The following is a 56,257-nucleotide window of genomic DNA, read 5'->3' as shown; positions in this document are numbered from 1 at the left end:
ACCCCTCCCTGACAACCGCTCCCGCGCGCCGCCGTGCGTCCCCGCACGGAGCGGAGGACCATCGGGTCGGCCACGGGCCCGTCCGCGCGGCGTTGATCCCGCGTTGATCGAACGTTTTTCACCGCCCGGCACGCTGCTGTCCATGCACATCGAGATGATCACGACGCCCGAGCTCGCCTGGCAGGAGGAGGCGTTGTGCGCACAGACCGGGGGAGACTTCTTCTTCCCCGAGCCCGGCAGTTCGGTACGGGACGCCAAGCGGATCTGCGCCCTGTGCCCGATCCGCTCGGCCTGCCTGGAGTACGCGCTGAGCAACGACGAGCGCTTCGGCGTCTGGGGCGGGCTGTCGGAGAAGGAACGACTGGCACTGCGGCGCACGACGTACTGAGCCCCGCCTCCGGTGCCGCACCGCCCGCACGCAGGCGCGAGCTGCTGCGGACGCCGCGCCGCCACCCGGTCCCCGACGTGCGCGACGCGGCGCTGGAGGAGACCACTGCCTACGGGTGACGGCGGCCTACGGGTGACGGCGGCCTACGGGTGATGACGGCCTACGCGTGATGACGGCCTACGCGTGATGACGGCCTACGTCTGACGACGGCCGCGTACGGCCGAGGGGCACGACGGGGAGCGGGTGCGGTCAGCCCGCGGCGCGGGCCGCCATCCGCGCCTTGCGCGCCGCCAGCTTCTCGTCGAACTTGGACGCCTCGGCGTCCAGCCCGCCCATGTACAGCCCCAGCTCCTCCTGGGCCGCCTGCCCCTCGGGGCCCAGGCCGTCGATCTCCATGATCTTCAGGAAGCGCAGGACGGGCTGGATCACGTCGTCGTGGTGGATGCGCAGGTTGTAGACCTCGCCGATCGCCATCTGCGCGGCGGCCCGCTCGAAGCCGGGCATGCCGTGACCGGGCATCCGGAAGTTCACGACCACGTCCCGCACCGCCTGCATCGTCAGGTCGGGCGCCAGCTCGAAGGCCGCCTTGAGCAGGTTGCGGTAGAAGACCATGTGCAGGTTCTCGTCGGTCGCGATGCGGGACAGCATGCGGTCGCAGACCGGGTCGCCGGACTGGTGGCCCGTGTTGCGGTGCGAGATGCGGGTGGCCAGCTCCTGGAAGGCGACGTAGGCCACCGAGTGCAGCATCGAGTGCCGGTTGTCCGACTCGAAGCCCTCGCTCATGTGGGCCATGCGGAACTGCTCCAGCTTGTCCGGGTCGACCGCGCGCGAGGCGAGCAGGTAGTCGCGCATCACGATGCCGTGCCGGCCCTCCTCCGCGGTCCAGCGGTGCACCCAGGTGCCCCAGGCGCCGTCGCGCCCGAAGAGGCTCGCGATCTCGTGGTGGTAGCTCGGGAGGTTGTCCTCCGTCAGGAGGTTCACCACCAGGGCGATCCGGCCGATCTCGGTGACCTTCGACTGGCCCTTCTCCCAGGCCTCGCCGTCCTCGAAGAACCCGGGGAAGTTGCGGCCGTCGCTCCAGGGCACGTACTCGTGCGGCATCCAGTCCTTGGTGACCTTCAGGTGCCGGTTGAGTTCGGTCTCGACGACTTCCTCCAGCGCGTACAGCAGCCGGGCGTCGGTCCATTCGGCGGAACTGCCGAGGTGCGGGGAGACGATCGTCACAGAAACTCCAGGGGACGTACGACAGAGCGGAAAGCGCCCGGCGAGCGGTGCCGGGGAACCTACGGGATCGTAGGCTACGAAACCGTAGGTTACGAGACCGTAGGTTAAACGCACTGTAAAGGTCGCTGATCAGCTGCCGTCCACCGGGGTGGGTGAAGCCCCCGAGACGCGCAGGTCCGGAGCCGGACGGCTGACGTTCGGGCCGGCTCAGCCGTACAGTTCCCGCAGCCGGACCGAGAGGCACGTCACACAGCCCTCGAGTTTCTCGAACTCGCCGATGTCGACGAGCACCGGCTCGTGGCCGAGGTCGGCGAGCAGTTCCGCCGTCTTCGGCGCGCTCGCCGCCATCAGCAGCTTGCCGCCGCCGAGCAGCACCACGTGCGCGCCGGACTCCTCCGGCACCGGAAGGAAACGGGGGAACAGCGACGGCACGTCCGTCGTCGGGAGGTGCCCGATCACCGTCCCGTCGGGAAGCGCGGTGACCGCCGACTTGAGGTGCAGCACCCTGCTCACCGGTACGGCGACGATCCGGGCGCCCAGCGGCTCGAAGGCGGCCCGCACCTGCTGGACGCCGGCCGCGTTGGTGCGCCCGCCGCGCCCGACATAGATCGTGTCGCCGACCTTCAGGACGTCGCCGCCGTCCAGGGTGCCCGGCTCCCAGACCCAGTTGACCGAGCAGCCGAGGCGGGCCACGGCCTCCTCGACTCCGGCGGTCTCCGCACGCCGCGACTCGGCGCCCGGCCGGGTGATGAGGGCGACGTTGCGGTACATGACGACCGTGTCCTCGACGAAGACGGAGTCGGGGCAGTCGTCGGCCGGGTCCACCTCCAGCGTCTCCCAGCCGTGTGCGCGCAGGGCCTCGGTGTACGCGTCCCACTGCTCGACCGCGAGGCCGTGGTCGACCTTCTCCCGCTCGACATGGGTCACCAGCCCTTCCGCCAGTCGCGGGCTGGGGCGGCGGACGAGGGCCTTCTTGCTGGGCACGAGGGGTCTCCGTATCGGCGCTGGCGGTGCGGCACCCGTGGCGCGGCGCCGACTCGCCATCATGCAGCGGGGACGCGTGCGGACGGAACCCCCGTCAGCTGCTCGTAGCCCTCCTGAGATGCTCCGCGGTGCTGGAGCCGCGGGCCGTGAGCAGTTCGCGCGGGGTGCCTTCGAAGATCACCCGGCCGCCGTCCCGGCCCCCGTCCGGTCCGAGGTCGATCACCCAGTCGGCGTGCGCCACCACGTCCAGGTTGTGCTCGACGACCACGACCGTGTTGCCGGAGCCGACCAGCCGGTCCAGCAGGGCGAGCAGTCCCTCGACGTCCGACATGTGCAGTCCGGTGGTCGGTTCGTCCAGGACGTACACCGCGCCCGTGCGGTGCAGCCGGGTGGCCAGCTTGATCCGCTGCCGCTCGCCGCCGGAGAGCGTGGACAGCGGCTGCCCGAGCGTGAGGTAGGTGAGGCCGACGTCGCGCAGGGCGTGCAGCCGCCGCCGTACGCCCGTGTCGGCGAAGAAGCCCAGTGCCTGGTCGGCGGTCATCGCCAGCACGTCGGCGATGGAGCTGCCGTCGATCGTCAGCCGCAGCACCTCGTCGCGGAAGCGCCGGCCGGCGCAGTCGTCGCAGGTGGTACTCACGGGGTCCATGAAGGCGAGGTCGGTGTGGATGATCCCGCGCCCCTCGCAGGTGCCGCAGGCTCCCGCCGAGTTGAAACTGAAGGACCCGGGCTCCGCGCCCGTCTCCCGCGCGAAGATCTTCCGCACCGTGTCCATGATCCCGAGGTACGTCGCCGGGGTCGACCGGGCCGAGATGCCGATCGAGGTCTGGTCGACGACCACGGCGTCCGGGTGGGCGGCGGTCAGCTCCGCGACCAGCGTGCTCTTGCCCGACCCGGCGACCCCGGTGACCGCGGTGAGCACCCCGGTCGGGAAGGCCACCGTCACGTCCCGCAGGTTGTGCCGGCCGGCGCCCTTCACCCACAGCTCCCCGGTCGTCGTCCGCGGGTCCTTCTTCACCGCCGTACGGCGTCCGAGGAACCGTCCGGTGAGCGTGTCCGCCCCGGCCAGCTCGGCCGGCGTCCCCTCGAACACCACCCGGCCGCCGTCCGCGCCGGCTCGCGGGCCCATGTCGACGACGTGGTCCGCCAGCGCGATGACGTCCGGGTCGTGCTCGACGACCAGCACGGTGTTGCCCTTGTCGCGCAGCCGCAGCAGCAGGTCGCCGAGGCGTCCGACGTCGCGCGGGTGCAGCCCGACGCTGGGCTCGTCGAAGATGTACGTCATCCCGGTCAGGCTGGAGCCGAGGTGCCGCACGGTCTTCAGCCGCTGCCCCTCTCCGCCGGACAGGCTGGAGGTCTCCCGGTCGAGGCTGAGATAGCCGAGGCCGATCGCCTCGACGCGCTCCAGCGCGGTGACCGCGGCCCCGGCGATCGGCCGGGCCACCGGGTCGTCGATCCGCCTCAGTACGGCGATCAGGTCGGTGACCTGCATGGCCGAGCAGTCGGCGATGGAGTGCCCGTCGATCCGGGTGGCGAGCGCCGCCGCGTTCAGCCGGGCGCCGCCGCACTCGGGACAGTCGCCCTCGACCAGGAACCGCCGCACCAGCTCCCGGGTCTTCTCGCTCATCGTCGACAGGTCCCGCTTGAGGTACAGCCGCTCGAAGCGGTCGGTGAGACCCTCGTACTCGGTGGTCCAGGTGCCCCCCGTGCCGTTGACGGTGACCTTGCTGCCGGGCCGGCCGCGCATGAGGAACGCGCGCTCGGCGTCCGTGAAGTCGCCGACCGGCTTGTCCGGGTCCAGCTCGTCGGTGTTGGTGTACGCCTGCCCCTGCCAGGTCCCCGCCGCGAACGGCGGGAAGCGGACCGCCCCGCCGGCCAGCGACCTCGCGGGATCGAGGACGCGGTTCCAGTCGGGCTGCACCTTGCGGCCCAGGCCGTCGCAGCCGGGGCACATGCCCGACGGGTCGTTGAACGAGTACGCCGTCGCCGCCCCGGCACTGGGCGTGCCGTGCCGGGAGAACAGCACCCGCAGCACCGAGTGGATGTCGGTCATCGTGCCGACCGTGGACCGCGAATGGCCGCCGACCGGACGCTGGTCGACGACGATCGCGGGGGAGAGGTCCTCCAGGGCGTCCGCGTGCGGCCGCTCGTACTTGGGCAGCCGGTTGCGCACGAACCAGGTGAACGTCTCGTTCAGCTGGCGCCGCGACTCGACCGCGATCGTGTCGAACACGACCGACGACTTCCCCGACCCCGAAACGCCGGTGAACACGGTCAGCCGGCCCTTCGGGATGCGGAGCGTGACGTCCTGGAGGTTGTTCTCCCTGGCTCCGGTGATGCTGATGAACTCGCTCATGCCGGGAACGCTAGGCGGGATACCCGACAGCTTCTGGCGTGATTTCCCGTAGTTCTCCCTCCTCCATCAGCAGCCAGCGGGTGATGGCGATCGACTCCAGGAACGGCAGGTCGTGACTGGCCACGACCAGCGCCCCCTCGTACGACTCCAGGGCGCCGGTGAGCTGCCGCACGCTCGCCATGTCCAGGTTGTTCGTCGGCTCGTCCAGCATCAGCAGCTGCGGCGCCGGGTCGGCCAGCATCAGTGCGGCCAGCGCCGCCCGGAAGCGTTCGCCGCCGGACAGGGTCGCCGCCTGCTGGTCGGCCCGGGCGCCCCGGAACAGGAAGCGCGCCAGCCGCGCCCGGATCCGGTTGTTGGTGGCGCCCGGCGCGAACCGGGCCACGTTCTCGGCGACGCTCAGCTCGCCGTCGAGGACGTCCAGGCGCTGCGGCAGGAACCGCAGCGGGACGTGCGCCGTCGCCTCGCCCGCCACCGGCTCCAGCTCCCCGGCGATCGTGCGGAGCAGCGTGGTCTTGCCCGCGCCGTTGCGCCCGATCAGCGCGATCCGCTCGGGGCCGTGCAGGTCGAAACCGCCCTCCACGCGTGCGCCGTAGACCATGTCCAGGTCCAGGTCCCGGAGCGTCAGCACCGAGCGCCCCGGTGGTACGGCCGTGTGCGGCAGGTCGACGCGGATCTCGTCGTCGTCCCGCACGGCCTCCACCGCGTCGTCGAGCCGCTCCCTGGCCTCGGCGAGCTTCTCCTCGTGCATGATGCGGTGCTTGCCCGCGGACTCCTGTGCCGCGCGCTTGCGAGCCCCCATGACGATCTTCGGCTCACGCTTCTGCTCGTACATCTTCTGGCCGTACCGCTTGCGACGGGCCAGCTTGACCTGGGCGTCGGCCAGTTCGCGCTTCTGCTTGCGCAGATCGGACTCGGCGACGCGCACCATCCGCTCGGCCGCCTCCTGTTCGACGGCCAGGACCTCCTCGTACGCCGAGAAGTTCCCGCCGTACCAGGTGATCTCGCCGGAGCGCAGGTCGGCGATCTGGTCGACGAGGTCCAGCAGTTCGCGGTCGTGGCTGACCACGACCATCACCCCGGGCCAGGAGGCGACGGCCGCGTACAGCCGCCTGCGTGCGTACAGGTCGAGGTTGTTGGTGGGCTCGTCCAGGAGCAGGACGTCGGGCCGGCGCAGCAGCAGCGCGGCCAGCCGCAGCAGCACCGACTCGCCGCCCGAGACCTCGCCGACGGTGCGGTCGAGCCCGACGTGACCGAGGCCGAGTTCGCCGAGCGTGGCGAGGGCGCGCTCCTCGACGTCCCAGTCGTCGCCGACGGTCTCGAAGTGCTCCTCGGCCACGTCGCCCGCCTCGATGGCGTGCAGCGCGGCCCGCCGCGCGGCGATGCCGAGCGCCTCGTCGACCCGCAGCGCGGTGTCGAGCGTGACGTTCTGCGGCAGGTAACCGACCTCGCCGGCCACGCGGACCGTGCCGTCGACCGGGGTGAGCTGCCCGGCGATCAGTTTCAACAGGGTGGACTTGCCCGACCCGTTGACACCGACGAGCCCGGTCCTGCCGGGGCCGAAGGCGGTGTCGAGTCCGTCGAAGACGGGCGTGCCGTCGGGCCAGGCGAACGAGAGGGCCGTACAAGTGACGGAAGTAGACATACAGGGTCTCCGCGGTTGCTTGAAGCCGTCAGGGGCAAACGCGTATCGAGACACCGGTGAGGCGGCGACCGCCGTCGGACGAGGGAAGGAGAAGCCCCGGGGAGTACACGGGCATGAAAAAAGGCCCTGCCCCGCAGGACGGCTCGAACGCCGAGGTCGCACGCGGCGTACACACCAGCAGGTGTGACGCGGTGTCTCAGGACCTCAGACGAGCAACGTCCTTCTCCAATCGGCGGCAACAGAAGCGCTGTACACCGTACGAGAGACCGGCCCGGGCTGTCAACGCCTTACCGTGAATCCGGTCCCACGGCCCCAAGGAGGCCCCGTGCCCGACGGCTCGCTCTCACTGCCGGCCCGGCTCTGTCTGCTGGCCTGGGACCCGGCGCGGCCCGGGGCGATCGACAGCGCCCGCCACCACCATCTGGTGCGCGCCGGCGCGCTCACCGAACTGGCCCGGCGCGGTCTGCTCACCGACGGCGAGGGCATCGCCACCCCCGTCGACCTGGACTCCCGCACCGGGGACGCCGTCCTCGACGGGCTGCTGGACCTCGTCCGCGAGTCGATGCCGCACCGGTGGCGCACGTGGGTGAGGCTGCACGCGCGGCTCACCTTCGACGCCGTCCGGGAGCAGTTGGTGGCCGAGGGGTACCTGCGCGCCGAGAAGAAGCGCGTGCTCGGCGTGTTCCCGTCCGTGGAGTACGTCCTGGCACGGGGCGCCGCGGCGCGGGCGCTCCGGGAGGAGACGCGGTACGTCCTGGCGGGCCCGGTGCCGGCCGGGGAGGTCTCCGAGCGGAACGCGGTCATGGCCGTACTGGCGGCCGCCGCGGGACTGCGCGGCCTCGGGCCGGCCGGGGCCGATATGCGCCGGGAGGGCCGGATCGCGGAGCTGACCGAGCGCGGCGGTGCGGCGGCCCCCGGGCTGCGGAAGATCGTGGGCGAGGTGTGGGGAGCGGTGAGCGCGGAGACGGCGCGGGCCGGGGCGCCGGCGGGCGGCTGAGACGGGCAGGTCGGGACAGGCGGGTCGGGACAGGCGGGCCGGTCGGGACGGGCCGGTCGGGACGACGTCCATGTCGGATTCCTGCCAGCCCCGGCCCGGCTTCGGCTGGTCGAGTGAGCCGCATGACGAACCGGAACACCCTCCGTGAACAGGCCCAGGCCTTCCGCTCCCTGCACGTGCCCGGGACGCCGCTCGTCCTGCCGAACGCCTGGGACGCCGTCAGCGCCCGGCTCGTGGAGGACGCGGGCGCCACCGCGGTCGCGACCACCAGCGCCGGGCTGGCCTGGGCGCTGGGCGCGGCCGACGGCGACCGTCTGGACCGCGGCCCGGCAGTCGCCGCCGTAGCGCGCATCGCCTCCGCGGTCCGCGTGCCCGTCAGCGCCGACATCGAGGGCGGCTACGCCGAGGACGCGGCGGGCGTCGCCGACACCGTCCGCGCGGTACTGGCCGCGGGCGCCGTCGGGGTGAACGTCGAGGACGCGCGGTACGACGACGCCGGTTCTCCGCTGCGCTCCGTAGCCGAGCAGGCGGAACGCCTCGCCGCCGCCCGGGAGGCCGCCGACGCGCAAGGGGTGCCGCTGTTCGTCAACGCGCGCGTCGACACCTTCCTGCGGGGCGCCGGGGGAGTGGACGCCACCCTGGAGCGGGCCGCCGCCTACCGCGCCGCGGGCGCCGACGGGATCTTCGTCCCCGGGGCCGTCGACCCGGGGACCGTCGAGGAGCTCGCCGAAGGCGTCGACGGACCGCTGAACGTGATGGCCGGTCCCGGCGCGCCGCCGGTCGCCGAACTGGCCGCGCTGGGCGTGGCACGGGTGAGCGTCGGCTCGGGCGTCGCACAGGCCGCGTACGCCCTGGTCCACCGCGCCGCGCGGGAGCTGCTGGACGCGGGGACCTACGGCGCCCTGACGGACGGCGTCGACTACGGGGAGCTCAACCGGCTGCTCGCGCGGGGGCGTTGAGAGCGGCACTCAACCGGCCGCTCGCGCGGAGCGTCGAAAGAGGAGCCCGGTCGGCCGCTCGCGCGGGGTGCCTCCCGGAGGGCGTCGCGTCGTCAGCAGGTCCCGCGCATCAACTCCGCCAGGTCGTGGTCCAGGTCCAGCTGGAGATGCTCCAGGCCGACGGGGACCAGCTCGCCGGAGGCCTGAAGGAACCGGCGCAGCTCGCCCGAGCGGACGTGGATCACGGCGGTGCCCTCGGGCGCGTGGAACTCCAGGACGGTCCGGTCGTAGCCGTACGGGCGCACCCGTACGTCGCCGTGTCCGTCCGGCTCCCGCATCCCGGCGATGAGCAGCTCGCGGGAGAAGGTCCAGCAGACCTCCACGCCTTCGAGGGTGGCCGGGGCCGGGAAGGTCATCCGGACGGCGAACGGGTCGCTGCGGTCGTAGTGCAGCGTGGCGGGAATGCTCGGCATACGCGGCGCGGCGGCGACGAGACGCGCCTCGACGGGCTGCTCGATGACGGTGGACAACGCCTTGCTCCCTCGTGACGGCTGGACGGGCTTCCGGGGTGATGCGGGCCGGGCACTGGAAGAGACGACGGAATCAGCCAATCCGTGCACACGGTGACCGAGTGACCTCGGTCACCGTGTTCATGCGCGGGAGTGACGCGCCTCTCCTCGTGCGCCCCGCAAGGCACTTGTGGCTCTCGTGCCCGCACACGCGCGCCGCACACGGTCCTCTGGACGGCGCCGGGACGGTGGGCTAGCTTCGCCCGCCATGAGGCGCTTGGGGAGCACGCGACGCACGGCAGGGTCCGCCCGGACCGGTGGCAGGCGGACGGGACGGGCGGTGACCGCCGGGGCGGTGTGCGCGGCGGCACTGGCCGCGCTGACGGTGGCCGCCCCCGCGCAGGCGCACCAGCGACCGCACTGGGAGACGAAGGAGACCGGGGCGTCCGACGTCCGGTTCCGGGGACTCGCGGCCGTCAGCCGGCACACCGCCTGGGTGGCCGGCACCCAGGGCACCGTCCTGCGTACCACCGACGGCGGCGGCACATGGCGGAACGTCTCGCCGCCGGACGCCGGCGAGCTGCAGTTCCGGGACATCGAGGCGTTCGACGCCCGCCGGGCCGTGGCCTTGGCCATCGGCGAGGGCGAGGCGTCCCGGGTCTACCGCACCGACGACGGCGGGGCGACCTGGACCGAGTCCTTCCGCAACACCGACCCGCGGGCCTTCTACGACTGCCTCACCTTCTTCGACCGCCGCCACGGCCTCGCCATGAGCGACCCGGTGGGCGGGAAGTTCCGCATCCTGTCGACCAGCGACGGCGGGCGCTCCTGGAAGGTGCTGCCGAGCCAGGGCATGCCCGCCGCGCAGGACGGCGAGGCCGGGTTCGCGGCCAGTGGCCAGTGCCTGGTCGCGTCCGGACCGAAGGACGTGTGGCTGGCCACCGGTGGCGCGGCACGCGCGCGCGTGCTGCACTCCGCCGACCGCGGGCTCACCTGGACGGCCTCCGACGCCCCGGTCCCGGCTGGTGATCCGGCCCGGGGCGTCTTCGCCCTCGCCTTCCGGGACCGCGCCCACGGCCTCGCCGTCGGCGGCGACTTCCGCCCCGACCGGCCCTCCCCGCGGGCGGCGGCGCGGACCGGCGACGGCGGCACCACCTGGCGGTCCGCCGACCGGTCGCCCTCCTCCTACCGGTCCGGCGTCGCCTGGCTGCCGTACAGCCGCACCGCCGCCCTCGCGGTCGGCCCCACCGGCACGGACCTCACCACGGACGGCGGCCGCACCTGGCGGTCCGTCGACACGGGCTCGTACGACACCGTGGACTGCACCCCGGACCTGGGCTGCTGGGCCGCCGGCGAGCGGGGACGGGTCGCCCGGTTGGAGCGCTGACGGCGCGCGGGGCCGGGTGTTCGTCCGTAACGTGGGTATCCGTTCGCTGAACGTGAGAGGAAGTGAGCGGACATGCCACGCGGTTCGAGCTCCAAGCGGGAGCGGCAGTACGAGCACATCAAGGACAGCGCCGAGGACCGTGGCGAGAGCACCGGGCGTGCCAAGGAGATCGCCGCCCGGACGGTGAACAAGGAGCGCGCCCAGTCCGGCGAGTCCAAGACCGCCAGCCGTACGTCCACGCGGGACAAATCGCCGAGCAAGCGGGGCGGCCAGCGGTCCGGGAAGCGGCAGGGGCCCCAGGGACCCACCTACGACCAGCTGTACCAGGAGGCCAAGCGCCGCGACATCAGCGGCCGTTCGAGCATGAACAAGGGCGACCTCGAGCGCGCCCTCGGCAAGTGAGCCGTACGGCTACCGGCCGAGCGTCTCCCGGTACCGCTCCAGTGCCGGCGCCGTCTTCGTGGCGACGAACTCGGTGACGCGGTACGCGCATACGCCGGCCCTGACGAAGGGGTCGCCCGCGGTGATCTCCTCGATCCGCGCACGGTCCTCCGCGACGGCGATGATCACCCCGCCGTCGCGGGGTTCCTTGCGCCCGGACGCCAGGAACACGCCCTGCCGGTACAGCCCGTCCAGCCACGCCACGTGCTCCTCCAGCACCGCGTCGACGGCGTCGAGCGGGGCAGTGTAGGAGAGTTCCAGTACGAACATGATCGCGAGCCTACTCCGGTGGTCCCGTAGGCTTGCGGCCACCATGACGACCGTGACCGTGCGCATCCCCGCCGACTGGCCCGCGACCGAGGAACGAGCCCGCGCCGTCCAGGACGAACTGCGGGCACGCGTGGTGCTCGACGAGCCGGGTCCGCCGCCCGGCACGGGCCGGGTGACCGGCGTGGACGTCGCCTACGACGACGAACGGGACGTCGTCGCGGCGGCGGCCGTCGTCCTGGACGCCGCGACCCTCGCCGTCGTCGCCGAGGCCACCGCCGTCGGCCGGATCTCCTTCCCCTACGTGCCCGGCCTGCTCGCCTTCCGGGAGATCCCGACCGTCCTCGCCGCCCTGGACGCGCTGCCCTGCCCGCCCGGCCTGGTCGTCTGCGACGGCTACGGCCTGGCACATCCGCGCCGTTTCGGCCTCGCCAGTCACCTCGGCGTGCTCACCGGCCTGCCCACGATCGGCGTGGCCAAGAACCCGTTCACCTTCACGCACGAGGACCCGGACGCGCCCCGCGGCAGTACGGCCCCGCTGCTCGCCGACGCCGAGGAGGTCGGACGTGCGGTCCGCACCCGCGACGGCGTCAAGCCGGTCTTCGTCTCCGTCGGCCATCGGGTGAGCCTCGACAACGCCTGCGCGCACACGCTGGCCCTGGCCCCCGACTACCGTTTGCCGGAGACCACCCGCAGGGCGGACGCCCTGTGCCGCGAGGCCCTGCGGGCGGCCACCGCCTACTCGGCCTGATCCTCGACGCTCCAGCGGCCCACCTCCCGGTACGCCGAGTCGTAGACCGCCGCACCGTCGCCGGGCTTGAGCGCGTAGTGCTTCAGATTGCCGCCCCAGTACCGCAGGATCCGCTGCAGCTCGCCCGCGGGGTCCTCGGCGAGCGCGCCCTCGTCCATGGTCACTTCGAGAAGGAACTTCATGCCTTCAAGGGTTTCATTGAACTCCTTGTTGGCACTGTGCCGTGCGGGAGCGCCAGTGGTGGTGGGCCGGTGACGGACACCAGCGGGAGAAGTCTCAAATCCACGCGCGATCCGCGTGGACGGGCGGGTGCTCGTGGCGCGGTCCGGTGCTCAGGGGCCACCTGAGTACCCGTACGGATGTGCCCCCGCCGTCGGCCGCGACAGGCTGGACCGCATGACGACGCACCGCGCACCCAAACAGTCCGCCCACCACCCCGGCCGGCCCGTCGAGCGGGCCGTGGTCGCGGGGCTGGTGCTCGCCGTGGGGGCGGGGCTGGCCTGGATCGGCGGGATGATCTACACGATCGTCGGGTGGTCGGGGTAGGGCCTGTCCGGCGGACGGGCATGTCGGCCCCCGCGTCAACGGCACGTTCCGCCGGACGGGCCCAGAGGCGGGCCCGTCAGCGGGTCGCGGCCACCCGGAAGCGGATGCCCGCCGTCCGCAGCCGCTCGGTCAGCGCGTCCCCCATCGCCACGGCCGTCGTGACCTGCCCGGCCACGGGCGGCAGGTCGTCGAGGGCGAGGGACAACGCCGCCTCGGCGAACATCTTCGCCGTCTCGTCGTACCCGGGGTCGCCGCCCGAGACCTCGGTGTACACCTTCCGGCCGCCGCCCTCGCCCACGAAGCGGACCGAGAACCAGCTCCTCGCCCGCTTCTCGGCGCTCGGCCCGTCACCCGGCTTGAGCCGGCCGGACAACCAGCGCCGCGCGGGCGGCACCTGAGCCGCCGCCACGAGCGCGCCCACGGCCGCCACCCCGCCCACCGCGACGGGCAGATGCCGGACGGCCGCGTAGTGGCGGTAGCGGAAGTCGGGGCCGTAGCGGTCCAGCGCCTTCGCGGAGCGCCGCACGATCTGCGCGTCGATGGTCGGCAGCGGCAGCGCCCAGGCTCCCACCTCCCCGGCGAACCGCGGCGCGCCCGTCGGTGTCACCGCCCGGCGGCCCACCAGCCGGGGCTCGTGCCGCCGGCGCTCCCGCGCGGCGGCCTGCAGCTGCCGGCCGCGCGCGAACTGACCCAGCGCGGAGGCGAACGTACCGCCCGAGAAGGTGGCGTCGGCGGTCACGAAGCCGTCCACGGCCAGCGGCACACCCTCCGGCAGCTGCCGCACGGTGAAGTACACACCGAGATCGTGCGGTACGGAGTCGAAACCACAGGCGTGCACCAGCCGCGCGCCGGTCTCCCGCGCGCGGGCGTCATGACGCACGTACGTCAGGTCCACGAACTCGGGCTCACCGGTGAGGTCGAGATAGTCCGCCCCGGTCTCCGCGCAGGCGGCGACCAGCGCTTCGCCGTACCGGACGTACGGTCCCACCGTGGTGGCCACCACGCGCGCCCGCTCGGCGAGTTCGCGCAGCGAGGCCGGATCGGAGACGTCCGCGCGCAGTACGCCGACGTCCGCCGCGCCGGGCAGCCGCTCCCGCAGCCGTCGCAGCTTCTCCTCGCCGCGGCCGGCGATCGCCCAGCGCAGCCCGTCGGGCGCGTGCGCGGCGAGGTACTCCGCGGTGAGTTCGCCGACGAACCCCGTCGCTCCGAAGAGCACGATGTCGTACGGCCGGTCGGCCGTTTTCAGCCTGGTCATGACATTCCTTCCTCACTCGGCGGCAACCCCTGGGCCCGCAGCACGCGCCGTCGCCGGTGGCCGAGGCTAGCGTGAGGACCGCGAGTCCGGAGGGGAGCCTGCCCCATAATTGGCTAAGCGCTTGCTCGCTCCGGTCTTGTGCCCAGTGGAGCACGTTTCTAGCATCACTGGTGTTACATCAGTGATGTCACAGAGCTGGGGGCTCGATGTCGGAGGCGAGGACGGCGGGGCGCACGCCGGGTGAGGGCCCGCTCACGGGCGTGCGCGTGGTCGAGCTGGCCGGGATCGGGCCCGGGCCCTTCGCCGCCATGCTCCTGGCCGACCTGGGCGCCGACGTCGTCCGCGTCGACCGCCCCGGCGGCCCCGGGCTCGCGATCGACCCCGCGCACGACGTCACCAACCGCAACAAGCGTTCGGTGGTCGTCGACCTGAAGGCACCCGACGGTCCGGCTCAGGTCCTCGACCTCGCCGAACGCGCCGACGTGCTGATCGAGGGCTACCGTCCCGGCGTCGCCGAACGGCTCGGCGTCGGTCCCGGGCACTGCCACGCCCGCAACGCGCGCCTCGTCTACGGCCGCATGACCGGCTGGGGCCAGGACGGCCCGCTCGCCCAGCGCGCCGGTCACGACATCGGGTACATCGCGCTCACCGGCACCCTCGGCATGATCGGCGCCCCCGACGAACCGCCGTCCGTCCCCGCCAACCTCGTCGGCGACTACGCGGGCGGCTCCCTCTACCTGGTCGTCGGCGTCCTCGCCGCCCTGCACCACGCGCGCGCGACCGGCACCGGCCAGGTCGTCGACGCCGCCATCGTCGACGGGGCCGCCCACCTCTCCTCGATGATCCACGGCATGCTCGCCGCCGGTGGCTGGCAGGACCGGCGCGGCGCCAACCTCCTCGACGGCGGCTGCCCGTTCTACGGCACCTACGAGACCGCCGACGGCCGGTACATGGCGGTCGGCGCCCTGGAGCAGCGGTTCTACGCCGAGTTCATGGAGCTGCTCGGCCTCCCCGAGCAGGCACCGGCCCGCGACGACATGGCCCGCTGGGGCGAACTGCGCGAGGCCATCGCCGCCCGCTTCAGGTCCCGTACCCGAAAGGAGTGGGCGGCCGTCTTCGTGGACTCGGACGCCTGTGTGGCCCCCGTCCTGTCGCTCCGCGAGGCCCCGCACCACCCGCACCTCGCCGCCCGCGGCACCTTCACCGACCACGGCGGCATCACCCAGCCGGCCCCCGCGCCCCGCTTCTCCGCGACCCCCACCGCCGTCCGCACCGGACCCGCCCGGCCGGGCGCCGACACCGAGGCGGTGGCCCGCGACTGGGACCTGCCGGGGAAGCCTCGAACGAACAGCTGAACAACCCCGCGAAAACCCTCAGTGAAAGGTCTGCCAGTGACCACCGAAGCGTACGTGTACGACGCGATCCGCACCCCGCGCGGACGCGGCAAGGCGAACGGCGCCCTGCACGGTACGAAGCCCGTCGACCTGGTCGTCGGCCTCATCCACGAGATCCGCGCCCGCTTCCCGGGCCTCGACCCGGCCGCCGTCGACGACATCGTGCTCGGCGTCGTCGGCCCCGTCGGCGACCAGGGCTCCGACATCGCCCGCATCGCCGCCATCGCGGCCGGACTGCCCGACACCGTGGCGGGCGTCCAGGAGAACCGCTTCTGTGCCTCGGGCCTGGAGGCCGTCAACCTGGCCGCCGCCAAGGTGCGCTCCGGCTGGGAGGACCTGGTCCTCGCGGGCGGCGTCGAGTCCATGTCCCGGGTGCCCATGGCCTCGGACGGCGGCGCCTGGTTCAACGACCCGATGACCAACCTCGCCACCAACTTCGTCCCGCAGGGCATCGGCGCCGACCTGATCGCCACCATCGAGGGCTTCTCGCGCCGCGACGTCGACGAGTACGCGGCCCTCTCCCAGGAGCGCGCGGCCAACGCCTGGAAGGAGAACCGCTTCGAGCGGTCCGTCGTGCCGGTCAGGGACCGCGCCGGTCTCACCGTCCTCGACCACGACGAGCACCTGCGCCCCGGCACCACCGCGGACTCCCTCGCGGGCCTCAAGCCCTCCTTCGCCGACATCGGCGAACTCGGCGGCTTCGACGCCGTCGCGCTGCAGAAGTACCACTGGGTCGAGAAGATCGACCACGTCCACCACGCGGGCAACTCCTCCGGCATCGTGGACGGCGCCTCCCTGGTCGCCATCGGCTCCGAGGAGGTGGGCGAGCGCTACGGGCTCACCCCGCGCGCGCGGATCGTCTCCGCCGCCGTGTCCGGCTCCGAGCCCACCATCATGCTCACCGGCCCCGCCCCCGCCACCCGCAAGGCGCTCGCCAAGGCCGGGCTGACCATCGACGACATCGACCTGGTCGAGATCAACGAGGCGTTCGCCGCGGTCGTCCTGCGCTTCGTCAAGGACATGGGCCTGTCCCTGGACAAGGTCAACGTCAACGGCGGTGCCATCGCGCTGGGCCACCCCCTCGGCGCTACCGGCGCGATGATCCTCGGCACGCTCGTCGACGAACTGGAGCGCCAGGACAAGCGCTACGGCCTCGCCACCCTGTGCGTGGGCGGCGGCATGGGCATCGCCACCATCGTCGAGCGCATCTGACCCCTTCCCGACGGATCACGACGGACCACCAGGAGCACACCCTCATGACCACCGAGTCCACCACCATCCGCTGGGAACAGGACGACACCGGCGTCGTCACCCTCGTCCTCGACGACCCCGCCCAGTCCGCGAACACCATGAACCGGGCGTTCCGCGAATCCCTCGCCGTGATCACCGACCGCCTGGAGGCCGAGAAGGACTCGATCCGCGGCGTCATCGTCACCTCCGCCAAGAAGACCTTCTTCGCCGGCGGCGACCTGCGCGACCTGATCCGCGTCACCCCGGAGACCGCTCAGGACCTCTTCGACGGCGGCATGGCCATCAAGCGGAACCTGCGCCGCATCGAGACCCTCGGCAAGCCCGTCGTCGCCGCCATGAACGGCGCGGCCCTCGGCGGCGGTTACGAGATCGCCCTCGCCTGCCACCACCGCGTCGCCCTCGACGCCCCCGGCTCCAAGATCGGCTGCCCCGAGGTCACCCTCGGCCTGCTCCCCGGAGGCGGCGGCGTCGTCCGCACCGTCCGGATGCTCGGCATCACCGACGCGCTGCTGAAGGTGCTCCTCCAGGGCACCCAGTACAACCCGCGCCGAGCCCAGGAGAACGGCCTGGTCGACGAGGTCGCCGACAGCCGCGAGGACATGCTCGCCAAGGCCCGCGCCTTCATCGACGCCAACCCGGAGTCCGCCCAGCCCTGGGACAGGCCCGGCTACCGCATCCCCGGCGGGACGCCGTCCCACCCCAAGTTCGCGGCCAACCTGCCCGCCTTCCCCGCCAACCTGCGCAAGCAGACGAACGGCGCCCCCTACCCGGCCCCGCGCAACATCATGGCCGCCGCCGTCGAGGGCTCCCAGGTCGACTTCGAGACCGCTCAGGTCATCGAGGCCCGCTACTTCGTCGAGCTGGCCGCCGGGCAGACCTCGAAGAACATGATCCAGGCGTTCTTCTTCGACCTCCAGGCCGTCAACTCCGGCGCCAACCGCCCCAAGGGCATCGAGCCCCGCCGGGTCCGCAAGGTCGCCGTCCTCGGCGCCGGGATGATGGGCGCCGGCATCGCCTACTCGTGCGCCCGCGCGGGCATCGAGGTGGTGCTGAAGGACGTCGCCCTGGAGTCGGCGGTCAAGGGCAAGGGCTACTCCGAGAAGCTGTGCGCCAAGGCCGTCGCCAAGGGCCGTACGACGCGGGAGAAGGCCGACGCGCTGCTGGCCCGCATCACGCCGACCGCCGAGGCGGCCGACCTCGCGGGCTGCGACGCGGTCATCGAGGCCGTGTTCGAGGACACCTCGCTCAAGCACAAGGTGTTCCAGGAGATCCAGGACGTCGTCGCCCCCGACGCGCTGCTCTGCTCGAACACCTCCACGCTGCCCATCACCGCCCTGGCCGAGGGCGTCGAGCGCCAGGCCGACTTCATCGGGCTGCACTTCTTCTCGCCGGTCGACAAGATGCCGCTCGTGGAGATCATCAAGGGCGAGCGGACGGGCGACGAGGCGCTGGCCCGCGCCTTCGACCTGGTCCGGCAGATCAGCAAGACGCCGATCGTGGTCAACGACTCGCGCGGCTTCTTCACCTCCCGGGTCATCGGTCACTTCATCAACGAGGGCGTGGCGATGGTCGGCGAGGGCATCGAGCCCGCCTCCGTCGAGCAGGCCGCGGCCCAGGCGGGCTACCCGGCCAAGGTGCTCGCCCTGATGGACGAGCTGACGCTCACGCTGCCCCGGAAGATCCGCAAGGAGACCAGGCGGGCGGTGGAGGAGGCGGGCGGCACCTGGACCGCGCACCCCGCCGAGGCCGTCATCGACCGCATGGTCGACGAGTTCGAGCGTCCCGGGCGCAGCGGCGGCGCCGGGTTCTACGAGTACGGGGACGACGGCAAGCGGGCAGGGCTCTGGCCGGGCCTGCGGGAGCACTTCGCCAAGCCCGGGTACGAGATCCCCTTCGAGGACATGCAGGAGCGCATGCTCTTCTCGGAGGCGCTCGACACGGTCAAGCTCCTGGAGGAGGGCGTGCTGACCTCCGTCGCGGACGCCAACATCGGCTCGATCTTCGGTATCGGCTTCCCCGGCTGGACCGGTGGTGTCCTCCAGTACATCAACGGCTACGACGGCTACGCCGGGGCGGCTGCGGGCCTGCCCGGTTTCGTGGCCCGCGCGCGTGAGCTCGCCGACCGCTACGGGGAGCGCTTCACGCCGCCCGCGCTGCTGGTGGAGAAGGCGGACAAGGGGGAGGTCTTCACCGACGGCCGCTGAGGAGGCGGCTCAGTCCTCGCCGCCCTCCCCGAGCCACTCCCGCAGCTCCTGGCGCAGCGACCGCTGGAACGTGGTCAGCAGCGCCTGCACCACGATCGGGTGCATGTGGGCGGACAGGGACCGCACGTCCCGTGCGTCGCGTTCGGCGACCGCGTCGCGCAGCAGCCGCGACAGGTCGCGCGCGGCGGCGCGGGAGTGCTCGAGGAGGGCCGTACGGGCGGCGAGGACCGTCTCGGGGGAGAAGGGCACGTCGAGCAGCTCGACGCCGAGCCGGAGCAGCCCGGCGTCGACACGGTAGGCGTCACCCTCCGGTGCCTCCGCGTCCCGGACGACGATGTCCATCGCCGTCAGCCGGTCCACGTCGTCGTCCGTCAGCGGCCGGCCCGCCCGCCGGCCCAGCTCCTCCCGGCCGACGCTCTCCACCGTCTGCGGAGCCCAGGAGGCCACCACCGCGCGGTGCAGCGCGAGGTCGTGGGGGCTCAGATCCGGCGGCAGCCGCTTCAGGTACCGCTCGATCGCGGCCAGCGTCATGCCCTGGTGCTGCAACTCCTCGATCAGCGCCAGCCGGGCCAGGTGCTCCCCGCCGTAGTGCCCTACCCGGCGCGGGCCGATCGCCGGCGGCGGCAGCAGCCCCCTGGTGCCGTAGAAGCGGACCGTGCGCACCGTGACGCCCGCCCGCGCGGCCAGCTCGTCGATCGTGAGGGTCGGCTCCTCGGTGTCGGTCGTCGTCATGTGCAGCAGTATCGCTGTCCCACCAATGCTGTGACACCTCTTGTGCACCTTGTGGAGACGGCTCAGGGATCTTGTGAGAAGTCACGCTGTGTGACATGAGACACCGCATGCCCACGCAGAGTCGTGGGAAGGTGCTGCCTTGGTCTGTGCCGCGAGGGTGGTGCGGGCCTTGTCGCTGTACGGACGACCTGGGCGTAACCCGCCCGGGCGCACCAGAGAGTGGTACCACCCGTGAGCAAGGACGCCGTCGCCACGGCACAGGCCGCCGCCCACCCCCAGGCGGCCGAACGACCCGCGGACGCGGGTGACGCCGGCTACAGCAAGGACCTCAAGGCCCGCCACGTCAACATGATCGCCATCGGCGGCGCCATCGGCACCGGTCTCTTCCTGGGTGCCGGCGGTCGCCTGCGCGATGCGGGCCCGGCGCTCGCGATCGCCTACCTCGTCGCCGGCGTCTTCGCCTTCTTCGTCGTCAAAGCCCTCGGTGAGCTGGTGCTCTACCGGCCCTCCTCCGGGTCCTTCGTGTCGTACGCGCGTGAGTTCCTCGGCGAGAAGGGCGCCTACGTCGCCGGCTGGATGTACTTCCTGAACTGGTCGACGACCGGCATCGCCGACATCACCGCGATCGCGCTGTACACGCACTACTGGAGTATGTTCACGAGCATCCCGCAATGGGTGCTCGCCCTGATCGCCCTCGCGGTGGTCCTGGCCGTGAACCTGATCTCGGTGAAGATCTTCGGCGAGATGGAGTTCTGGTTCGCCATCGTCAAGGTCGCCACCCTCGTCGCCTTCATGCTGATCGGCATCTTCCTGCTCGCCACCCAGCACGAGGTGGGCGGGCACACCCCGGGCATGAGCATGATCACCGAGCACGGTGGCGTCCTGCCGCACGGCGCCATGCCCGTCATCCTGGTCATGCAGGGCGTGATCTTCTCCTACGCGGCCCTGGAGCTGGTCGGCGTCGCCGCCGGCGAGACCGCCGAGCCGCACAAGATCGTCCCCCGCGCGGTGAACTCGATCATGTGGCGCGTCGCCCTGTTCTACGTCGGCTCGGTCGTCCTGCTGGCCCTGCTGCTGCCGAGCTCGCTCTACTCGGGCGACGAGAGCCCCTTCGTCACGGTGCTGTCGGGGATCGGGGTGCCGGCCGCCGGCGACGTGATGAACCTCGTCGTCCTCACCGCGGCGATGTCCTCCCTGAACTCCGGCCTGTACTCCACCGGCCGCATCCTGCGCTCGATGGCGATGGCGGGCTCCGCGCCCAGGTTCACCGGCGTGATGAGCCGCAGCCAGGTCCCCTACGGCGGCATCCTGCTGACCTGCGCGGTCTGCGTCCTCGGCGTCGGCCTGAACTTCCTGGTGCCGAACAAGGCCTTCGAGATCGTCCTGAACGTCGCCTCCCTGGGCATCATCAGCACCTGGGTGATCATCATGATCTGCCACCTGGTCTTCGTGCGCCGGGCGCGCGCCGGCCTGGTCGAGCGGCCGCACTTCCGGCTGCCCGGCAGCCCCTTCACGGAGACCGTCACGATCGCCTTCCTGCTGGCCGTGATCGTCCTGATGTGGAACGACGAGGAGGTCGGCCGCAAGACCGTGCTCCTGGTCCCCGTGATCGCGGTGATGCTGGTGGCCGGCTGGTTCGGCGTCCGGCGGCGGGTGGCGTGGAACGCCGCCGAGCAGGAGCCGGGCAGTCTCACCAAGTAGGGGGCGCGCCTGGCACCGCGACCGCGCGTCGAACGACTTCGGGCTGGGTGCGGTCCAGCTCGTCCGGGTCGAGCCGTATGTGTGGGTGGCCAACGTGATCGGCCAGCGCGGCATGAGGACCGGCAGCAAGGGCGCCCCCGTGCGCTACGAGGCGATCGACACGGCACTCGGCCGCCTCGCCGACCGAGCGGCCGAGCTGAACGCCTCCGTGCACATGCCCCGCACAGGCTGCGGCCTGGCCGGCGGCAAGTGGTCCCGGGTCGAGCCGCTCATCACCGAGCGCCTCGCCCGGCGAGGCGTCCCCGTGACCGTCCACGACCACGGGGACGCCGCCTGAGCCCTGCCGGTCAGTGCCCGCGCTCGTGCTCGTGCCCGTCGTTCGTCGCGGCGATCCGCTGCCGCGACCGGGGCCGCACGGGCGCGTCCGACGCCTTCACCAGGGACGCCGCGCGCGCCGCCTGCGCGTCCGGCTTCGCCGGCTGGAACAGCCAGGTGCCGAACAGCGCGGCCGGCGGCTCGCCGGACACCTCCTCGGCGTACCGCGTCGAACCGCGACAGGTCCTGGCGGTGCGGGCCGGGAGCGTCGCCGTTCCCTCCAACCGGTTCGGAGCGGCCGGTACTCGAGGCGCGGGTCGTAAGGGGAGACGTCGTATCCGCCGTTGCCGTAGGCCGGGCGGCAGGGGGCGCCGATGCCCGGAGCGCCGGGGGGAGTGGGCCGCCGCCGACGCCGGGATCGCCGGTATGACGACAGCGGCCCCCAGTGCGCCCGGCACGATGACTCCGCGGTGCACGACCCTGTCACACGATCGCTATTCGGCCGTCATGAGACACGTCTTGCCCTCTTCTGTGCGGGAGTTGATCGATGTACCGTCCGCGCATGCCGATACGCATGCGCTTCACGATCTGGAGACCGCTCGCGACGGCGGCCACGGCCGCACTCATGGCAACCTTCCTCACGCCCGTCGCCACGGCACACCCCGCGACCCCGCGACAGAGCGAAGCGGTCCACTCCTACGACGACGCCATCCGCGAGGCCGTCTGGGTGGACACCGGATACGACGGGGACGGCGACGGCGAGGACGACCGCGTCGCCGTCGACATCGTCCGCCCCCGCGAACCTGCCCAGCAGGGCCGGAAGATCCCCGTCATCATGGACGCCAGCCCGTACTACTCGTGCTGCGGGCGCGGCAACGAGAGCCAGAAGAAGACGTACGACGCCGACGGCGACGTCGACCAGATGCCGCTGTACTACGACAACTACTTCGTGCCGCGCGGCTACGCCTTCGTCGGCGTCGACCTGGCCGGCACCAATCGCTCGGACGGCTGCGTCGACGTCGGCGGACGCTCCGACATCCAGTCCGCGAAGGCCGTGGTCGACTGGCTGAACGGCCGCGGGAAGGCGTACACCAGCCGCACCGGCGGCGAGCGCGCCAAGGCCCGCTGGACCAACGGCAAGACGGGCATGATCGGCAAGAGCTGGGACGGCACCATCGCCAACGGCGTGGCCGCGACCGGCGTCGAGGGCCTGGAGACCATCGTCCCGATCGCCGCCATCTCCTCCTGGTACGACTACTACTTCAGCCAGGGCGCCCCCCTCTACGGCTCCGGCCCCGACTGGCTGTCCGACTACGTCAACAGCCCCGACGCCCGCGCCGACTGCGACGCCGTCCAGCAGAAGCTCGTCGACGGCGCCCCGCGCACCGGCGACTGGACCCGGCTGTGGTCCGAGCGCGACTACGTCAAGGCCGCGAGCAAGGTGAAGGCGAGCGTCTTCCTCATCCACGGCATGCAGGACCTCAACGTCCGTATGCAGCACGTCGGCCCGTGGTGGGACGCCCTCGCGAAGAACGGCGTGGACCGCAAGATCTGGCTCTCCCGGACCGGCCACGTCGACCCCTTCGACTTCCGCCGCGCCGAGTGGGTCGACACCCTGCACCGCTGGTTCGACCACGAACTCCTCGGCTACGACAACGGCATCGACCGCGAGCCCATGGCCGACATCGAACGCGGCCCCGACCAGTGGGAGACGTCGAGGACCTGGCCGCCGCGCTCCACCGCCACCACGACGCTGCGCCCCGCCGACGGCGCGCAGCCCGGCGTCGGCACCCTCGGCCTGCGCCGGGACCGCGGCACCGAGACGTTCACCGACGACCCCGCGCTGCACGAGACGGACTGGGCCGCGCACATCGACGAGCCCACCCCGGGCAAGGCCGGGTTCGTCACCGGCCCGCTCACCCGCGACCTGCGCCTGTCCGGAGCCTCCGAGGTCACCGTCACCGCGCGGTCCAGCACTCCGACGGCCCACCTCTCCGCCGTCCTCGTCGACCTCGGCCCCGACACCATCCGCGACTACGCCGACCGCGGTGAGGGCATCACCACCCTCACCGACCGCACCTGTTGGGGCCCGAGCACCCCGGGCGACAGCTCCTGCTACAAGGAGACGGCGGCGAAGACCACCGACGTGGACCACACGGTCGTCAGCCGAGGCTGGGCCGACCTCGGCAACCACGCGTCCAAGTGGCGGGGACGGCCGCTCACTCCGGGCAAGGCCTACACCATCACCCTCGACCTGGCGGCCACCGACCACGTCGTCCCGGCCGGCCACCGCCTCGCGCTGATCGTCGCGGGCACCGACAAGGACCTCATCGACCCGCCCGCCGACACGCCGACACTCACCGTGGACCTCTCGCGCACGTCGGCACGCGTACCGTTCGTCGGCGGCACCGCCGCGTTCGCCGAGGCCACCGCCGGTACGGCGACCGCCGCGCCCGCCCCCGCGCCCCTCGACGGCGTGTCCGCGCCGCACACGACCCACCGTGTCCCGAAGGGAGCCCGATGAACCGCCTGCGCACCCTCACCGTGACCACCGCGTCCCTCCTCGCCGCGTCCCTCCTCGCCGCGCCGGCCCACGCCACCGACACCGCACACGACCCGCCCCGCACCGGCTTCGAGAAGACGCACGGAGCCCGCTGGACCAGCCAGCCCGAGGAGCAGGCGCTCCTGGCCGCCGCCGACCGGGCGAGCAGCCGGGTCACCGTCGACCGCATCGGCACCACGAAGCAGGACCGCCCCCTCCAGCTCGTGACGATCGGCAGGCACTCCGCCCCGAACAAGGTGCTCCTCGTGTGCAGCCAGCACGGCGACGAGCCCTCCGGCCGCGAGGCCTGCCTGTCCACCGTCCGCGACCTGGCCTACGCGAAGGACCGGCGGACCCGGCGCTTCCTGGACCGCACGACCGTGCTCGTCGTGCCCACCGCCAACCCCGACGGCCGGGCCGCCGACACCCGCGGCAACAGCGACGGCGTCGACGTCAACCGCGACCACCTCGCCCTGAAGACGGCCGAGGCCCGCGCCCTGGCCGCCGTCGTCCGCGACCGGCGCCCCGACGTCCTCTACGACCTGCACGAGTACGGTGCCACACCCCCGTACTACGACAAGGACCTCTTCGACCTCTGGCCCCGCAACCTCAACACCCACACCCGGGTCCACGAGGAGGCCCGCGCGCTGTCCGGGGCGTACGTCCGCCCCGCCGCCGAGGAGGCCGGTTACTCGGCCGGCACCTACGGCATCTGGACCGACCCGGTCACCGGCGATCCGATCAAGCAGACCGCCGGCGATGGCCAGGAACGCATCCTGCGGAACATGTCCGGCGTGAAACACTCGGTCGGCCTGCTCATCGAGAGCCGCGTCGACGCGCTCACCGACGCGGAGCGCGCGGACGAGGCCCTGAACAACCGGCGCCGGGTGAACTCCCAGCTCGCCGCCCTGGACGGCATGTTCCGCTTCACGGACCAGCGGCGCGGATCCGTCGAGGCGGCCACCGCGGTCGCCCGGTGGTCCGGCCTGGCCGACACCGGGCCCGTCTACCTCGGCGGCGCGGACAACGACCCGGCCGGGCCCACCGAGGTGGTCGAGGACCCGCCCTGCGGCTACCGGCTCACCCCCGGCCAGTACGCGGACATCAAGGACGAACTCGCACTGCACGGTGTACACACGCGTCCGACCGGGGAGAAGGGCGCCTACGTACCGCTGCGCCAGCCGCTGCGCGCCCTCGTGCCGCTGCTCCTGGACGAGCGTGCGACGTACCGCTTGACGGTGGGTGAACCCGACACCCGCTGCTGAAGAGGTGAGTTCCGCGTCGCACGTGGTAGGGGCGTAGCGGAGGATTGTTTTCAGCCTCACCGACTTGAAAGGTGCCGCCTGTGACGCAGGACCGACCAAGCGACAAGGAACATCACGAAAGAGGCACGCTGCCGGGTTCGGAAGCGGGCCTGCCGGGGCAGGAGCACAAGCCCCGGACCGACCGCGTCGTCTTCGGCGTCACGGCGGTCCTGACCCTCGCGTTCGTCGTCTGGGGCGTGGCCGGCACCGACTCGCTGGAGGACACCTCCGGCAGCATGCTCAGTGGCCTGATCCACAACGGCGGCTGGGCGTTCGTGCTGGCCGCCTCCGGGTTCGTCCTCTTCGCCCTCTGGCTCGCGGCCAGCCGCTACGGCCGCATCCACCTCGGCGCCGAGGGCGAGAAGCCGGAATTCCGGACGGTGTCCTGGGTCGCCATGATGTTCAGCGCCGGTATGGGCATCGGTCTGATGTTCTGGGGTGTGAGCGAACCGCTGGCGCACTTCGAGACCGCCCCGCCCGGCAGCAGTCCCGCCGACACCGGCGACCGCATGGCGACGGCCATGGCCACCACCCTGTTCCACTGGACGCTCCATCCCTGGGCGATCTACGCGGTGGTCGGCCTCGGCATCGCCTACAGCACCTTCCGCAGGCGCCGCCGGCAGACCATCAGCGCCGTGTTCACCCCGCTCATCGGCGAGAAGCACGCCAACGGCGTCAGCGGCCGGGTCATCGACATCCTGGCCATCATCGCGACGGTCTTCGGCTCCGCGGCCTCGCTCGGCCTCGGCGCCCTGCAGATCGGCTCCGGCCTCGAGAAGCTCGACTGGATGGACAAGGTGAGCACCGGGCTGCTGGTCGGCATCATCGCGGTGCTGACCGTGGCGTTCGTGGCCTCCGCGATCTCCGGCGTGGAAAAGGGCATCCAGTGGCTGTCCAACACCAACATGGTGCTGGCCCTGCTCCTCGTCGTGTTCGTGTTCGCCGCGGGCCCGACCATCCTCATTCTCGACCTGCTGCCGACCTCGATCTTCGCCTACCTCGGCGACCTGCCCGAAATGGCCGGCCGCACCGAGATCAGCGGCGGCGAGGGCGTCGCGGACTGGCTGGGCAGCTGGACCGTCTTCTACTGGGCGTGGTGGATCTCCTGGACGCCCTTCGTCGGCATGTTCATCGCCCGCATCAGCCGGGGCCGGACCATCCGCCAGTTCATCGGCGGCGTCATCCTCGTCCCCAGCACCGTCAGCCTGATCTGGTTCGCGATCTTCGGCGGCTCGGCGATGCGACTCCAGGAGCAGAACCGGCTCGGCGACGAGACGACCCCCGAGGGCCGGCTCTTCGCCGTGCTCCAGGAGTACCCCATCGCCACCGTCACCAGCCTGCTGGTGATGATCCTCGTCGGCATCTTCTTCGTCTCGGGCGCCGACGCGGCCTCCATCGTGATGGGCACCCTCTCGCAGAAGGGCGCGCTCGAACCCAGCCGTTGGGTGGTCGTGTTCTGGGGCGTGGTGACCGGCGCGGTCGCCGCCATCATGCTCATGGTGGGCAGCGGCGAGGGAGACGCGCTCACCGGTCTGCAGAACCTCACGATCCTCGCGGCGGCGCCCTTCGTCATCGTGATGATCTTCATGTGCGTCGCCCTCATGCGCGACCTGCGCCGCGACCCCCTCATGGTGCGCGGCGAGATGGCCTCCGAAGCCGTCGAGCTGGCCGTCATCGAGGGCCACAAGAAGTACGAGGGCGACTTCGAGATCCGCATCGGCCCGGGCCCCGGCACGGACGTGGAGGGCGATCCGATCGGCAAGCACCACTGACCGACGCGAAGTCGTTCGGTGGGCGGGGGAACGGGAAGGGGCCGGCACGCATCCGCGTGCCGGCCCCTTCCCCGTCGGAGCACGCCGTCCGGACCGCGGCGCGGTCAGCGGGAGGCGAGTTCGGCCGCCTCCCGCGCACACCCCCAGGCCACGGTGACGCCCGCGCCGCCGTGGCCGTAGTTGTGCACCAGCAGCCGCCCGTCCGGGAGCCGTTCACGCTCCAGCCGTACCGCGTCCCGGGCCGGCCGCAGCCCCACCAGGTGCCCGAGCACCCGCGCCCCGGCGATCTCGGGCCGCAGCGCCGCGCACCGCCGTACGATCGCCTCCGCGACCGCCGGGTCCGGTTCGGTCGACCAGGCGTCCTCCTCGGCCGTGCCGCCCAGGACCAGCCGGCCGGGCTGCGGGAAGAAGTACGCCATCTCCCCGGAGACGGGGTCGGTGGAGACCATCCAGGTCCGGATGCCGGGGTTCTCCACGACGACCAGCTGCCCGCGCACCGGACGCACGGACGCGTCCGGCACCAGCTCCCGGGCGCCCAGCCCCGTGCAGTTGACCACCACCGGTGCCTCGGCCTCCGCCAGATCGGCCACCGCGCGCGTCTCGGCCACACCGCCCGCCGACACCAGCCGCTTCCGCAGCCACGCCAGATGAGTCGACATGTCGATGAGCGGCAGCCGCGCCCACAGCCCCGACCCGCCGTACTCCTCCGCGGTCGCCGCACGCAGTCCCGGCAGCCGTGCGGCAGCCCAGGTGTCCACCTCGTCCAGGCCGGTATCGCCCAGCACCCCTTCGACCATGCGTACGCCGCTCTCCTCGGACCGCGCCGCCAGATCCTCGTACACCTCCAGGGAGCGCAGCGCCCACGCCCGCACCAGCGCGACCGGCTCGATGCGGTACGGCCACCACAGCGCACCCGCGACCGCCGAGGTGGTCCGCTCGACGGGCTCCCGCGTCCACAGCCGCACCCGCCGCCCGCGCTCGGCGAGAACGACGGCCGTCGTCAGCCCGACCACCCCGCCGCCGACCACGACGACTTCGCCATCCAGTTCGGTTTCCACACCGGGACGTTAGCGGAATGCCCCATGCCGTGCGCAGAGCGGTCGCACCCCGGGAATACTCACCGCATGGCTGCCGAGTACGCGACCTTCGCTCTGGCCCCGGCGATGCGCGCCGGTGGCGTCCGGGCCGACGGCGACTACCAGGTCCACCGCGACTTCATGGACTTCGTCGTCGACGGGCGCCCCCTGCTGTTCCGCCTCTCCGACCTGGACGCCGTCTCCCCGCTCGCCTCCGACGTGCCGCCCGCGATCCTCACCGCACAGGTCCGCGGCCTGCTCCTGGAGACCGGCGCGCCCCTGCCCGGCGGCCGGTACGTCATCTACGCCTGCCCCGAGTGCGAGGACCTCGCCTGCGGCGCGGTGACCGCCGTGATCCTGCGCGACGGCGACGGCTTCGTCTGGCGGGACTTCGCCTGGCAGACCGGCGACGACGCCGACCTGGAGTTCAACGGCTACCACGGCATCGGCCCGTACCGCTTCCCCGGCGCCGAGTACCGTGCCGCCCTCGCCGCCCTGCTCGACGGCTCCGCGCACACCCGGCGCAGAGTCCTGCTGATCGGCGACCGCGTCGCCCTGCTCGCCAGGCTCGCCGCCGCGCTGCGCATCATCGGCATCGGCGCCGACATCACCCATGACGCCGGTGCCGTGCCGGCCGACGAACTGCGCGCCTACGGCGCCGTCGCCTTCGGCCGCGCGGTCGCCGAGGAGGAGCGGGGGGCCGTACTCCGCGCCTTCGCCGACGCCGGCGTGGACGTGGCCCACGTCGACGGCCTCGCCCCGATCGTCCCGCTGCTCGTCGCCCAGATCGAACACGCCCTGGACCGCCGCCCGGCCGAGCGGCGCCGACTGACCCGCCTGACGGCGACCGGCACCGCGGCGGACGTCGAGGTCACCTCGCCCTGCCGGGTACGGCTCACCGCGTACCGACTGGACCGCCTGCACCGCACCCACACGCACGAGGTCTTCGACGGCGTACTCGAACCGGGCGGCCACCGCCTCGGCCTGGACGCGAGGACGGTGAAGGGGGAGTCCTTCGTGGTGGCGCGGGCGCCGGGAAGCGTGCTGGTGGCCGCGGTGACGCACGGGAAACCCGGCTGAACGGGCGGCCGACCGCCGTTAGGATCGACGGTCTGATGACTGCCACCCTCGTCGCCAAGAACCTCGCCGCCGGCCACGGCGACCGCTCCCTGTTCACCGGGCTCGACCTCGTCGTCGCGCCCGGCGACGTGATCGGACTCGTCGGAGCCAACGGCGCGGGCAAGTCCACCCTCCTGCGGATGCTCGCCGGACTGACCACCCCGGAACAGGGCGAGCTGCGTCTGTCCCCGCCGACCGCCACCGTCGGCCACCTTCCGCAGGAGCCCGAGCGCCGGCCCGGCGAGACGATCCGGGCGTTCCTGGCCCGCCGCACCGGCGTCACCGAGGCGCAGCGCACCATGGACGAGGCCACCCAGGCACTGGTCGACGGCGCTCCCGGCGCCGACGACGCCTACGCGACCAGCCTGGAGCGCTGGCTCGCCCTCGGCGGCGCCGACCTCGACGACCGCGCGGCCGAGACCGCCGACGCACTGGGCCTGACCGTCGACCTGGACCAGCCGATGACGTCCCTGTCGGGCGGCCAGGCGGCGCGCGCCGGACTCGCCTCGCTCCTCCTCTCCCGCTACGACGTCTTCCTGCTCGACGAGCCGACCAACGACCTCGACCTGGACGGCCTGGAGCGCCTCGAACGCTTCGTGACCGGCCTGCGCGCCGGCACCGTCGTCGTCAGCCACGACCGCGAGTTCCTCACCCGCACCGTCACCAAGGTCCTCGAACTCGACCTCGCCCAGCGGCAGATCAACCTCTACGGCGGCGGCTACGAGGCCTACCTGGAGGAACGCGAGGTGGCCCGACGGCACGCGCGCGACGAGTTCGAGGAGTACGCCGACAAGCGGGCCTCCCTCCAGGACCGGGCCCAGATGCAACGCGGCTGGATGGACAAGGGCGTCAAGAACGCCCGGCGCAAGGCGGGCAACGACAACGACAAGATCGGCCGCAAGTTCCGCAGCGAGGCCAGCGAGAAGCAGGCCGCCAAGGCCCGCCAGACCCAGCGCATGATCGAACGCCTGGACGTCGTCGAGGAACCGCGCAAGGAGTGGGACCTGCGCATGGAGATCGCCTCGGCGCCACGCTCGGGCGCGGTGGTCGCCACCCTGCGCGACGCCGAGGTCAGACGCGGCGACTTCGTCCTCGGCCCGGTCTCCCTCCAGATCGACTGGGCGGACCGGGTGGCGGTGACGGGAGCGAACGGCGCGGGCAAGTCCACGCTGCTCGCCGCCCTCCTGGGCCGTGTCCCGCTCGACGCCGGACACGCGGCGCTCGGCTCCGGCGTCCTGCTCGGCGAGGTCGACCAGGCCCGCAAGCTGTTCTACGGCCCCGAGTCCCTGCTCGACGCCTTCCGCTCGGCCACGCCGGACACGGAACCGGCCGAGATCCGCACCCTCCTGGCCAAGTTCGCCCTCAAGGCGGACCACGTCATGCGCCCGGCCTCGACCCTCTCCCCGGGCGAGCGCACGAGGGCGGCCCTGGCCCTCCTCCAGGGCAGAGGCGTCAACCTCCTGATCCTGGACGAGCCGACCAACCACCTCGACCTGCCGGCCATCGAACAACTGGAATCGGCCCTGGACGCCTACGCGGGCACGCTGCTGTTGATCACCCACGACAGGCGAATGCTGGACGCGGTACGGGTGACGAGGCGCCTGGAGGTAACCGACGGCAAGGTGACGGAAACGACGACTTAGCCGCGGACAGCCGCATGCCGCCGCAGCTGCGGGCAGTCGTGCCTCCTCCAGTGCCCGAACGGCCTGGGAGGTGCCCCCAGGGCGGCACGGGTGGGCGCACCGGCACCCGGCGAGCGCCGGCCCGCGCACCCACCCGCCCCGCAGGTCTACGCCAGCCCGGCCCGCCGCAACGCGTCAGCCATCGCCCCGTTGGACGGAGCAGGCGCCGACGACCGCCCCTTGCCGCCACCGCCACCGGCACCACCGCCGGAGGCCTGCCGCTGCTGCCGCTGCCTCGGCGGCTTCCCCCCACGCTCCCGCTTCTGCTCCCCGTGCGAACCCTGCCCGCCCTGCGGAGCAGCCTCGTCGTCCAACCGCAGCGTCAACGAGATCCGCTTCCGCGGAATGTCGACGTCCATCACCTTCACCTTCACGATGTCCCCGGGCTTCACCACATCCCGCGGATCCTTCACGAACGTCTTGGACATGGCCGACACATGCACGAGCCCGTCCTGGTGCACACCGACGTCCACGAACGCACCGAAGGCCGCGACATTCGTCACGACACCCTCCAGCACCATCCCGGAGGACAGGTCGGAGATCTTCTCCACGCCCTCCTTGAAGGTGGCCGTCTTGAACGCGGGCCGCGGGTCGCGCCCGGGCTTCTCCAGCTCCCGCAGAATGTCCGTGACCGTCGGCAGACCGAACGTCTCGTTCACGAACTCCGTCGGCTTGAGCGACCGCAGCACGGAGGTGTTGCCGATCAGGCCGGCCACCTCCTGCCCGGTGGTCTTCACCATCCGGCGCACCACCGGGTACGCCTCGGGGTGCACGCTGGACGCGTCCAGGGGGTCGCTGCCGCCCCGGATCCGCAGGAAGCCCGCGCACTGCTCGTACGCCTTGGGGCCGAGCCGCGACACCTTCTTCAGCTCGGTCCGGGACCTGAACGGCCCGTTCGCGTCGCGGTGCGCCACGATGTTCTCGGCGAGTCCGGAGGTGACGCCGGACACGCGGGCGAGCAGCGGCGCGGACGCCGTGTTGACGTCCACGCCCACGCCGTTCACACAGTCCTCGACCACCGCGTCCAGCGAGCGCGACAGCTTCACCTCGGACAGGTCGTGCTGGTACTGGCCGACGCCGATCGACTTCGGGTCGATCTTCACCAGCTCGGCCAGCGGGTCCTGCAGCCGCCGGGCGATCGACACGGCGCCGCGCAGCGAGACGTCCATGTCCGGCAGCTCCTGCGAGGCGAAGGCGGAGGCCGAGTACACGGAGGCACCGGCCTCGGACACCATCACCTTGGTCAGCTTCAACTCCGGGTGCTTGGTGATCAGTTCCCCGGCGAGCTTGTCGGTCTCGCGGGACGCCGTGCCGTTGCCGATGGCGATCAGCTCGACCGCGTGCTCCTCGGCGAGCCGCGCCAGCTTGGCGATCGCCTCGTCCCACCGGTTGGCGGGGACGTGCGGGTGGATCACGTCCGTGGCCACGACCTTGCCGGTCGCGTCGACCACGGCGACCTTCACGCCCGTACGGAAGCCCGGGTCCAGGCCGAGCGTCGCGCGCGTGCCCGCCGGGGCGGCCAGCAGCAGGTCGCGGAGGTTCGCGGCGAAGACGTTCACCGCCTCGTCCTCGGCGGTCGTGCGCAGCCGCAGCCGCAGGTCGATGCCGAGGTGTACCAGGACGCGGGTGCGCCAGGCCCAGCGGACGGTGTCCGTGAGCCACTTGTCGCCGGGCCGGCCGCGGTCGGCGATCCCGAAGCGGCTCGCGACGATCCCCTCGTACGACGACGGTCCGTCGGTGGCCTCCTCGGGCTCCAGGACGAGGTCGAGCACGCCCTCCTTCTCGCCGCGCAGCATGGCGAGGATCCGGTGCGAGGGCAGGTCGGTGAACGGCTCGGCGAAGTCGAAGTAGTCGGCGAACTTGGCGCCGGCCTCCTCCTTGCCCTCCTTCACCTTGGCGGCGAGCCGCCCGCGCACCCACATCCGCTCGCGCAGCTCGCCGATCAGGTCGGCGTCCTCCGAGAACTTCTCCGTGAGGATCGACCGCGCTCCGTCCAGGGCGGCCTGGGGGTCCGGCACGCCCTTGTCGGCGTCGACGAACGCGGAGGCCGCGGCGAGCGGGTCCACGGACGGGTCGCCGAGCAGGCCCTCGGCCAGCGGCTCCAGGCCCGCCTCACGGGCGATCTGCGCCTTGGTGCGCCGCTTGGGCTTGTACGGCAGGTAGATGTCCTCGAGGCGGGCCTTGGTCTCCGCCCCGCGGATGCGCGCCTCGAGCTCCTCGGTGAGCTTGCCCTGCTCGCGAACCGAGTCGAGGATCGCCGTGCGCCGCTCCTCCAGCTCCCGCAGATAACGCAGCCGCTCCTCGAGCGTGCGCAGCTGCGCGTCGTCGAGCATCTCGGTCGCTTCCTTGCGGTAGCGGGCGATGAAGGGCACCGTGGAGCCGCCGTCGAGCAGCTCCACCGCGGCCTTCACCTGCCGCTCCCGTACGCCGAGTTCCTCGGCGATCCTGCTCTCGATGGACCTCACGTCGATGGACGCGCTGGATCCGGGTGTCGTCACGATCCCGTACCGCCTTCTCACAGAGGTTGCGCGGCAATTGTGGCAGGTGGTGCCGACAATCGGGGATCAGGGCACCACCCGGCCCGGTCGGGAACGGGACGCGCCGGACGCGGTGTCAGACCCGGCGGCCGCGGGTCGAGGACGAGGCCCCGCCGAAAAGCCGGGCCAGGGCCCGGAAGGGAAGCGTCACCACGGTGGCGATGGCCCCACCGATCTGGCGCAGTACGTCTGCGATGGCACGGAACACGGAAAGCCCCTTTCCTCTCCCGGCCCCTCCGGCCGGGAGTCCTACGGGTACCTCCGGATCGGCCGGACATGCCCGTCGGCGGGGCCGGACCCGGTCAGCGCTTGCCGAGCAGGTCCGCCGGGAAGGCGCCGGCGCCCAGCGCCGTACGGGCGAAGGTCGTGCCGAGTTCGGTCAGACGGGCCACGCCCTCGGCCCCGAGGTGCGCGTAGGGGGCCGCGTCCAGCCGGTCCGTCTCCCGTTCGATCTCGTCGCGCAGTGCCACGCCCCGCTCGCTCAGCTCGCCGGGTTCGTCGATCAGGCCGCGCTCGCGCAGCCGGTCCGTCGCCGCCTCCCACTCGTCCTGGGTCCAGCCACGGGTGCTGAAGATCCACTTCGGCGCCATGCCCTTACCGGTCGCGGTGTGCGTCACCAGCGCTTCCAGGCCGTCGAGACCCGCGGCCATCAGCGCGGCGAGGTGGCCGTCGCCCCGGTGCTCGCGCAGCAGGGTCGCCGCGTGCCAGAACGCCAGGTGCGGAGCGTCGGGCACCGGCAGGTCCGCGTGGGCGGAGTACAGCGGACGGGCGCTGCGGGAGCAGCCCTCCGCGGCGCGCAGCGCCAGGCCGGCGGCCTCCGACATCTCCGCCGACGCCAGGGCCTGGTCGCCGAGCAGGCGGCGCAGCGTCGCGTCGACGGCACGCGCGCGTGCCGCCAGGACCTGTGCCGGGGTGGCGGTCTCCCACACCGCGGGCACATGCCGGGCGACGAGGTCGTGCTTGTAGTTGTAGAACGTCGCCGTCACGGCGCCGGCGCCGACCGGGCCGAGCGCGGCGGCGCGCACCGCGAAGTTGACGGCCCGGGGGTCGGTGACCCCGAGGTCGCCCAGTTCCCGGCCCAGGTCGGGCGAGAAGTAGTGCGTCGAGTGCAGCGAGTTGAGCGCGTTGTGGCAGCGGCGGCCGGCGCGTGCGTCCATGGCGGCAGTGGTCATGCCGCGCAGGTTACCAACCGCTCAGTACGTCCTCCAGGTGTCTGCCGGAAGGCCCGCGACGACCTGCCCCCGAGCGCGGTGCGTATGGCAGGAAAGGTGGGTTACTCGTCATTGCGGTCATCAGCGGGCGGGCGAAGAATCGACGGCATGGCGCACCGAACCGTCCTCGTCGTCCTGTTCGACGACGTCCAGAGCCTCGATGTCACCGGCCCCGTGGAGGTCTTCGCGGGCGCCGAGCAGCACACGCCGGGGACGTACCGCATCCGTACGGCCTCGCTGGACGGCGCACCCGTGCGCACCTCCAGCGGCCTGACCGTCGTACCGGACGTGGCCCTGGCCGAGGCGCCCGTCCCGGACACCCTGATCGTTCCCGGCGGCCAGGGCTCCCGGAATCCCGACCCGCGCCTGGTCGAGTGGCTGCGGGGGCACGGGCCGCGCGCCCGGCGCCTGGTCTCCGTCTGCACCGGGGCGAGCCTGATCGCCCGGGCGGGGTTGCTGGACGGCCGCCGCGCCACCACCCACTGGGCCTACTCCGGCCGGCTCGCCCGCGACCACCCGGCCGTGGACGTCGACCCCGACCCGATCTTCATCCGCGACGGCCACGTCGCCACGTCCGCCGGCGTCACCTCCGGCATCGATCTCGCCCTCGCCCTGGTCGAGGAGGACCTGGACCGGGACGCCGCCCTGACCATCGCCCGGCACCTGGTGGTGTTCCTGCGCCGGCCCGGCAACCAGGCGCAGTTCAGCGCCCAGCTCGCCGCCCAGACCGCACGGCGTGAGCCCCTGCGCGAGCTCCAGCGGTGGATCGCCGAGCACCCCGGCGCGGATCTGAGCGTCGAGGCCCTCGCCGACCGGGCCGGCCTCTCGCCCCGCCACTTCGCCCGCGCCTTCCGCGCGGAGACCGGCACGACACCCGGCCGGTACGTCGACCGGGTCCGCGTCGAACACGCCCGTCGGCTGCTGGAGGACACCGGCGACGGCGTCGAGGAGATCTCCCGTTTCAGCGGTTACGGCACGCCGGAGGCCATGCGCCGCGCCTTCGTCAAGGCCCTCGGAACCTCACCGGCCGAGTACCGCCGCCGCTTCCGTCCCGCGCCCGTCCACTGAGGACCCGAGCCCGTCCACTGAGGACCCGAGCCCGTCCACCGAGGACGCGCCCCCGCTCGCCGAGCGAGCCCGAAAGGAAACACGTGCAGATCGCCATCGTTCTCTTCGACCGCTTCACCGCCCTCGACGCCGTGGGCCCGTACGAGACCCTGAGCCGCGTTCCCGGCGCGGAGACCGTCTTCGTCGCCGAGCGGACCGGCCCCGTCCGCAACGACGGCGGGAGCCTGGCGCTGACCGCCGACCGGACCCTGGCCAACGTGCCGAACCCGGATGTCGTGGTCGTGCCGGGCGGTCCCGGCCAGGACGCGCAGATGGACAACGGGACCCTGCTGGACTGGCTGCGCACCGTCGACGCCACCAGCACCTGGACCACCTCGGTCTGCTCCGGCTCCCTCCTGCTGGCCGCCGCGGGACTGCTCACCGGCCGCCGCGCCACCTCGCACTGGCTGGCACTGGACCTGCTGAGGCGGTTCGGCGTCGAGCCGACCGGGGAACGGGTGGTCACCGACGGCAAGTACGTCACCGCGGCCGGCGTCTCCTCCGGTATCGACATGGGTCTCGCGCTGGTCGGCCGCATCGCCGGTGACGAACACGCCCAGGCGGTCCAGCTGCTCACGGAGTACGACCCGCGGCCGCCCTACGACGCGGGGTCCCCGGAGAAGGCACCCGCGCATCTCGTCGAGGAGTTCCGCACCGCCAACCGGTTCATCCTGAAGTAGACCCGCTCGGCGGCATGCTCCAGCCGAATCGCGGCTGCCTGCGCTCCAGGAAGGCGGCGACCCCCTCCGCGGTGTCGCCGCTGCCGCGCGCCTGGGCGGCCCAGTACGCGTCCCGGTCGGTGCGCCCGTTCGCGAACTCCTTCGCCGCGGCCTGCGTCAGCTGCGAGCGCGACGCCAGTACCCGGGCGAACTCCGCGACCCGCTCGCCGAGTTCGCCCTCCGGCAGTACCTCGTCGACCAGGCCGGTGCGCAACGCCCGCCCGGCGTCGATCAACTCCCCCGAGAAGAGGAGGTACTTCGCGGTGGCCGGGCCCGTCAGCGCCACCAGCCGCCGGGTCGAGGAGGCGGGGTACACGACGCCCAGCTTGGCCGGGGTCACCCCGAACAGCGCCGACTCCTCGGCGAACCGCAGATCGCAGGCGACCGCCAACTGGGCCCCGCCGCCCACGCAGTGACCGCGGATCGCCGCCATCGTCGGCTTGGGGAAGGCCGCGAGGGCCTCCTCGGCGCGTACGGCGAGCCCCTGCGCGTCCTCCGCCGGCTCCCGCAGGGTCGAGATATCGGCCCCGGCGCAGAACGTCGCGCCCTCACCGGTGAGCACCAGCGCCCGCACCGCCGGGTCTCCCGCCAGGGCGTCGAGCAGCTCGGGCAGCGCCCGCCACATCGCGGCCGTCATGGCATTGCGTTTGGCCGGGTGGTGGACGACGACGGTGGCGACCGAGTCGGCGACCCGGTGCAGCAGCTGCGGCTCCATGCGCCGGATGTTATCCGCCCACCCGTTGGGTCCACGCGCCCGGTGCGAGCGGGACAGGAACGGTCCCACAACTGACCGTGTCATACGTCAACGATCAGAAGTGTTCGATATCAGCTGACTTGTGTTCAGTTCTCCGGGGCGGGGCGACGCGTTACCAACACTCAGGGGTGTGGTGACAATCGAGCCCGAGGGTGGCGACCGGACCATGGACGAGACCGGGCCCGCCGGGCCGCTGCCGTACGAAGGCGTCTGGCGGTTCACCGCCCCCGCCGTGGACGCGTCGGTCCCGCAGGCGCGGCACGCCGTGCGGGACCTGCTGGTGCGTCAGGGCGTACCGGTCTCCGACGACGTGGCCGAGGGGCTGCTCCTGATCGTCTCGGAGCTGGTCACGAACGCCGTCCGGCACGCGGCGGTGCTGTCGCCGGTGCTCGCCGTCGAGATCGCCGTCGGGCCCGAGTGGGTGCGGGTGTCCGTGGAGGACAGCCACCCCTATCGCCCGACCGCCCTGGAGGCCGACCACGGTCAGACGGGCGGGCGCGGACTGCTCCTGGTCCGGGAGACCACCCGGGAGGCGGGCGGCGCGTGCGACGTGGCCCACACGGCGAGCGGCGGCAAGGTGATCTGGGCCGCCCTGCCGCTCAAGCACGCCCTGCGGTGAATCCGCCCTCCGGTCAGCACGCCCCGCGGCAGGGCGGTCTCACCAGCCGGCGGAGGGCCCCGTCAGCTCGCGGACCGCGGGCCGGGCCGCGTCCAGCACCGTCATGAACCACGCGGAGAAGGTGTCCTTGCCATGCCGTTCGGCCAGCTCGGCAGGCGACACGAAGGCCGTCTCCGCGACTTCCTCCGGGTCGGGCCGCGGCGCTGCCTGCACGAGGCCGACGAACAGGTGGTTGTACTCCTGCTCGACCAGCCCGGAGGCCGGGTCCGGGTGGTTGTAGCGCACCGTGCCCGCCTCGGCGAGCAGCGACGGTGAGACAGCCAGCTCCTCGTACGTCCGCCGGGCCGCCGCCGCGAAAGGCGCCTCGCCGGGGTAGGGGTGACCGCAGCAGGTGTTGGACCACACGCCGGGGGAGTGGTACTTGCCGAGCGCCCGCTGCTGGAGCAGCAGCCGGCCCCGCTCGTCGAAGAGGAACACGGAGAAGGCGCGGTGCAGCCGCCCAGGAGGCTGGTGCGCGGAGAGCTTCTCCGCGGTGCCGATCGTCACGCCGCTCTCGTCGACCAGTTCCAGCAAAATCGCGTCTGCGGTGCCGTTCGACGAACTGTGCGTCGCGGTGGCAGGAGTGATCGGCATACCCATCCTTCACATCGGTCCTCGCGCCCCAAGTGTGCCGTACGAATCCGGCACTCTCGGCACTTCCCGGCACTCCCGCATGTCCCGCGCGGCGGCACGGGCGGCGGTCGTCACCGGTCGGACGCCGAGGAAGGGCCCAGTCGATCATCGTGCCCGGCGTCACGGACCGGGAACCGTCCACGGCGTGACCGGGAGAAGTGCCGCGGGAGGCAGGACCGGGCAGGAGGTGGACAAGCGGCGGACGGCCGCACTCCGCAGCGCGTTCCGGCACCCGCGCGCCCCCACCGCGCCGCACCGCTGCCGTCCGGCCTCAGTGGCACAGCCTCGCCTCGTGCTCCGCGTGGCCGCTGGGCTCCAGCTGGAAGGTGCAGTGCTCCACGTCGAAGTGGTCGCCGAGGCAGCCCTGCAACTCGTGCAGCATCTTCTCGTGGCCGATCGCGCTCAGCGCCTCGCCGCTCACCACCACGTGCGCCGACAGCACCGGCATGCCCGAGGTGATCGTCCAGGCGTGCAGGTCGTGGACGTCCTCCACCCCGTCCAGCGCCAGTATGTGGGCGCGCACCTCGGCGATGTCCACGCCCTTGGGCGCCGCCTCCAGCAGCACCTCCAGGGTCTCGCGCAGCAGCCGCCAGGTGCGCGGCACGATCATCAGGCCGATGACCAGCGACGCGATCGGGTCGGCCGGCTGCCAGCCGGTGGCCAGGATCACGAGCGCCGAGACGATCACCGCCAGGGAGCCCAGCGCGTCCGCCGCCACCTCCAGGAAGGCGCCCCGCACGTTCAGGCTCTCCTTCTGTCCGCGCATCAGCAGGGACAGCGACACCATGTTCGCCACCAGGCCGATCGCGCCGAAGACGACGGTCAGCCCGCCCGCGGTGCCGGCGGGGGTGATGAACCGTTCGATCGCCTCGTACAGGACGTAGCCGCCGACCCCGAGCAGCAGCAGGCAGTTGGCCAGGGCGGCGAGGATCTCGGCGCGGGCGAAACCGAACGTGCGCCGGTCGCTCGGCGGCCGGTTCGAGAAGTGAATGGCCAGCAGCGCCATGCCGAGACCCAGGGCGTCCGTCGCCATGTGCGCGGCGTCGGCGATCAGCGCGAGCGAGTCGGCGAGCACGCCGCCGACGATCTCGACGACCATGACGAAGAGCGTGATGGTCAGCGCCACCCGCAGTCTGCCGCGGTACGCGGCCGTCGCCGTCCCGCCGGCCCGCGCCCCGTGCGCGTGCCCGTGATCGTGCCCAGCCCCCATGAGAAGCAGCCTCCCTGTGCGTCCGGCGTCCGGCGTCCGGATCACAGTGAACTACGGGTAGGGGGTATCCGGCAACGCGGCACTGAACACCGTTGTCATCTGCCCTGACCTGCGGAAACGTTACGCAGGTCAGGGCGCCGCGACGCTCTTGGGGGGCCATTCGGGTGAGCCCGGCGAACGGCCGGTCCGAGGCGTCCCTGACCCTGAGCGAGCGCCCGTCGACACTGCGCGATGTCCGCGATGCCCGGTCTGCGAGCGCGGTTTGTGGGCCGGGCCCCGGATCCACGATGATGATCGCGGCAAAGGCGGGTGCAAGTGGCGTCGACCGACCGTGAAACGGGCGGTGAACACGGCGTTCCAGCCATCCGATAGCCTCTGCCGACACGCCGCCCGGGTGCCGCAGGCACGGGCGTCCCACCATGCACAGGCCCGGCGCCCAGGCGTCGGCACCCAGGGAGTGAGTTCGGTTGTCGACCGCCATCCTCACCGGTCAGCCGGTCCCCGGTTCGTCGATCGAGGGCGAGCTGCGGTCCCTGGGCTTCGACGTGCGTCTCGCCTCCGGCGCCGCCGACGCCGAGACGCTGCTGGCCCGGGTGCCGGCCGGTGAGCGGGTCGCCGTGGTCGACGCCCGCTTCGTCGGCCACCTGCACGCCCTGCGCCTCGGCCTCACCGACCCCCGCTTCCCGCTGGCCGCGATCCCCGGCGCCGTGACCGCCCAGCCGGACGCCCGCCAGGCCCTCACCCGCGCGATGGCCCGCGAGAACTCCGGCCACGGTGGCACCGCGCTGGCCGTCGACAGCCTCGCCGACCGGATCACCGCCGCCCTCGACGCCGACGGCGCGGGCGTCCACCGGCCCGAGCTCGGCAGCCTGGTCGCCGCCGTCCCCGCCGACCCCCAGGCGCGCAACGAGGCACGGCAGGCCGTCGCCGGCGTCGACGACGAGGCCGTACGCCTGAAGTCGGCGGTCAAGGCCCGCGACGGTTTCGTCACCACCTTCCTCATCAGCCCGTACTCCCGCTACATCGCCCGCTGGTGCGCGCGGCGCGGACTGACCCCCAACCAGGTCACCACCGCCTCGCTCATCACCGCGCTGATAGCGGCGGGCTGCGCGGCCACCGGCACCCGCGGCGGCTTCGTCGCCGCCGGCGTCCTGCTCATCGCCTCCTTCGTCCTCGACTGCACCGACGGACAGCTCGCCCGCTACTCCCTGCGCTACTCCACGCTCGGCGCCTGGCTGGACGCCACCTTCGACCGCGCCAAGGAGTACGCCTACTACGCGGGCCTCGCCCTCGGAGCCGCCCGCGGTGGCGACGACGTATGGACCCTCGCCCTCGGCGCGATGGTCCTCCAGACCTGCCGGCACGTCGTCGACTTCTCCTTCAACGAGGCCAATCACGACGCCGCCGCGCTCGGTAAAGCGTCGTTGGCCAGCCCCACCGCCGCCCTCTCCGACAAGCTCGACAGCGTCGGCTGGACGGTCTGGGTGCGGCGCATGATCGTCCTGCCCATCGGCGAACGCTGGGCCATGATCGCCGTCCTGACCGCGCTCACCACGCCCCGGATCACCTTCTACGCTCTGCTGATCGGCTGCGCGTTCGCCGCGACGTACACCACCGCGGGCCGGGTCCTGCGCTCGCTGACCCGCAAGGCGACGCGGACCGACCGGGCGGCGAAGGCGCTGGCCGACCTCGCCGACTCGGGGCCGCTCGCCGAGGCCGCCGCCCTGGGCCTGCGAAGCGCCGCCCGCCGGCTGCCCGGCTTCACCGCCCCCGCCGTCGCCCTCCTCGGCGGTGCGGCCGTCGTCGCGACGGCCGCCCTCACCGGCTTCGGCGGCCCCTGGCCGCTCGTCGCCGCGGTCGGCTACGTCCTGACCTCCGCCCTCGCCGTCGCCCGCCCCCTCAAGGGCGCCCTCGACTGGCTGGTCCCGCCGTTCCTGCGCGCCGCCGAGTACGGCACCGTCCTGGTGCTGGCGGCGAAAGCGGACGTGAACGGGGCGCTTCCCGCGGCTTTCGGGCTGGTGGCCGCGGTCGCCTACCATCACTACGACACGGTCTACCGCATCCGCGGCGACGCGGGAGCGCCGCCGCAGTGGCTGGTGCGGACGATCGGGGGGCACGAGGGCCGCACGCTGGTGATCACCGTGCTGGCCGTGCTGCTCACCGCCACACAGTTCAAGGTCGCGCTCACGGTCCTCGCCGTGGCCGTGGCCCTCGTGGTGCTCGTGGAGAGCATCCGCTTCTGGGTCGCCGCCCACAAGGTCGGCGCACCCGCCGTACACGACGAAGGAGAACCCGCATGATCGGCCTCGTGCTGGCGGCCGGCGCCGGACGCCGTCTGCGCCCCTACACCGACACCCTGCCCAAGGCACTGGTCCCGGTCGGCCCGGAGCGTGCGGAGGACAGCATCACGGTGCTGGACCTGACGCTGGCCAACTTCGCCGAGGTCGGCCTGACCGAGGTCGGGATCATCGTCGGTTACCGCAAGGAAGCCGTGTACGACCGCAAGGACGAGCTGGAGCGGAAGTACGGCGTCAAGCTCACCCTCATCGACAACGACAAGGCCGAGGAGTGGAACAACGCCTACTCCCTGTGGTGCGGCCGTGACGCCCTCAAGGACGGTGTGATCCTCGCCAACGGCGACACCGTGCACCCGGTCTCCGTCGAGAAGACCCTGCTCGCCGCCCGCGGCGACGGCAAGAAGATCATCCTCGCCCTCGACACGGTGAAGAACCTCGCCGAGGAGGAGATGAAGGTCGTCGTCGACCCCGACAAGGGCGTCCAGCGCATCACCAAGCTGATGGACCCGGCCGAGGCGACCGGTGAGTACATCGGCGTCACCCTCATCGAGGGCGAGGCGGCCGTCGAGCTGGCCGACGCGCTGAAGACCACCTTCGAGCGCGACCCGCAGCTGTACTACGAGGACGGCTACCAGGAGCTGGTCGACCGCGGCTTCAAGGTCGACGTGGCGCCGATCGGCGACGTCAAGTGGGTCGAGATCGACAACCACGACGACCTCGCCAAGGGCCGGGAGATCGCGTGCCAGTACTGACGAGGCTCATCCCGTCGCCGGTCGTCGTGGACATCCGCGCGGGTGCCCTCGACGACCTGGGATGCGTGCTCGCCGACGAGCGCATCTCCCACTCGGGCAAGCTGGCCGTCGCCGTCAGCGGCGGCTCGGGCGCCCGGCTGCGCGAGCGCGTCGCCCCGTCGCTGCCCGGCGCCGACTGGTTCGAGGTCGGCGGCGGCACCCTGGACGACGCGATCAAGCTGGCCGGCGCCATGAAGGGCGGCCACTACGACGCGGTCGTCGGCCTCGGCGGCGGCAAGATCATCGACTGCGCGAAGTTCGCCGCGGCCCGCATCGGCCTCCCGCTGGTCGCCGTGCCGACGAACCTGGCGCACGACGGGCTCTGCTCGCCGGTCGCCACCCTCGACAACGACGCGGGCCGCGGCTCCTACGGTGTGCCGAACCCGATCGCCGTCGTCATCGACCTGGACGTCATCCGCGACGCCCCGGTGCGGTTCGTGCGCGCCGGCATCGGCGACGCCGTCTCCAACATCTCCGCGATCGCGGACTGGGAGCTGGCCAACCGGGTCAAGGGCGAGCGGATCGACGGCCTGGCCGCCGCGATGGCCCGCCAGGCGGGCGAGGCCGTGCTCCGGCACCCGGGCGGTGTCGGCGACAACGACTTCCTCCAGGTGCTCGCCGAGGGCCTGGTCCTGACCGGCATCGCCATGTCGGTCTCCGGTGACTCGCGGCCCGCCTCCGGCGCCTGCCACGAGATCAACCACGCCTTCGACCTGCTCTTCCCCACCCGCGCGGCCTCCCACGGCGAGCAGTGCGGTCTGGGCGCGGCCTTCGCGATGTATCTGCGCGGGGCCCACGAGGAGTCCGCCCACATGGCCGAGGTACTGCGCAGGCACGGACTGCCGGTGCTGCCGGAGGAGATCGGGTTCACCCCGGAGGAGTTCTTCCAGGCCGTGGAGTTCGCCCCGCGGACGCGGCCCGGCCGCTACACGATCCTCGAGCACCTCGACCTCAAAACCGACCAGATCAAGGACCTGTACGCCGACTATGTCAAGGCCATCGGTAGCTGAACTCCGTCCGGTCGTCCACCCCGCGGGGGTGAAGGACCGGCGCAGCGGTGAGCACTGGGCGGGACGCCTCTACATGCGCGAGGTCTCGCTGCGGATCGACCGCTACCTGGTGAACACCAGGATCACGCCCAACCAGCTCACGTACCTGATGACCGTCTGCGGCGTGCTCGCGGCCCCGGCCCTGCTGGTGCCGGGGATCACGGGCGCCGTGCTCGGCGTCGTGGCGGTCCAGCTGTACCTGCTGCTGGACTGCGTCGACGGCGAGGTCGCGCGCTGGAAGAAGCAGTACTCGCTCGGCGGCGTCTACCTGGACCGGGTCGGTGCCTACCTGACCGACGCCGCGGTCCTGGTCGGCCTCGGCCTGCGCGCCGCCGACATCTGGGGCACCGGACGCATCGACTGGCTGTGGGCCTTCCTCGGCACCCTGGCCGCGCTCGGCGCCATCCTGATCAAGGCCGAGACCGACCTCGTCGGCGTGGCCCGGCACCAGACCGGCAAGGCGCCGGTCCAGGAGTCCGCGTCCGAGCCGCGCTCCTCCGGCATGGCGCTGGCCCGCCGGGCCGCCGGGGCGCTCAAGTTCCACCGGCTGATCCTGGGCATCGAGGCGTCCCTGCTGATCCTCGTCCTCGCGATCGTCGACGCGAGCCGCGGCGACCTGTTCTTCACCCGCCTCGGCACCGCCGTACTCGCGGGCATCGCGCTGCTGCAGACCCTGCTGCACCTGGTGTCCATCCTCGCCTCCAGCAGGCTGAAGTGAGCGGGACCATGAAGGTCGGCGCCGTCGTCATCACGATGGGCAACCGCCCCGAGGAGCTGCGCGCCCTGCTCGACTCGGTCGCGAAGCAGGACGGCGACCCGGTCGAGGTGGTCGTGGTCGGCAACGGCTCGCCCGTCCCGGAGGTGCCCAACGGCGTGCGCACCGTCGAGCTGCCCGAGAACCTGGGCATCCCCGGCGGCCGCAACGTCGGCATCGAGGCCTTCGGCCCGGGCGGCCAGGACGTCGACATCCTGCTCTTCCTCGACGACGACGGCCTGCTCGCCCGCACCGACACCGCGGAGCTGTGCCGCCAGGCCTTCGCGGCCGACGACGAGCTGGGCATCATCAGCTTCCGCATCGCCGACCCGGAGACCGGCGAGACCCAGCGCCGGCACGTCCCGCGGCTGCGCGCCTCCGACCCGATGCGCTCCTCCCGGGTCACCACCTTCCTCGGCGGCGCCAACGCCGTACGCACCCGCGTCCTCACGCAGGTCGGCGGCCTGCCGGACGCGTTCTTCTACGCCCACGAGGAGACCGACCTGGCCTGGCGCGCCCTCGACGCCGGCTGGATGATCGACTACCGGTCCGACATGGTGCTGAACCACCCCACGACCGCGCCCTCGCGCCACGCGGTCTACCACCGCATGGTCGCCCGCAACCGCGTCTGGCTCGCCCGCCGCAACCTCCCCGCGCTCCTCGTCCCGGTCTATCTCGGCGTGTGGATGCTGCTCACACTGCTGCGCCGCCCCTCGCGACCTGCCCTGAAGGCCTGGTTCGGCGGCTTCCGCGAGGGATGGGCCACCCCCTGCGGTCCTCGCCGGCCCATGAGGTGGCGTACGGTGTGGCGGCTGACCCGGCTGGGCCGGCCTCCCGTGATCTGACAAGCTCGTATCCGAGAGCGTCCCGGTCCGCCCGGGGCCAACAGGTCCATGCCAGGCCCGTGCGGCCGAGCATTCCGAAGACGAAAGTTTCCACCAGTGAGTGAGACAACGCACGACGGCACGGTCGCCATGACCAAGCCCGTGTCGCCCGACGAGGGCCTCACACCGGCCCGGCTCGCCGCCAAGTACGGGCTGTCCGTGAGTGGCGCCCGGCCGTCCCTCGCGGAGTACGTCCGTCAGCTGTGGAGCCGGCGCCACTTCATCGTCGCCTTCTCCCAGGCGAAGCTGACCGCCCAGTACAGCCAGGCCAAGCTCGGCCAGCTCTGGCAGGTGGCCACGCCGCTGCTGAACGCGCTCGTCTACTTCATGATCTTCGGCCTGATCCTCAACGCGGGCCGCGGCATGGAGAAGGACGTGTACATCCCGTTCCTGGTGACGGGTGTGTTCGTCTTCACCTTCACCCAGTCCTCGGCGATGGCGGGTGTACGCGCGATCTCCGGCAACCTCGGCCTGGTGCGGGCGCTGCACTTCCCGCGGGCCTCGCTCCCGATCTCGTTCGCGCTGCAGCAGCTCCAGCAGCTGCTGGCCTCGATGATCGTGATGTTCGCGGTGGTGGTCGGCTTCGGCAGCTACCCCTCGCTGTCCTGGCTGCTGGTCGTGCCGGCACTGGTCCTGCAGTTCCTCTTCAACATGGGGCTGGCGCTGATCGTGGCCCGGATGGGGGCGAAGACGCCGGACCTGGCCCAGCTGATGCCGTTCGTCATGCGGACCTGGATGTACGCGTCGGGCGTCATGTTCTCCATCCCGATCATGCTGGAGGACCAGCCGGCCTGGCTGGCCGACGTGCTCCAGTGGAACCCGGCCGCCGTCTACATGGACCTGATCCGCTTCGCGCTGATCGACGGCTACGGCTCCGAGAACCTGCCGCCGCACGTGTGGGCGGCCGCGCTCGGCTGGGCCGTGCTCCTCGCGGTGGGCGGCTTCGTGTACTTCTGGAAGGCGGAGGAGAGGTACGGCCGTGGCTGAGCAGCAGCAGGGCGAGCGGGTGCCGACGGTCATCGCGGACGAACTGCACATCGTCTACCGCGTCAACGGCGCCAAGACCGGCAAGGGCAGCGCGACCGCGGCCCTGAGCCGCATGATCAGGAGAGGCGAGGAGCGGGGCGTGCGCAAGGTGCACGCCGTGCGGGGCGTCTCCTTCACCGCCTACCGTGGCGAGGCCATCGGCCTGATCGGTTCCAACGGATCCGGCAAGTCGACCCTGCTGCGGGCCATCGCAGGCCTGCTGCCCGCCGAACGGGGCAAGGTCTACACCGACGGCCAGCCCTCCCTGCTCGGCGTGAACGCGGCGCTGATGAACGACCTGACCGGCGAGCGCAACGTCATCCTCGGCGGACTGGCCATGGGGATGACCCGCGAGCAGATCAAGGAGCGCTACCAGGACATCGTCGACTTCTCCGGGATCAACGAGAAGGGCGACTTCATCACCCTGCCGATGCGCACCTACTCCTCCGGCATGGCCGCCCGCCTGCGGTTCTCCATCGCCGCCGCCAAGGACCACGACGTCCTGATGATCGACGAGGCCCTGGCCACCGGCGACCGCAAGTTCCAGACGCGCTCCGAGGAGCGCATCCGGGAGCTGAAGAAGGAGGCCGGCACCGTCTTCCTGGTCAGCCACAACAACAAGTCCATCCGCGACACCTGCAACCGCGTGCTGTGGCTGGAACGCGGGGAACTGCGGATGGACGGGCCGACCGACGAGGTGCTCAAGGAGTACGAGAAGTTCACGGGCAAGTAGCCCGACACGCCGGGGCCGCGCGGGAACTGTTCCCGCGCGGCCCCGCGTCTGCAAAGGAAACGTCAACTCCTGGCGATCTCAGGAATCTTGAAGCCGACCGGTGTGTTCTCGTGATGCGCGGAGGACCCCGGCCAACTTCCGCGAGTTGTACGACGTAAGCTGTACCGGTCCCGAAACGCGGCACATGGGGCGATAATGCCCGACACCCTCGGAGCGGGCCTGCCGCACGGGCGGTCAGGCGGCGTGTCCGAAATAGTGTGCATTGGGTCGGCAGTGTAGAACGGGAGATGTGACGGCAATGGCTACGGAAACTCCCCACCTCCGAGAAGCATGCGCCGTCGCCGCCCAGGGCAGTCCGCGATGACGGTGACCGAAACGGCGCACGCCGTCGACCCGGAGCGCGGCACCCTCGCCAAGGCCGCGGACGAGAACTTCCCCGTGGCTCCCTTCTTCCTGCCCCGCGACTGGCGCACCGACCTCATGGCCGTGTACGGCTTCGCCCGCCTCGTCGACGACATCGGCGACGGCGACCTGGCCCCCGGCGGCGCCGACGCCCGCCTCCTCGGCGTCCCCGCCGACCGCGCCGAGGACCGGCTGCTGATGCTGGACGCCTTCGCGGACGACCTGCGCAGGGTCTTCGACGGCACCCCCCGCCACCCGCTGCTGCGCCGCCTCCAGCCGACCGTGCGCCGCCGCTCGATGACCCCCGAACCCTTTCTCGGCCTGATCGCCGCCAACCGCCAGGACCAGCTGGTCGGGCGGTACGAGACCTACGACGACCTCCTCGCCTACTGCGAGCTGTCCGCCAACCCGGTCGGCCGGCTCGTCCTCGCCGTCACCGGTACCTCGACGCCCGAGCGGATCCGCCGCTCCGACGCGATCTGCACCGCCCTGCAGATCGTCGAGCACCTCCAGGACGTCGCCGAGGACCTGGGCCGCGACCGTGTCTACCTGCCCGCCGAGGACCTGAAGCGCTTCCACGTCCAGGAGACGGACCTCGCCGCACCCACCGCGAACGCGTCGGTACGCGCCCTGATCGCGTACGAGGCCGGGCGCGCCCGCGATCTGCTGAACGAGGGCGCCCCCCTGGTGGGCAGCGTCCGCGGCAGGCTGCGCCTGCTGCTCGCGGGGTTCGTGGCGGGAGGCCGGGCGGCGCTGAGGGCGATCGCCGCCGCCGACCACGACGTACTTCCCGGCCCGCCCAAGCCCGGCAAGGTCCAGTTGCTGCGCGAGGTGGGCGTGACCCTGCGAGGAGAGGGGTGATCCAGGCCGTGGATTCGTCGGAGCACGCGTCGGCGCCGGTACTCGCCGCCTACAGCTACTGCGAGGCCGTCACCGGACAGCAGGCCCGCAACTTCGCCTACGGCATCCGGCTGCTGCCGACGCCCAAGCGCCGGGCGATGTCGGCGCTGTACGCGTTCTCGCGCCGCGTCGACGACATCGGTGACGGGGTCCTCGCGGACGACGTCAAGGTCGCCAGGCTCGAGGAGACCCGAGCCGTGCTCGCCCGCATCCACGAGGGCGCGGTCGACGAGGACGACACCGACCCGGTCGCCGTCGCCCTCGCCCACGCCTCGCGTGCCTTCCCGATCCCGCTCGGCGGCCTCGACGAGCTGATCGACGGCGTCCAGATGGACCTGCGGGGCGAGACCTACGAGACCTGGGACGACCTGAAGGTCTACTGCCGCTGCGTGGCGGGCGCCATCGGACGCCTCTCACTCGGCGTGTTCGGTACGGAGCCGGGGGCGCGCGGCGCCGAGCGCGCGCCCGAGTACGCCGACACGCTCGGGCTCGCGCTTCAGCTCACCAACATCCTGCGGGACGTCCGCGAGGACGCCGAGGACGGGCGGACCTACCTGCCCGCCGACGACCTCGCCAAGTTCGGCTGCTCGGCCGGGTTCAGCGGACCGACGCCGCCCGAGGGCTCCGATTTCGCGGGCCTCGTGCACTTCGAAGTACGTCGGGCCCGCGCCCTTTTCGCCGAGGGCTACCGGTTGCTGCCCATGCTCGACCGGCGCAGCGGCGCCTGCGTGGCCGCCATGGCCGGCATCTACCGCCGCCTCCTGGACCGCATCGAGCGCGACCCCGAGGCCGTGCTGCGCGGCCGGGTCTCGCTCCCCGGACGCGAGAAGGCGTACGTCGCCGTGCGCGGCCTGTCCGGTCTCGACGCCCGGCACGTCACCCGGCGGGCCGTCAGGAGGCGCGCCTGATGGACACATCCGGCACACTCGACACGCCGGACCCGGGCGGTGCCTCCGGCGAAGAACGGCGGGCAACCCTCCGGTGGCGGTCGGCGTCCCTGACTGAGACGGTCTGCCGTACGCCGTTCAAGCACCGCGGCGACCGGACAGGGAAGGGCGCACCATGACGCACGGCAACGGCACGCGTGACGGCGGGCAGCTCGCGGACGTCTCCGCCCTCCGCCCCGGCGGGCACGCCGTCGTGGTCGGTGGCGGGCTCGCCGGAGTCACCGCCGCGCTCGCGCTCGCCGACGCCGGAGTGCGCGTCACCCTGCTCGAAGGCCGGCCCCGCCTGGGCGGGCTCGCCTTCTCCTTCCAGCGCGGCGACCTCACCGTCGACAACGGCCAGCACGTGTACCTGCGCTGCTGCACCGCCTACCGCTGGTTCCTCGACCGTATCGGCGGGGCGGCGCTCGCTCCCGTGCAGGACCGTCTCGACGTGCCCGTTCTCGACCTGGCCAGGCCCGAGGGACGGCGGCTCGGCAGACTGCGGCGCGACGCGTTGCCCGTGCCCCTGCATCTGGGGCGGAGCCTCGCCACGTATCCGCATCTCTCGCTCGCCGAGCGCGCGAGTGTCGGGCGTGCCGCGCTCGCGCTCAAGGGGCTCGACCTCGCCGATCCGGCCCTGGACACCCAGAACTTCGGCAGCTGGCTGGCCGCGCACGGTCAGTCGGCGCGCGCCGTCGAGGCCCTGTGGGACCTGGTCGGGGTCGCCACCCTCAACGCGGTCGCGGGCGACGCCTCCCTGGGGCTCGCCGCGATGGTGTTCAAGACCGGTCTGCTGTCCGACCCGGGCGCGGCCGACATCGGCTGGGCCCGCGTCCCGCTGGGCCACCTGCACGACCGGCTGGCCCGCAAGGCGCTCGACTCCGCGGGCGTCCGTACCGAGGTCCGTACACGCGTCACCTCCGTCCGTACCGACGAGAACGGCGGCTGGAGCGTCCAGGTTCCCGACGAGACGCTGCAGGCGGACGCCGTCGTCCTCGCCGTACCGCAGCGCGAGGCGCACGACCTGCTGCCCGCCGGCGCCCTCGACGCCCCCGGGAACCTCCTGGAGATCGGCACCGCGCCGATCCTCAACGTCCACGTGATCTACGACCGCAAGGTGCTCGCCACGCCGTTCCTCACGGCTCTCGGCACCCCGGTCCAGTGGGTGTTCGACCGTACCGAGGCCTCCGGGCTGGAGGAGGGTCAGTACCTGGCGCTGTCGCAGTCGACCGCGCAGCACGAGATCGACGAGCCCGTGGCCGCGCTGCGCGAGCGGTACCTGCCCGAGCTGGAGCGGCTGCTGCCCCGCACCCGGGGCGCCGGGGTCAAGGACTTCTTCGTGACCAGGGAGCGCACCGCGACCTTCGCTCCCGCCCCCGGCGTCGGACGGCTCCGGCCCGGCGCCCGCACCAAGGCACCCGGCCTCTACCTGGCCGGAGCGTGGACCGCCACCGGGTGGCCCGCGACCATGGAGAGTGCGGTTCGCAGTGGTGTCGGGGCGGCGGGCGCCGCGCTCGGCGCCCTGGGCCGGTCCCGCGGCCTCCTTCCCGATTTCTTCGAGGAGGCGGCGTGAAAGCCGATCCGCGTGGGACCGACTCCCGCACTCCCGGTACCGCAACTGGAGGAAAGACTGTGCCCACTGTGCCCCCGGCCCCGAAGGCCGCTCCGAGGACCACGGTGGACGTGACCGCGCTCCTGGAGCGCGGCCGGACACTGGCCACGCCGGTCCTGCGGGCAGCCGTCGACCGCCTGGCACCTCCCATGGACACCGTCGCCGCCTACCACTTCGGCTGGATCGACGCCCAGGGCAATCCCGCGGCCGGCGACGGCGGAAAGGCCGTCCGCCCCGCGCTCGCGGTGCTCTCCGCCGAGGTCACCGGAGCCGCGCCCGAGGTCGGCGTACCCGGCGCGGTGGCCGTGGAACTGGTGCACAACTTCTCCCTCCTGCACGACGACCTGATGGACGGCGACGAACAGCGCCGCCACCGCGACACCGTCTGGAAGGTGCACGGCCCGGCCCAGGCCATCCTGGTCGGCGACGCCCTGTTCGCGCTCGCCAACGAGGTGCTGCTGGAGCTCGGCACCGTCGAGGCCGGCCGCGCCACCCGCCGCCTGACCAAGGCGTCCCGCGCCCTGATCGACGGTCAGGCCCAGGACATCTCCTACGAGCACCGCGACCGCGTCAGCGTCGAGGAGTGCCTGGAGATGGAGGGCAACAAGACCGGCGCCCTGCTCGCCACCGCCAGCTCCATCGGCGCGGTGCTCGGCGGCGCCGACGAGCACACCGCCGACACGCTGGAGAGGTACGGCTACCACCTCGGCCTCGCCTTCCAGGCCGTCGACGACCTCCTCGGCATCTGGGGCGACCCGGAGGCCACCGGCAAGCAGACCTGGAGCGACCTGCGCCAGCGCAAGAAGTCCCTCCCGGTCGTGGCCGCCCTCGCGGCGGGTGGCCCCGCCTCCGAGCGGCTCGGCGAGATCCTCGCCGCCGACGCCAAGAGCAGCGACTTCGCGAACTTCTCCGAGGAGGAGTTCGCGGCCCGCGCCGCCCTCATCGAGGAGGCGGGCGGCCGGGAATGGACCGCCGACGAGGCACGCCGTCAGCACACCATCGCCATCGAAGCCCTCGACGCCGTCGACATGCCCGACCGGGTGCGGGACCGGTTCACGGCGCTCGCGGACTTCGTCGTCGTACGAAAGAGATGATCACTATCGGTCGAATAGCCCTCGCGTAGTCGCCGGCCGGTGTCGCGGGAAGACGAGCACCGGCCGACGGCGGACCCACAGCAGAAGCACCACTTGTTACTGCACGAAGGGGAAGCCATGACAGCGACGACCGACGGAAGCACCGGGGCCACCCTGAAGCCCCTCGCAGCCGCGGCCAGCGAAACCGACATCACGATCCCCGCGACGGCGGCCGGGGTACCAGAAGCCGCCGCACGCGCCACCCGGCGCGCCACGGACTTCCTGCTCTCCCGGCAGGACGCCCAGGGCTGGTGGAAGGGCGACCTCGAGACGAACGTCACGATGGACGCCGAGGACCTGCTCCTTCGCCAGTTCCTGGGCATCCTGGACGAGGCGACGACACACGCCGCCGCCCTCTTCATCCGCGGCGAGCAGCGCGAGGACGGCACCTGGGCCACCTTCTACGGCGGTCCGGGCGACCTGTCCGCCACCATCGAGGCCTACGTCGCCCTCCGCCTGGCCGGCGACTCGCCCGACGCGCCGCACATGGCCAGGGCGTCGGAGTGGATCCGGTCCCGGGGCGGCATCGCCGCCGCCCGCGTCTTCACCCGGATCTGGCTCGCCCTGTTCGGCTGGTGGAAGTGGGACGACCTGCCCGAACTCCCGCCGGAGCTGATCTACTTCCCCACCTGGGTGCCGCTCAACATCTACGACTTCGGCTGCTGGGCCCGGCAGACCATCGTGCCGCTGACCATCGTCTCCGCGAAGCGGCCGGTACGACCCGCGCCCTTCCCGCTCGACGAGCTGCACACCGACCCGGCCCTCCCCAACCCTCCGCGGCCCCCGGCACCGGCGGCGAGCTGGGACGGCGTCTTCCAGCGCCTCGACAAGGCACTGCACGCCTACCGCAAGGTCGCTCCGCGCCGACTGCGCCGGGCCGCGATGAACACGGCCGCCCGCTGGATCATCGAGCGGCAGGAGAACGACGGCTGCTGGGGCGGCATCCAGCCCCCGGCCGTCTACTCGGTCATCGCGCTCTACCTGCTCGGCTACGACCTCGAACACCCCGTGATGCGCGCCGGGCTGGAGTCGCTGGACCGCTTCGCCGTGTGGCGCGAGGACGGGGCCCGGATGATCGAGGCCTGCCAGTCCCCGGTGTGGGACACCTGCCTGGCCACCATCGCGCTGGCCGACGCCGGGGTGCCCGAGGACCACCCGCAGCTGGTGAAGGCCGCGGACTGGATGCTCGGCGAGCAGGTCGTGCGCCCCGGCGACTGGTCGGTGAAGCGGCCCGGACTCCCGCCCGGCGGCTGGGCGTTCGAGTTCCACAACGACAACTACCCCGACATCGACGACACCGCCGAGGTGGTCCTCGCCCTGCGCCGGGTCCGCCACCACGACCCGGAGCGGGTGGAGAAGGCCATCGGCCGCGGTGTGCGCTGGAACCTCGGCATGCAGTCGAAGAACGGCGCCTGGGGCGCGTTCGACGTCGACAACACCAGCTCCTTTCCCAACCGGCTGCCGTTCTGCGACTTCGGCGAGGTCATCGACCCGCCGTCCGCGGACGTCACCGCGCACGTCGTCGAGATGCTCGCCGTCGAGGGCCTCGCCCACGACCCGCGCACCCGGCGCGGCATCCAGTGGCTGCTGGACGAACAGGAGGCGGACGGCTCGTGGTTCGGCCGCTGGGGCGTCAACTACGTCTACGGCACCGGCTCCGTGGTCCCCGCCCTCACCGCCGCCGGACTCCCCACCTCGCACCCGGCCATCCGCCGCGCGGTGACCTGGCTGGAGTCCGTCCAGAACGACGACGGCGGCTGGGGCGAGGACCTGCGCTCCTACCGGTACGTCAGGGAGTGGAGCGGCCGGGGCGCCTCGACCGCCTCGCAGACGGCCTGGGCCCTGATGGCACTGCTGGCGGCGGGGGAGCGGGAGTCCAGGGCCGTCGAACGCGGTATCGGATGGCTGGCCGCCACCCAGCGGGAGGACGGTTCCTGGGACGAGCCCTACTTCACCGGGACCGGCTTCCCCTGGGACTTCTCCATCAACTACCACCTCTACCGGCAGGTCTTCCCGCTCACCGCGCTGGGCAGGTACGTGCACGGCGAACCCTTCGCGAAGAAGCCGCGCGCGGCGGCGGTCGCCGCCCCCGCCGAGCAGCCCTCGACCGAGACGTCCGCGGCCGAGGTGAAGGGCAGCTGATGAACCGAGAGTCCGGCCCGTCCCCGCTGCTGATCGCCTGTGCGCTCGGCATCGAGCACCTCGCCCTGCGCACCGGCGACCGCGGCGGCGCCGGCGGGCCGGTCACCGTCCTGCGCACGGGCATGGGCCCGAAGGCGGCCGAGCGCTCGGTCGCCCGGGTCCTGGCCGATCCCGCGCTCGGTGACGCCGCCGTGCTGGCCACGGGTTTCTGCGCCGGACTCGCCCCCGGCATGCACCCCGGCGACCTGGTCGTCGCCGAGGAGACCCGGGACCCGCGCGGCACCGTCGCCGGCGTGGGGACGGACCGGCTCGTCAAGGAACTCGCACGTGCCGTACCGGGGCGCACCGTCCACACCGGGCCGCTGACCGGCTCGGACCACGTCGTCCGGGGTCCCGAACGCGCCGATCTGCTCGCGACCGGCGCGATCGCCGTCGACATGGAGTCCGCGGCCACGCTCCTGAGCGCCGTCCGGGCGGGCATGCGTCCGGTTGCGGCCGTCCGAGTGGTCGTGGACGCTCCAGAACACGAACTCGTCCGGATCGGCACGGTGCGCGGTGGAATATCGGCTTTCCGCGTCCTTCGATCCGTTCTTCCCGCATTCTTCGAATGGCACCGTTCCTTGCTGCTCCCCCGGAGGTGAGCCAGATGGCCATGCCGCTGCGCCAGTCCATCAAGGTCGCTACATACCTGGCCGAACAGAAGATTCGCCGACGGGACAAGTTCCCGCTCATCGTGGAGCTGGAACCGCTCTTCGCCTGCAACCTCAAGTGCGAGGGATGCGGCAAGATCCAGCACCCGGCCGGAGTGCTGAAGCAGCGCATGCCGGTCGCGCAGGCCGTGGGGGCGGTGCTCGAATCCGGTGCGCCGATGGTCTCCATCGCCGGCGGCGAGCCGCTGATGCACCCTCAGATCGACGAGATCGTCCGTCAGTTGGTGGCCAAACGGAAGTACGTCTTCCTGTGCACCAACGCGCTGCTCATGCGCAAGAAGATGGACAAGTTCACACCCTCGCCGTACTTCGCCTTCGCGGTGCACATCGACGGGCTGCGGGAGCGGCACGACGAGTCCGTGGCGAAGGAGGGGGTGTTCGACGAGGCCGTGGAGGCCATCAAGGAGGCCAAGCGGCGCGGCTTCCGGGTGACCACCAACTCGACCTTCTTCAACACCGACACCCCGCAGACCATCGTCGAGGTGCTCAACTTCCTCAACGACGACCTCAAGGTCGACGAGATGATGATCTCGCCCGCCTACGCCTACGAGAAGGCGCCCGACCAGGAGCACTTCCTGGGAGTGGAGCAGACCCGCGAGCTGTTCAAGAAGGCGTTCTCGGGCGGCAACCGGGCCCGCTGGCGGCTCAACCACTCCCCGCTGTTCCTCGACTTCCTCGAGGGCAAGGTCGACTTCCCGTGCACCGCGTGGGCGATCCCGAACTACTCCCTCTTCGGCTGGCAGCGCCCCTGCTACCTGATGAGCGACGGGTACGTCCCGACGTACCGGGAGCTGATCGAGGAGACCGACTGGGACAAGTACGGCCGCGGCAAGGACCCGCGCTGCGCCAACTGCATGGCGCACTGCGGCTACGAGCCCACCGCCGTCCTGGCCACCATGGGCTCCCTCAAGGAGTCCCTGCGTGCCATGCGCGAGACCGTCTCCTCGAACCGGGAGTGACCTCGTGACCGCCATCTCCCTGGGCGTCCCCGAGGTCCCGGTCCGGCCGATCGCCGAGCGACGCGTGTCGCGGCGGATCCAGGTCGGGCCGGTGGCCGTCGGGGGCGGGGCCCCGGTGTCGGTGCAGTCCATGACCACGACCCGTACCTCCGACATCGGTGCGACGCTGCAGCAGATCGCCGAGCTGACGGCGTCCGGCTGCCAGATCGTCCGGGTGGCCTGCCCGACGCAGGACGACGCGGACGCCCTGGCCGTGATCGCGAGGAAGTCGCAGATCCCGGTGATCGCGGACATCCACTTCCAGCCCAAGTACGTGTTCGCCGCGATCGAGGCGGG

At 72.2% G+C, this 56,257-nt stretch carries 52 protein-coding genes and 2 pseudogenes; 36 read left to right on the top strand and 18 right to left on the bottom strand.

The window, feature by feature from the left end; all coding sequences use genetic code 11:
* Nucleotides 1-142 precede the first annotated feature (142 nt).
* Nucleotides 143-388 (top strand): WhiB family transcriptional regulator, encoded by a 246-nt coding sequence (locus ACIQ6R_RS22870; protein ID WP_404172220.1) that lies wholly within the window; start codon nt 143-145, stop codon nt 386-388.
* Between the two features lie 249 nt (nt 389-637).
* On the opposite strand, the gene ACIQ6R_RS22865 is transcribed toward ACIQ6R_RS22870, so the two are convergent.
* From ACIQ6R_RS22865 to ACIQ6R_RS22850, 4 genes are all read right to left on the bottom strand, one after another.
* Nucleotides 638-1,612, bottom strand: coding sequence for an acyl-ACP desaturase (locus ACIQ6R_RS22865; RefSeq protein ID WP_404170875.1), 975 nt, complete (start codon nt 1,610-1,612; stop codon nt 638-640).
* Between the two features lie 207 nt (nt 1,613-1,819).
* Nucleotides 1,820-2,596, bottom strand: coding sequence for a dimethylargininase (gene ddaH, locus ACIQ6R_RS22860; RefSeq protein ID WP_404223064.1), 777 nt, complete (start codon nt 2,594-2,596; stop codon nt 1,820-1,822).
* A gap of 94 nt (nt 2,597-2,690) precedes the next feature.
* Nucleotides 2,691-4,949 carry an ATP-binding cassette domain-containing protein gene (locus ACIQ6R_RS22855; protein ID WP_404223063.1) on the bottom strand — a complete coding sequence of 753 codons (2,259 nt, stop codon included), beginning with the start codon at nt 4,947-4,949 and terminating at the stop codon, nt 2,691-2,693.
* Between the two features lie 10 nt (nt 4,950-4,959).
* Nucleotides 4,960-6,591, bottom strand: a complete 1,632-nt coding sequence (locus ACIQ6R_RS22850; protein ID WP_404223062.1) for an ABC-F family ATP-binding cassette domain-containing protein — start codon at nt 6,589-6,591, stop codon at nt 4,960-4,962.
* A gap of 325 nt (nt 6,592-6,916) precedes the next feature.
* Here ACIQ6R_RS22850 and ACIQ6R_RS22845 point away from each other — a divergent pair, with 325 nt between their 5' ends.
* Both ACIQ6R_RS22845 and ACIQ6R_RS22840 read left to right on the top strand, forming a co-directional pair.
* Nucleotides 6,917-7,588: a GPP34 family phosphoprotein gene (locus ACIQ6R_RS22845; RefSeq protein ID WP_404223061.1), complete on the top strand. Its 672-nt coding sequence runs from the start codon at nt 6,917-6,919 to the stop codon at nt 7,586-7,588.
* Between the two features lie 122 nt (nt 7,589-7,710).
* On the top strand, nt 7,711-8,547 hold the full coding sequence (locus ACIQ6R_RS22840) for an isocitrate lyase/phosphoenolpyruvate mutase family protein (RefSeq protein WP_404170863.1): 837 nt from the start codon (nt 7,711-7,713) through the stop codon (nt 8,545-8,547).
* A 92-nt stretch (nt 8,548-8,639) separates the two neighbouring features.
* On the opposite strand, the gene ACIQ6R_RS22835 is transcribed toward ACIQ6R_RS22840, so the two are convergent.
* The gene (locus ACIQ6R_RS22835) at nt 8,640-9,056 is read right to left on the bottom strand and encodes an SsgA family sporulation/cell division regulator (RefSeq protein ID WP_404223060.1); all 417 of its coding nucleotides are present in this window, start codon (nt 9,054-9,056) and stop codon (nt 8,640-8,642) included.
* A gap of 247 nt (nt 9,057-9,303) precedes the next feature.
* On the opposite strand from ACIQ6R_RS22835, the gene ACIQ6R_RS22830 reads away from it, so the two are divergent.
* On the top strand, nt 9,304-10,422 hold the full coding sequence (locus ACIQ6R_RS22830; RefSeq protein WP_404223059.1) for a WD40/YVTN/BNR-like repeat-containing protein: 1,119 nt from the start codon (nt 9,304-9,306) through the stop codon (nt 10,420-10,422).
* A gap of 72 nt (nt 10,423-10,494) precedes the next feature.
* Nucleotides 10,495-10,824 carry a plasmid stabilization protein gene (locus ACIQ6R_RS22825; RefSeq protein ID WP_404170855.1) on the top strand — a complete coding sequence of 110 codons (330 nt, stop codon included), beginning with the start codon at nt 10,495-10,497 and terminating at the stop codon, nt 10,822-10,824.
* A 9-nt stretch (nt 10,825-10,833) separates the two neighbouring features.
* Here ACIQ6R_RS22825 and ACIQ6R_RS22820 read toward each other — a convergent pair whose 3' ends face one another.
* Complete coding sequence (locus tag ACIQ6R_RS22820; protein ID WP_404170852.1) at nt 10,834-11,133, bottom strand: YciI family protein; 300 nt, start codon at nt 11,131-11,133, stop codon at nt 10,834-10,836.
* A 43-nt stretch (nt 11,134-11,176) separates the two neighbouring features.
* On the opposite strand from ACIQ6R_RS22820, the gene ACIQ6R_RS22815 reads away from it, so the two are divergent.
* Nucleotides 11,177-11,881, top strand: coding sequence for an endonuclease V (locus tag ACIQ6R_RS22815; RefSeq protein ID WP_404223058.1), 705 nt, complete (start codon nt 11,177-11,179; stop codon nt 11,879-11,881).
* Here the strand turns inward: ACIQ6R_RS22815 and ACIQ6R_RS22810 are convergent.
* Nucleotides 11,869-12,063, bottom strand: a complete 195-nt coding sequence (locus ACIQ6R_RS22810) for a hypothetical protein (RefSeq protein WP_404170846.1) — start codon at nt 12,061-12,063, stop codon at nt 11,869-11,871. The genes ACIQ6R_RS22815 and ACIQ6R_RS22810 overlap by 13 nt on opposite strands.
* A 214-nt stretch (nt 12,064-12,277) precedes the next feature.
* Between ACIQ6R_RS22810 and mmpA the strand changes: the two genes are divergently transcribed.
* Complete coding sequence (mmpA, locus tag ACIQ6R_RS22805; protein ID WP_310869968.1) at nt 12,278-12,427, top strand: morphogenic membrane protein MmpA; 150 nt, start codon at nt 12,278-12,280, stop codon at nt 12,425-12,427.
* Between the two features lie 76 nt (nt 12,428-12,503).
* On the opposite strand, the gene ACIQ6R_RS22800 is transcribed toward mmpA, so the two are convergent.
* On the bottom strand, nt 12,504-13,682 hold the full coding sequence (locus tag ACIQ6R_RS22800; RefSeq protein WP_404223057.1) for a saccharopine dehydrogenase family protein: 1,179 nt from the start codon (nt 13,680-13,682) through the stop codon (nt 12,504-12,506).
* Between the two features lie 206 nt (nt 13,683-13,888).
* Between ACIQ6R_RS22800 and ACIQ6R_RS22795 the strand changes: the two genes are divergently transcribed.
* Genes ACIQ6R_RS22795 through ACIQ6R_RS22785 form a run of 3 tightly spaced genes read left to right on the top strand, consistent with a single transcriptional unit; the run spans nt 13,889 to nt 18,531 of the window.
* Nucleotides 13,889-15,037, top strand: coding sequence for a CaiB/BaiF CoA transferase family protein (locus ACIQ6R_RS22795; protein ID WP_404223056.1), 1,149 nt, complete (start codon nt 13,889-13,891; stop codon nt 15,035-15,037).
* Between the two features lie 36 nt (nt 15,038-15,073).
* Nucleotides 15,074-16,288: an acetyl-CoA C-acetyltransferase gene (locus tag ACIQ6R_RS22790; RefSeq protein WP_404223055.1), complete on the top strand. Its 1,215-nt coding sequence runs from the start codon at nt 15,074-15,076 to the stop codon at nt 16,286-16,288.
* 44 nt (nt 16,289-16,332) lie between these two features.
* The gene (locus ACIQ6R_RS22785) at nt 16,333-18,531 is read left to right on the top strand and encodes a 3-hydroxyacyl-CoA dehydrogenase NAD-binding domain-containing protein (protein WP_404223054.1); all 2,199 of its coding nucleotides are present in this window, start codon (nt 16,333-16,335) and stop codon (nt 18,529-18,531) included.
* A 9-nt stretch (nt 18,532-18,540) separates the two neighbouring features.
* Here the strand turns inward: ACIQ6R_RS22785 and ACIQ6R_RS22780 are convergent, their stop codons facing one another.
* A complete protein-coding gene (locus tag ACIQ6R_RS22780) occupies nt 18,541-19,263 on the bottom strand; it encodes a MerR family transcriptional regulator (protein WP_404223053.1) in 723 nt (240 codons plus the stop codon).
* A 231-nt stretch (nt 19,264-19,494) separates the two neighbouring features.
* On the opposite strand from ACIQ6R_RS22780, the gene ACIQ6R_RS22775 reads away from it, so the two are divergent.
* Nucleotides 19,495-20,964, top strand: a complete 1,470-nt coding sequence (locus ACIQ6R_RS22775; RefSeq protein WP_404170826.1) for an amino acid permease — start codon at nt 19,495-19,497, stop codon at nt 20,962-20,964.
* Nucleotides 20,965-20,968: 4 nt separating this feature from the next.
* Nucleotides 20,969-21,301: pseudogene (locus tag ACIQ6R_RS22770) on the top strand (Appr-1-p processing protein); the annotation flags it as partial.
* Nucleotides 21,302-21,311: 10 nt separating this feature from the next.
* Here the strand turns inward: ACIQ6R_RS22770 and ACIQ6R_RS22765 are convergent.
* Nucleotides 21,312-21,491, bottom strand: coding sequence for a hypothetical protein (locus ACIQ6R_RS22765; RefSeq protein WP_404223445.1), 180 nt, complete (start codon nt 21,489-21,491; stop codon nt 21,312-21,314).
* A 16-nt stretch (nt 21,492-21,507) separates the two neighbouring features.
* A pseudogene (locus ACIQ6R_RS22760) lies at nt 21,508-21,755 on the bottom strand (M1 family peptidase); the annotation flags it as partial.
* Between the two features lie 86 nt (nt 21,756-21,841).
* On the opposite strand from ACIQ6R_RS22760, the gene ACIQ6R_RS22755 reads away from it, so the two are divergent.
* From ACIQ6R_RS22755 to ACIQ6R_RS22745, 3 genes are all read left to right on the top strand, one after another.
* Entirely contained in the window at nt 21,842-23,803 is a 1,962-nt protein-coding gene (locus ACIQ6R_RS22755) for a Xaa-Pro dipeptidyl-peptidase (protein WP_404223052.1), read from the top strand.
* On the top strand, nt 23,800-25,086 hold the full coding sequence (locus tag ACIQ6R_RS22750; protein WP_404223051.1) for a M14 family metallocarboxypeptidase: 1,287 nt from the start codon (nt 23,800-23,802) through the stop codon (nt 25,084-25,086). The genes ACIQ6R_RS22755 and ACIQ6R_RS22750 overlap by 4 nt, the downstream gene beginning before the upstream one ends.
* A gap of 80 nt (nt 25,087-25,166) precedes the next feature.
* Nucleotides 25,167-26,897, top strand: coding sequence for a BCCT family transporter (locus ACIQ6R_RS22745; protein WP_404223050.1), 1,731 nt, complete (start codon nt 25,167-25,169; stop codon nt 26,895-26,897).
* A gap of 104 nt (nt 26,898-27,001) precedes the next feature.
* On the opposite strand, the gene ACIQ6R_RS22740 is transcribed toward ACIQ6R_RS22745, so the two are convergent.
* A complete protein-coding gene (locus ACIQ6R_RS22740) occupies nt 27,002-27,955 on the bottom strand; it encodes an FAD-dependent oxidoreductase (RefSeq protein WP_404223049.1) in 954 nt (317 codons plus the stop codon).
* 66 nt (nt 27,956-28,021) lie between these two features.
* Here ACIQ6R_RS22740 and ACIQ6R_RS22735 point away from each other — a divergent pair, with 66 nt between their 5' ends.
* Together ACIQ6R_RS22735 and ACIQ6R_RS22730 are read left to right on the top strand one after the other, a co-directional pair.
* Nucleotides 28,022-29,053 (top strand): oxidoreductase, encoded by a 1,032-nt coding sequence (locus ACIQ6R_RS22735; RefSeq protein WP_404223048.1) that lies wholly within the window; start codon nt 28,022-28,024, stop codon nt 29,051-29,053.
* 35 nt (nt 29,054-29,088) lie between these two features.
* Nucleotides 29,089-30,735 (top strand): ABC-F family ATP-binding cassette domain-containing protein, encoded by a 1,647-nt coding sequence (locus ACIQ6R_RS22730; RefSeq protein WP_404223047.1) that lies wholly within the window; start codon nt 29,089-29,091, stop codon nt 30,733-30,735.
* 146 nt (nt 30,736-30,881) lie between these two features.
* Here ACIQ6R_RS22730 and ACIQ6R_RS22725 read toward each other — a convergent pair whose 3' ends face one another.
* The 3 genes from ACIQ6R_RS22725 to ACIQ6R_RS22715 form a co-directional block, all read right to left on the bottom strand.
* Nucleotides 30,882-33,272 carry a Tex family protein gene (locus ACIQ6R_RS22725; protein WP_404223046.1) on the bottom strand — a complete coding sequence of 797 codons (2,391 nt, stop codon included), beginning with the start codon at nt 33,270-33,272 and terminating at the stop codon, nt 30,882-30,884.
* A 115-nt stretch (nt 33,273-33,387) separates the two neighbouring features.
* Complete coding sequence (locus ACIQ6R_RS22720) at nt 33,388-33,519, bottom strand: LPFR motif small protein (protein WP_274595154.1); 132 nt, start codon at nt 33,517-33,519, stop codon at nt 33,388-33,390.
* A 94-nt stretch (nt 33,520-33,613) separates the two neighbouring features.
* Nucleotides 33,614-34,483 carry a hypothetical protein gene (locus ACIQ6R_RS22715; RefSeq protein WP_404170803.1) on the bottom strand — a complete coding sequence of 290 codons (870 nt, stop codon included), beginning with the start codon at nt 34,481-34,483 and terminating at the stop codon, nt 33,614-33,616.
* 147 nt (nt 34,484-34,630) lie between these two features.
* On the opposite strand from ACIQ6R_RS22715, the gene ACIQ6R_RS22710 reads away from it, so the two are divergent.
* On the top strand, nt 34,631-35,590 hold the full coding sequence (locus ACIQ6R_RS22710; RefSeq protein ID WP_404223045.1) for a GlxA family transcriptional regulator: 960 nt from the start codon (nt 34,631-34,633) through the stop codon (nt 35,588-35,590).
* Nucleotides 35,591-35,673: 83 nt separating this feature from the next.
* A complete protein-coding gene (locus ACIQ6R_RS22705) occupies nt 35,674-36,309 on the top strand; it encodes a DJ-1/PfpI family protein (protein WP_404223044.1) in 636 nt (211 codons plus the stop codon).
* On the opposite strand, the gene ACIQ6R_RS22700 is transcribed toward ACIQ6R_RS22705, so the two are convergent.
* Nucleotides 36,296-37,063 carry an enoyl-CoA hydratase/isomerase family protein gene (locus ACIQ6R_RS22700; RefSeq protein ID WP_404223043.1) on the bottom strand — a complete coding sequence of 256 codons (768 nt, stop codon included), beginning with the start codon at nt 37,061-37,063 and terminating at the stop codon, nt 36,296-36,298. The two genes, ACIQ6R_RS22705 and ACIQ6R_RS22700, sit on opposite strands and share 14 nt — an antisense overlap.
* A gap of 205 nt (nt 37,064-37,268) precedes the next feature.
* Here ACIQ6R_RS22700 and ACIQ6R_RS22695 point away from each other — a divergent pair, with 205 nt between their 5' ends.
* Complete coding sequence (locus ACIQ6R_RS22695) at nt 37,269-37,721, top strand: ATP-binding protein (RefSeq protein ID WP_404172217.1); 453 nt, start codon at nt 37,269-37,271, stop codon at nt 37,719-37,721.
* Between the two features lie 39 nt (nt 37,722-37,760).
* Here the strand turns inward: ACIQ6R_RS22695 and idi are convergent, their stop codons facing one another.
* A complete protein-coding gene (idi, locus tag ACIQ6R_RS22690; RefSeq protein ID WP_404223042.1) occupies nt 37,761-38,354 on the bottom strand; it encodes an isopentenyl-diphosphate Delta-isomerase in 594 nt (197 codons plus the stop codon).
* 310 nt (nt 38,355-38,664) lie between these two features.
* Complete coding sequence (locus ACIQ6R_RS22685) at nt 38,665-39,603, bottom strand: cation diffusion facilitator family transporter (protein WP_404170788.1); 939 nt, start codon at nt 39,601-39,603, stop codon at nt 38,665-38,667.
* 467 nt (nt 39,604-40,070) lie between these two features.
* On the opposite strand from ACIQ6R_RS22685, the gene ACIQ6R_RS22680 reads away from it, so the two are divergent.
* The 16 genes from ACIQ6R_RS22680 to ACIQ6R_RS22605 form a co-directional block, all read left to right on the top strand.
* Nucleotides 40,071-41,903, top strand: coding sequence for a DUF5941 domain-containing protein (locus ACIQ6R_RS22680; RefSeq protein WP_404223041.1), 1,833 nt, complete (start codon nt 40,071-40,073; stop codon nt 41,901-41,903).
* The gene (locus ACIQ6R_RS22675; protein WP_404223040.1) at nt 41,900-42,652 is read left to right on the top strand and encodes a sugar phosphate nucleotidyltransferase; all 753 of its coding nucleotides are present in this window, start codon (nt 41,900-41,902) and stop codon (nt 42,650-42,652) included. The genes ACIQ6R_RS22680 and ACIQ6R_RS22675 overlap by 4 nt, the downstream gene beginning before the upstream one ends.
* Nucleotides 42,640-43,701 carry an iron-containing alcohol dehydrogenase family protein gene (locus ACIQ6R_RS22670; RefSeq protein ID WP_404170779.1) on the top strand — a complete coding sequence of 354 codons (1,062 nt, stop codon included), beginning with the start codon at nt 42,640-42,642 and terminating at the stop codon, nt 43,699-43,701. The genes ACIQ6R_RS22675 and ACIQ6R_RS22670 overlap by 13 nt, the downstream gene beginning before the upstream one ends.
* Nucleotides 43,679-44,458: a CDP-alcohol phosphatidyltransferase family protein gene (locus tag ACIQ6R_RS22665; RefSeq protein WP_375906673.1), complete on the top strand. Its 780-nt coding sequence runs from the start codon at nt 43,679-43,681 to the stop codon at nt 44,456-44,458. The genes ACIQ6R_RS22670 and ACIQ6R_RS22665 overlap by 23 nt, the downstream gene beginning before the upstream one ends.
* A gap of 8 nt (nt 44,459-44,466) precedes the next feature.
* Complete coding sequence (locus tag ACIQ6R_RS22660) at nt 44,467-45,339, top strand: glycosyltransferase family 2 protein (RefSeq protein WP_404223422.1); 873 nt, start codon at nt 44,467-44,469, stop codon at nt 45,337-45,339.
* Between the two features lie 96 nt (nt 45,340-45,435).
* Nucleotides 45,436-46,365, top strand: coding sequence for an ABC transporter permease (locus tag ACIQ6R_RS22655; protein ID WP_404223039.1), 930 nt, complete (start codon nt 45,436-45,438; stop codon nt 46,363-46,365).
* Entirely contained in the window at nt 46,358-47,137 is a 780-nt protein-coding gene (locus ACIQ6R_RS22650) for an ABC transporter ATP-binding protein (RefSeq protein WP_404170772.1), read from the top strand. The genes ACIQ6R_RS22655 and ACIQ6R_RS22650 overlap by 8 nt, the downstream gene beginning before the upstream one ends.
* 360 nt (nt 47,138-47,497) lie before the next feature.
* Nucleotides 47,498-48,400 carry a squalene synthase HpnC gene (gene hpnC, locus ACIQ6R_RS22645; protein ID WP_404170769.1) on the top strand — a complete coding sequence of 301 codons (903 nt, stop codon included), beginning with the start codon at nt 47,498-47,500 and terminating at the stop codon, nt 48,398-48,400.
* Nucleotides 48,397-49,347 carry a presqualene diphosphate synthase HpnD gene (gene hpnD, locus ACIQ6R_RS22640; RefSeq protein WP_404170766.1) on the top strand — a complete coding sequence of 317 codons (951 nt, stop codon included), beginning with the start codon at nt 48,397-48,399 and terminating at the stop codon, nt 49,345-49,347. Before hpnC ends, hpnD begins: the two co-directional genes overlap by 4 nt.
* Entirely contained in the window at nt 49,347-49,505 is a 159-nt protein-coding gene (locus tag ACIQ6R_RS22635) for a DUF6380 family protein (protein WP_404170764.1), read from the top strand. The genes hpnD and ACIQ6R_RS22635 overlap by 1 nt, the downstream gene beginning before the upstream one ends.
* Nucleotides 49,502-50,938 (top strand): hydroxysqualene dehydroxylase HpnE, encoded by a 1,437-nt coding sequence (hpnE, locus tag ACIQ6R_RS22630; protein WP_404223038.1) that lies wholly within the window; start codon nt 49,502-49,504, stop codon nt 50,936-50,938. Before ACIQ6R_RS22635 ends, hpnE begins: the two co-directional genes overlap by 4 nt.
* A gap of 68 nt (nt 50,939-51,006) precedes the next feature.
* Nucleotides 51,007-52,071, top strand: coding sequence for a polyprenyl synthetase family protein (locus tag ACIQ6R_RS22625; protein WP_404172211.1), 1,065 nt, complete (start codon nt 51,007-51,009; stop codon nt 52,069-52,071).
* A gap of 117 nt (nt 52,072-52,188) precedes the next feature.
* Nucleotides 52,189-54,252, top strand: coding sequence for a squalene--hopene cyclase (gene shc, locus ACIQ6R_RS22620; protein ID WP_404223037.1), 2,064 nt, complete (start codon nt 52,189-52,191; stop codon nt 54,250-54,252).
* A complete protein-coding gene (locus ACIQ6R_RS22615) occupies nt 54,252-54,893 on the top strand; it encodes a 1-hydroxy-2-methyl-2-butenyl 4-diphosphate reductase (RefSeq protein ID WP_404223036.1) in 642 nt (213 codons plus the stop codon). Before shc ends, ACIQ6R_RS22615 begins: the two co-directional genes overlap by 1 nt.
* 5 nt (nt 54,894-54,898) lie before the next feature.
* Nucleotides 54,899-55,921: an adenosyl-hopene transferase HpnH gene (gene hpnH, locus ACIQ6R_RS22610; protein WP_404170752.1), complete on the top strand. Its 1,023-nt coding sequence runs from the start codon at nt 54,899-54,901 to the stop codon at nt 55,919-55,921.
* A 4-nt stretch (nt 55,922-55,925) separates the two neighbouring features.
* Nucleotides 55,926-56,257 (top strand): flavodoxin-dependent (E)-4-hydroxy-3-methylbut-2-enyl-diphosphate synthase (locus tag ACIQ6R_RS22605; RefSeq protein ID WP_404223035.1); only part of this gene is annotated, 332 nt, incomplete at its 3' end.

The sequence above is a fragment of the Streptomyces sp. NPDC096048 genome (genome assembly GCF_044763415.1).
In the GTDB taxonomy this organism is placed as follows: domain Bacteria; phylum Actinomycetota; class Actinomycetes; order Streptomycetales; family Streptomycetaceae; genus Streptomyces.
This window is presented reverse-complemented; position numbering and strand designations above follow the sequence as displayed.

Coding starts and splice junctions, on each gene's coding strand:
- ACIQ6R_RS22870 (WP_404172220.1), top strand. CDS start 143: ATGCACATCGAGATGATCACGACGCCCGAGCTCGCCTGGCAGGAGGAG.
- ACIQ6R_RS22815 (WP_404223058.1), top strand. CDS start 11,177: ATGACGACCGTGACCGTGCGCATCCCCGCCGACTGGCCCGCGACCGAG.
- ACIQ6R_RS22685 (WP_404170788.1), bottom strand. CDS start 39,603: ATGGGGGCTGGGCACGATCACGGGCACGCGCACGGGGCGCGGGCCGGC.
- ACIQ6R_RS22825 (WP_404170855.1), top strand. CDS start 10,495: ATGCCACGCGGTTCGAGCTCCAAGCGGGAGCGGCAGTACGAGCACATC.
- ACIQ6R_RS22735 (WP_404223048.1), top strand. CDS start 28,022: ATGGCTGCCGAGTACGCGACCTTCGCTCTGGCCCCGGCGATGCGCGCC.
- hpnH (WP_404170752.1), top strand. CDS start 54,899: ATGGCCATGCCGCTGCGCCAGTCCATCAAGGTCGCTACATACCTGGCC.
- ACIQ6R_RS22710 (WP_404223045.1), top strand. CDS start 34,631: ATGGCGCACCGAACCGTCCTCGTCGTCCTGTTCGACGACGTCCAGAGC.
- ACIQ6R_RS22695 (WP_404172217.1), top strand. CDS start 37,269: ATGGACGAGACCGGGCCCGCCGGGCCGCTGCCGTACGAAGGCGTCTGG.
- ACIQ6R_RS22665 (WP_375906673.1), top strand. CDS start 43,679: ATGTCAAGGCCATCGGTAGCTGAACTCCGTCCGGTCGTCCACCCCGCG.
- ACIQ6R_RS22715 (WP_404170803.1), bottom strand. CDS start 34,483: ATGACCACTGCCGCCATGGACGCACGCGCCGGCCGCCGCTGCCACAAC.
- ACIQ6R_RS22850 (WP_404223062.1), bottom strand. CDS start 6,591: ATGTCTACTTCCGTCACTTGTACGGCCCTCTCGTTCGCCTGGCCCGAC.
- ACIQ6R_RS22750 (WP_404223051.1), top strand. CDS start 23,800: ATGAACCGCCTGCGCACCCTCACCGTGACCACCGCGTCCCTCCTCGCC.
- ACIQ6R_RS22755 (WP_404223052.1), top strand. CDS start 21,842: ATGCCGATACGCATGCGCTTCACGATCTGGAGACCGCTCGCGACGGCG.
- idi (WP_404223042.1), bottom strand. CDS start 38,354: ATGCCGATCACTCCTGCCACCGCGACGCACAGTTCGTCGAACGGCACC.
- shc (WP_404223037.1), top strand. CDS start 52,189: ATGACAGCGACGACCGACGGAAGCACCGGGGCCACCCTGAAGCCCCTC.
- mmpA (WP_310869968.1), top strand. CDS start 12,278: ATGACGACGCACCGCGCACCCAAACAGTCCGCCCACCACCCCGGCCGG.
- ACIQ6R_RS22675 (WP_404223040.1), top strand. CDS start 41,900: ATGATCGGCCTCGTGCTGGCGGCCGGCGCCGGACGCCGTCTGCGCCCC.
- ACIQ6R_RS22795 (WP_404223056.1), top strand. CDS start 13,889: ATGTCGGAGGCGAGGACGGCGGGGCGCACGCCGGGTGAGGGCCCGCTC.
- hpnC (WP_404170769.1), top strand. CDS start 47,498: ATGACGGTGACCGAAACGGCGCACGCCGTCGACCCGGAGCGCGGCACC.
- ACIQ6R_RS22800 (WP_404223057.1), bottom strand. CDS start 13,682: ATGACCAGGCTGAAAACGGCCGACCGGCCGTACGACATCGTGCTCTTC.
- ACIQ6R_RS22785 (WP_404223054.1), top strand. CDS start 16,333: ATGACCACCGAGTCCACCACCATCCGCTGGGAACAGGACGACACCGGC.
- ACIQ6R_RS22730 (WP_404223047.1), top strand. CDS start 29,089: ATGACTGCCACCCTCGTCGCCAAGAACCTCGCCGCCGGCCACGGCGAC.
- ACIQ6R_RS22660 (WP_404223422.1), top strand. CDS start 44,467: ATGAAGGTCGGCGCCGTCGTCATCACGATGGGCAACCGCCCCGAGGAG.
- ACIQ6R_RS22810 (WP_404170846.1), bottom strand. CDS start 12,063: ATGAAGTTCCTTCTCGAAGTGACCATGGACGAGGGCGCGCTCGCCGAG.
- ACIQ6R_RS22615 (WP_404223036.1), top strand. CDS start 54,252: ATGAACCGAGAGTCCGGCCCGTCCCCGCTGCTGATCGCCTGTGCGCTC.
- ACIQ6R_RS22700 (WP_404223043.1), bottom strand. CDS start 37,063: ATGGAGCCGCAGCTGCTGCACCGGGTCGCCGACTCGGTCGCCACCGTC.
- ACIQ6R_RS22855 (WP_404223063.1), bottom strand. CDS start 4,949: ATGAGCGAGTTCATCAGCATCACCGGAGCCAGGGAGAACAACCTCCAG.
- ACIQ6R_RS22820 (WP_404170852.1), bottom strand. CDS start 11,133: ATGTTCGTACTGGAACTCTCCTACACTGCCCCGCTCGACGCCGTCGAC.
- ACIQ6R_RS22830 (WP_404223059.1), top strand. CDS start 9,304: ATGAGGCGCTTGGGGAGCACGCGACGCACGGCAGGGTCCGCCCGGACC.
- ACIQ6R_RS22780 (WP_404223053.1), bottom strand. CDS start 19,263: ATGACGACGACCGACACCGAGGAGCCGACCCTCACGATCGACGAGCTG.
- ACIQ6R_RS22840 (WP_404170863.1), top strand. CDS start 7,711: ATGACGAACCGGAACACCCTCCGTGAACAGGCCCAGGCCTTCCGCTCC.
- ACIQ6R_RS22635 (WP_404170764.1), top strand. CDS start 49,347: ATGGACACATCCGGCACACTCGACACGCCGGACCCGGGCGGTGCCTCC.
- hpnE (WP_404223038.1), top strand. CDS start 49,502: ATGACGCACGGCAACGGCACGCGTGACGGCGGGCAGCTCGCGGACGTC.